General features: G+C 49.6%; 43 protein-coding genes and 4 pseudogenes. 26 read left to right on the top strand and 21 right to left on the bottom strand.

The features are described 5' to 3' along the window. The first annotated feature begins 682 nt into the window (after window positions 1-682). Complete coding sequence (locus AC0LWE_RS21070) at window positions 683-1,993, top strand: hypothetical protein (protein WP_245004273.1); 1,311 nt, start codon at window positions 683-685, stop codon at window positions 1,991-1,993. 214 nt (window positions 1,994-2,207) lie between these two features. On the opposite strand, the gene AC0LWE_RS21065 is transcribed toward AC0LWE_RS21070, so the two are convergent. Next, on the bottom strand, window positions 2,208-3,479 hold the full coding sequence (locus AC0LWE_RS21065) for a Y-family DNA polymerase (protein WP_219347736.1): 1,272 nt from the start codon (window positions 3,477-3,479) through the stop codon (window positions 2,208-2,210). Continuing rightward, window positions 3,479-3,910: a translesion error-prone DNA polymerase V autoproteolytic subunit gene (gene umuD, locus AC0LWE_RS21060; RefSeq protein ID WP_219347737.1), complete on the bottom strand. Its 432-nt coding sequence runs from the start codon at window positions 3,908-3,910 to the stop codon at window positions 3,479-3,481. The genes AC0LWE_RS21065 and umuD overlap by 1 nt, the downstream gene beginning before the upstream one ends. 230 nt (window positions 3,911-4,140) lie before the next feature. Between umuD and parM the strand changes: the two genes are divergently transcribed. The 3 genes from parM to AC0LWE_RS21045 are packed head-to-tail and all read left to right on the top strand — an operon-like array spanning window position 4,141 to window position 6,047. Next, window positions 4,141-5,112, top strand: coding sequence for a plasmid segregation protein ParM domain-containing protein (gene parM, locus AC0LWE_RS21055; protein ID WP_219347780.1), 972 nt, complete (start codon window positions 4,141-4,143; stop codon window positions 5,110-5,112). A 2-nt stretch (window positions 5,113-5,114) separates the two neighbouring features. Next, on the top strand, window positions 5,115-5,789 hold the full coding sequence (locus AC0LWE_RS21050) for a plasmid partitioning/stability family protein (protein ID WP_219347738.1): 675 nt from the start codon (window positions 5,115-5,117) through the stop codon (window positions 5,787-5,789). A 3-nt stretch (window positions 5,790-5,792) separates the two neighbouring features. Beyond that, complete coding sequence (locus AC0LWE_RS21045; RefSeq protein ID WP_219347739.1) at window positions 5,793-6,047, top strand: hypothetical protein; 255 nt, start codon at window positions 5,793-5,795, stop codon at window positions 6,045-6,047. A 403-nt stretch (window positions 6,048-6,450) separates the two neighbouring features. Here the strand turns inward: AC0LWE_RS21045 and AC0LWE_RS21040 are convergent, their stop codons facing one another. Further along, window positions 6,451-6,756 (bottom strand): hypothetical protein, encoded by a 306-nt coding sequence (locus tag AC0LWE_RS21040; protein WP_219347740.1) that lies wholly within the window; start codon window positions 6,754-6,756, stop codon window positions 6,451-6,453. A 501-nt stretch (window positions 6,757-7,257) separates the two neighbouring features. Between AC0LWE_RS21040 and AC0LWE_RS21035 the strand changes: the two genes are divergently transcribed. From AC0LWE_RS21035 to AC0LWE_RS20975, 13 genes are all read left to right on the top strand, one after another. Next, entirely contained in the window at window positions 7,258-7,950 is a 693-nt protein-coding gene (locus tag AC0LWE_RS21035; RefSeq protein WP_219347741.1) for a DNA methylase, read from the top strand. After that, complete coding sequence (locus tag AC0LWE_RS21030; RefSeq protein ID WP_174341716.1) at window positions 7,947-8,168, top strand: hypothetical protein; 222 nt, start codon at window positions 7,947-7,949, stop codon at window positions 8,166-8,168. The genes AC0LWE_RS21035 and AC0LWE_RS21030 overlap by 4 nt, the downstream gene beginning before the upstream one ends. Before the next feature lie 54 nt (window positions 8,169-8,222). After that, complete coding sequence (locus tag AC0LWE_RS21025; RefSeq protein ID WP_219347742.1) at window positions 8,223-8,645, top strand: DUF1380 family protein; 423 nt, start codon at window positions 8,223-8,225, stop codon at window positions 8,643-8,645. A 359-nt stretch (window positions 8,646-9,004) separates the two neighbouring features. Continuing rightward, window positions 9,005-9,436 (top strand): antirestriction protein, encoded by a 432-nt coding sequence (locus AC0LWE_RS21020; protein ID WP_219347743.1) that lies wholly within the window; start codon window positions 9,005-9,007, stop codon window positions 9,434-9,436. Between the two features lie 44 nt (window positions 9,437-9,480). Then, complete coding sequence (locus tag AC0LWE_RS21015) at window positions 9,481-9,873, top strand: hypothetical protein (RefSeq protein ID WP_219347744.1); 393 nt, start codon at window positions 9,481-9,483, stop codon at window positions 9,871-9,873. 49 nt (window positions 9,874-9,922) lie between these two features. Next, window positions 9,923-10,120, top strand: a complete 198-nt coding sequence (locus AC0LWE_RS21010) for a hypothetical protein (protein ID WP_219347745.1) — start codon at window positions 9,923-9,925, stop codon at window positions 10,118-10,120. Between the two features lie 142 nt (window positions 10,121-10,262). After that, window positions 10,263-10,400, top strand: coding sequence for a hypothetical protein (locus AC0LWE_RS21005; protein ID WP_474266132.1), 138 nt, complete (start codon window positions 10,263-10,265; stop codon window positions 10,398-10,400). Window positions 10,401-10,955: 555 nt separating this feature from the next. Next, window positions 10,956-11,603 carry a hypothetical protein gene (locus AC0LWE_RS21000; protein ID WP_245004274.1) on the top strand — a complete coding sequence of 216 codons (648 nt, stop codon included), beginning with the start codon at window positions 10,956-10,958 and terminating at the stop codon, window positions 11,601-11,603. A 67-nt stretch (window positions 11,604-11,670) separates the two neighbouring features. Continuing rightward, window positions 11,671-13,683, top strand: a complete 2,013-nt coding sequence (locus AC0LWE_RS20995) for a ParB/RepB/Spo0J family partition protein (protein WP_219347747.1) — start codon at window positions 11,671-11,673, stop codon at window positions 13,681-13,683. 36 nt (window positions 13,684-13,719) lie between these two features. Further along, complete coding sequence (gene psiB, locus AC0LWE_RS20990) at window positions 13,720-14,154, top strand: conjugation system SOS inhibitor PsiB (protein WP_219347748.1); 435 nt, start codon at window positions 13,720-13,722, stop codon at window positions 14,152-14,154. Continuing rightward, the gene (locus AC0LWE_RS20985) at window positions 14,151-14,882 is read left to right on the top strand and encodes a plasmid SOS inhibition protein A (RefSeq protein ID WP_219347749.1); all 732 of its coding nucleotides are present in this window, start codon (window positions 14,151-14,153) and stop codon (window positions 14,880-14,882) included. The genes psiB and AC0LWE_RS20985 overlap by 4 nt, the downstream gene beginning before the upstream one ends. Next, entirely contained in the window at window positions 14,879-15,109 is a 231-nt protein-coding gene (locus tag AC0LWE_RS20980) for a hypothetical protein (RefSeq protein WP_219347750.1), read from the top strand. The genes AC0LWE_RS20985 and AC0LWE_RS20980 overlap by 4 nt, the downstream gene beginning before the upstream one ends. A gap of 223 nt (window positions 15,110-15,332) precedes the next feature. After that, a protein-coding gene (locus AC0LWE_RS20975) for an IS3 family transposase (RefSeq protein WP_474266129.1) occupies window positions 15,333-16,702 on the top strand; the annotation gives its coding sequence in 2 pieces (ribosomal slippage) (window positions 15,333-15,813 and window positions 15,813-16,702; 1,371 coding nt in all). Window positions 16,703-16,881: 179 nt separating this feature from the next. Here AC0LWE_RS20975 and AC0LWE_RS20970 read toward each other — a convergent pair. Together AC0LWE_RS20970 and AC0LWE_RS20965 are read right to left on the bottom strand one after the other, a co-directional pair. Then, a complete protein-coding gene (locus tag AC0LWE_RS20970; protein ID WP_050737422.1) occupies window positions 16,882-17,559 on the bottom strand; it encodes a DUF1963 domain-containing protein in 678 nt (225 codons plus the stop codon). Window positions 17,560-17,682: 123 nt separating this feature from the next. Continuing rightward, a protein-coding gene (locus AC0LWE_RS20965) for an IS3 family transposase (protein ID WP_474266127.1) occupies window positions 17,683-18,803 on the bottom strand; the annotation gives its coding sequence in 2 pieces (ribosomal slippage) (window positions 17,683-18,545 and window positions 18,545-18,803; 1,122 coding nt in all). Window positions 18,804-18,885: 82 nt separating this feature from the next. Between AC0LWE_RS20965 and AC0LWE_RS20960 the strand changes: the two genes are divergently transcribed. Continuing rightward, window positions 18,886-19,206, top strand: a complete 321-nt coding sequence (locus tag AC0LWE_RS20960) for an ASCH domain-containing protein (protein WP_446028777.1) — start codon at window positions 18,886-18,888, stop codon at window positions 19,204-19,206. A gap of 220 nt (window positions 19,207-19,426) precedes the next feature. Here the strand turns inward: AC0LWE_RS20960 and AC0LWE_RS20955 are convergent, their stop codons facing one another. Beyond that, a complete protein-coding gene (locus tag AC0LWE_RS20955) occupies window positions 19,427-25,318 on the bottom strand; it encodes a DUF3320 domain-containing protein (RefSeq protein ID WP_446028776.1) in 5,892 nt (1,963 codons plus the stop codon). Between the two features lie 35 nt (window positions 25,319-25,353). Here AC0LWE_RS20955 and AC0LWE_RS20950 point away from each other — a divergent pair, with 35 nt between their 5' ends. After that, window positions 25,354-25,476 carry a hypothetical protein gene (locus AC0LWE_RS20950; protein ID WP_446028775.1) on the top strand — a complete coding sequence of 41 codons (123 nt, stop codon included), beginning with the start codon at window positions 25,354-25,356 and terminating at the stop codon, window positions 25,474-25,476. Between the two features lie 634 nt (window positions 25,477-26,110). Here AC0LWE_RS20950 and AC0LWE_RS20945 read toward each other — a convergent pair. Genes AC0LWE_RS20945 through AC0LWE_RS20935 form a run of 3 tightly spaced genes read right to left on the bottom strand, consistent with a single transcriptional unit; the run spans window position 26,111 to window position 28,939 of the window. After that, window positions 26,111-27,091, bottom strand: a complete 981-nt coding sequence (locus AC0LWE_RS20945) for an NAD(P)H-quinone oxidoreductase (protein WP_474266124.1) — start codon at window positions 27,089-27,091, stop codon at window positions 26,111-26,113. A 40-nt stretch (window positions 27,092-27,131) separates the two neighbouring features. After that, the gene (locus AC0LWE_RS20940) at window positions 27,132-27,458 is read right to left on the bottom strand and encodes a carboxymuconolactone decarboxylase family protein (protein ID WP_446028773.1); all 327 of its coding nucleotides are present in this window, start codon (window positions 27,456-27,458) and stop codon (window positions 27,132-27,134) included. A gap of 41 nt (window positions 27,459-27,499) precedes the next feature. Further along, window positions 27,500-28,939, bottom strand: coding sequence for an NAD-dependent succinate-semialdehyde dehydrogenase (locus AC0LWE_RS20935; RefSeq protein ID WP_446028772.1), 1,440 nt, complete (start codon window positions 28,937-28,939; stop codon window positions 27,500-27,502). A gap of 121 nt (window positions 28,940-29,060) precedes the next feature. On the opposite strand from AC0LWE_RS20935, the gene AC0LWE_RS20930 reads away from it, so the two are divergent. After that, window positions 29,061-29,987 carry a LysR family transcriptional regulator gene (locus AC0LWE_RS20930; RefSeq protein WP_446028771.1) on the top strand — a complete coding sequence of 309 codons (927 nt, stop codon included), beginning with the start codon at window positions 29,061-29,063 and terminating at the stop codon, window positions 29,985-29,987. A 131-nt stretch (window positions 29,988-30,118) separates the two neighbouring features. Here the strand turns inward: AC0LWE_RS20930 and AC0LWE_RS20925 are convergent, their stop codons facing one another. Next, window positions 30,119-30,961, bottom strand: coding sequence for an AraC family transcriptional regulator (locus AC0LWE_RS20925; protein ID WP_446028770.1), 843 nt, complete (start codon window positions 30,959-30,961; stop codon window positions 30,119-30,121). Window positions 30,962-30,988: 27 nt separating this feature from the next. On the opposite strand from AC0LWE_RS20925, the gene AC0LWE_RS20920 reads away from it, so the two are divergent. From AC0LWE_RS20920 to AC0LWE_RS20905, 4 genes are all read left to right on the top strand, one after another. Beyond that, window positions 30,989-31,375 (top strand): nuclear transport factor 2 family protein, encoded by a 387-nt coding sequence (locus tag AC0LWE_RS20920; protein WP_219347782.1) that lies wholly within the window; start codon window positions 30,989-30,991, stop codon window positions 31,373-31,375. A 468-nt stretch (window positions 31,376-31,843) separates the two neighbouring features. Then, window positions 31,844-34,228 carry a dynamin family protein gene (locus AC0LWE_RS20915; protein WP_219347752.1) on the top strand — a complete coding sequence of 795 codons (2,385 nt, stop codon included), beginning with the start codon at window positions 31,844-31,846 and terminating at the stop codon, window positions 34,226-34,228. Further along, on the top strand, window positions 34,225-35,130 hold the full coding sequence (locus tag AC0LWE_RS20910; protein ID WP_219347753.1) for a YjcZ-like family protein: 906 nt from the start codon (window positions 34,225-34,227) through the stop codon (window positions 35,128-35,130). Before AC0LWE_RS20915 ends, AC0LWE_RS20910 begins: the two co-directional genes overlap by 4 nt. After that, window positions 35,127-36,200, top strand: coding sequence for a patatin-like phospholipase family protein (locus AC0LWE_RS20905; protein WP_219347754.1), 1,074 nt, complete (start codon window positions 35,127-35,129; stop codon window positions 36,198-36,200). The genes AC0LWE_RS20910 and AC0LWE_RS20905 overlap by 4 nt, the downstream gene beginning before the upstream one ends. Before the next feature lie 308 nt (window positions 36,201-36,508). On the opposite strand, the gene AC0LWE_RS20900 is transcribed toward AC0LWE_RS20905, so the two are convergent. The 4 genes and pseudogenes from AC0LWE_RS20900 to AC0LWE_RS20885 form a co-directional block, all read right to left on the bottom strand. After that, the gene (locus AC0LWE_RS20900) at window positions 36,509-38,056 is read right to left on the bottom strand and encodes a methyl-accepting chemotaxis protein (RefSeq protein ID WP_219347776.1); all 1,548 of its coding nucleotides are present in this window, start codon (window positions 38,054-38,056) and stop codon (window positions 36,509-36,511) included. 522 nt (window positions 38,057-38,578) lie between these two features. Then, the gene (locus AC0LWE_RS20895) at window positions 38,579-39,289 is read right to left on the bottom strand and encodes a biotin--[acetyl-CoA-carboxylase] ligase (RefSeq protein ID WP_219347755.1); all 711 of its coding nucleotides are present in this window, start codon (window positions 39,287-39,289) and stop codon (window positions 38,579-38,581) included. A 275-nt stretch (window positions 39,290-39,564) separates the two neighbouring features. After that, window positions 39,565-39,660: pseudogene (locus tag AC0LWE_RS20890) on the bottom strand (fluoride efflux transporter CrcB); the annotation flags it as partial. Between the two features lie 358 nt (window positions 39,661-40,018). Next, window positions 40,019-40,165: pseudogene (locus AC0LWE_RS20885) on the bottom strand (phosphopyruvate hydratase); the annotation flags it as partial. On the opposite strand from AC0LWE_RS20885, the gene AC0LWE_RS20880 reads away from it, so the two are divergent. Next, window positions 40,131-40,871: a hypothetical protein gene (locus tag AC0LWE_RS20880; protein WP_446028778.1), complete on the top strand. Its 741-nt coding sequence runs from the start codon at window positions 40,131-40,133 to the stop codon at window positions 40,869-40,871. The pseudogene AC0LWE_RS20885 and the gene AC0LWE_RS20880 sit on opposite strands and share 35 nt — an antisense overlap. Before the next feature lie 971 nt (window positions 40,872-41,842). Here AC0LWE_RS20880 and AC0LWE_RS20875 read toward each other — a convergent pair. The 3 genes from AC0LWE_RS20875 to AC0LWE_RS20865 all read right to left on the bottom strand — a co-directional run bounded on the left by AC0LWE_RS20875 (window position 41,843) and on the right by AC0LWE_RS20865 (window position 46,380). Next, the gene (locus AC0LWE_RS20875; RefSeq protein ID WP_219347777.1) at window positions 41,843-42,778 is read right to left on the bottom strand and encodes a tyrosine-type recombinase/integrase; all 936 of its coding nucleotides are present in this window, start codon (window positions 42,776-42,778) and stop codon (window positions 41,843-41,845) included. A gap of 220 nt (window positions 42,779-42,998) precedes the next feature. Continuing rightward, window positions 42,999-45,161 carry a hypothetical protein gene (locus AC0LWE_RS20870; protein ID WP_474266119.1) on the bottom strand — a complete coding sequence of 721 codons (2,163 nt, stop codon included), beginning with the start codon at window positions 45,159-45,161 and terminating at the stop codon, window positions 42,999-43,001. Window positions 45,162-45,259: 98 nt separating this feature from the next. Beyond that, window positions 45,260-46,380 (bottom strand): IS3 family transposase gene (locus tag AC0LWE_RS20865; RefSeq protein WP_162263837.1). Its coding sequence is split into 2 segments (ribosomal slippage): window positions 45,260-46,122 and window positions 46,122-46,380, totalling 1,122 coding nucleotides; the frame shifts between segments, so codons are not numbered across the junction. Window positions 46,381-46,533: 153 nt separating this feature from the next. On the opposite strand from AC0LWE_RS20865, the gene AC0LWE_RS20860 reads away from it, so the two are divergent. Continuing rightward, a complete protein-coding gene (locus tag AC0LWE_RS20860; RefSeq protein WP_219347758.1) occupies window positions 46,534-46,944 on the top strand; it encodes a hypothetical protein in 411 nt (136 codons plus the stop codon). A gap of 46 nt (window positions 46,945-46,990) precedes the next feature. On the opposite strand, the pseudogene AC0LWE_RS20855 reads toward AC0LWE_RS20860, so the two are convergent. The 4 genes and pseudogenes from AC0LWE_RS20855 to AC0LWE_RS20840 all read right to left on the bottom strand — a co-directional run. Continuing rightward, a pseudogene (locus AC0LWE_RS20855) lies at window positions 46,991-47,418 on the bottom strand (ISNCY family transposase); the annotation flags it as partial. Next, window positions 47,367-47,663 (bottom strand): hypothetical protein, encoded by a 297-nt coding sequence (locus tag AC0LWE_RS20850; RefSeq protein ID WP_245004276.1) that lies wholly within the window; start codon window positions 47,661-47,663, stop codon window positions 47,367-47,369. The pseudogene AC0LWE_RS20855 and the gene AC0LWE_RS20850, both read right to left, overlap by 52 nt. A gap of 207 nt (window positions 47,664-47,870) precedes the next feature. Beyond that, window positions 47,871-48,356, bottom strand: coding sequence for a GNAT family N-acetyltransferase (locus tag AC0LWE_RS20845; RefSeq protein WP_219347759.1), 486 nt, complete (start codon window positions 48,354-48,356; stop codon window positions 47,871-47,873). After that, window positions 48,344-48,632: pseudogene (locus AC0LWE_RS20840) on the bottom strand (type II toxin-antitoxin system TacA family antitoxin). The gene AC0LWE_RS20845 and the pseudogene AC0LWE_RS20840 overlap by 13 nt, the downstream one beginning before the upstream one ends. Window positions 48,633-48,958 lie beyond the last annotated feature (326 nt).

The raw sequence follows: 48,958 nt of genomic DNA, 5'->3' as shown, positions 1-48,958 counted from the left end.
GTCCCAACCCTACATCTGGGACCGTGGTCCCAACCCTACATCTGGGACCGTGGTCCCAACCCTGCATCTGGGACCGTGGTCCCAACCCTGCATCTGGGACCGTGGTCCCAACCCTGCATCTGGGACCGTCATCTCAAAACAATAACTAGGACTATGGTCATATTCATGGTTTACGTGTACGCGGAAAATGTAAATTAATCGCCTTGGCGCTTCCTCGCTTACTCGCGGGCTTTGCCCGGTCGTGCGGCTGCGTCGAGCGCTATCATCATTTTAGAGGTTTGATTATTTGCGAACTGTTTTACCACTCCTCCGTGTAAACATGAGACAACACTCTGTAGTTAACCAGCCATCATTGCTGAGTACCTGTACAATTAAAATAGATGCTTTCTGATGCCAGTGTGGGTTAAACCATTAAGCTCCGTCATTAAATGATCACCTTTTTGTATGGAAAGCGCGTCCATATGACACATGCAATACTGTTAAGCAGGAGTTCGTAATGCTTCTACATATTGCCGGATTTGGCATATCCGTATATCTGCATTGAATTAGTTCAACCGGTTAGCCGCTGCATGCTTAAGTCGCTAATGTCGATATACACCGTATGGCTTAAAGTAAATGTTATTGGTTTACTTGTGCTTATATTTGACGAATGGTTGTGAAAAGATAACTTGGGATATACAGAATGAAACTTGTCTGGAAAGAGGCTCCCAGAGGACGCATAGAGCGATATTTAAGTCTCTCTGAGAAGGAATCCATTCTGCATGTGTTCAGCCAATCTAGGAAAACCTCTCAGACTGATTTGCGTATCACCAATATCATTCTTGAAGAGATGGACAGAAAGGAGTTATGGATAGAATGCGATTGTGTTGAACTTGAGCAAAACCTGACAGGGCCTTACAACTGTGAGGTGGAAAGATCATATCTAAGACACGTCAAGACATCCATGCTGCATAATGAGACGTGTCCTTTGTATCGCATAAAGAAAGAAAGAGACATAGCCTCCAAATCCCAAGAAGGGAAAACAAGCCCGCTAAATCCTGTCGGGGTGGATGACTGGTTACCTGACCGAAAAGAACAAGCTAAAGCCAAACAGGGTAAGGGACTTCCGCATCTACGCAAAGCAAGACGAAAACCACTTAAACCAGTTCCTGCGCTGGGTAGAAAATTACTGACTCTTATTCAGGCTGCTGGGATAAATCAACTCGAACTGGGAGTTGATTACAAGCCTCCAGGGCTGGCCAGAGCAATACAGTTCGTTAAAAATGTGCTTGAGACCTATACCATGAAAAATGGCACTATCCTTGCTGACCTGATCACATGCTCGCCATGGTTGCCAATAGAAAAGATTGAGGAGATGCTTAAAAAGCTGGAAGCCAGTAACGGTATTAGCAGCATGGATAAGGAATTATGTGTGTATGTTGTCGGCCTTGCGGCAGAGGTATCAAGAGAAAGCGTGACCTTTAGTGTCAGGGGGAAAACGTTCACACACAGTCCCGAGACGCGAGTAACCATAAATGGTGAGCACTATCTTAACGCCGGAAGTAGGGGGCCTTACTGGACTATTCTAGAATACCGACGAGATGGAAAAGGTATGGTGTATTGCCACGACGCATATGCACATGCAGCTTTTACGCTGGATAATCCAGTCCCGGTAGACAGCAATCTAGAGAAATCTACTCTTAAAACAATCATCAGTGCATGCGAGTTTGCATCTCATCAAACAAATCATCCTGAATCACTTAGTCTCAGCAAGCCACTATTTACGATGAGAACGTTCAAGGATGGATCTGAGGAAGTTATTCACCCCGATTTTATTTTGAACGTCGCACCTATCAGCAAGCAAACTGTTACAACGTTGATTATTGAAACGATGGGTTATGACTCAGTTGATTACATTGAGCGAAAGGCTGAAACGCATAACTTGATGCGTCAGGAAGGGATACTGCTTACTGATCCTCCTGACTGGCCCGCCCCCCCCAAAAATAACTTTTAACAGCATTTTGCTGAGGCATATCTTTAGGGCGGCTAAATGACTGGATGCTAGGCAGAATGCAATACGGTTGACCAAAAGATATGAGGTTTTACCTTCATGATGCGTGAAGTTAAACAGGCAGTTAAAGTACTGACATTTTAAATAGGCACGGGTCTAACAGCAGCCCATCTGTAAGAACAACCGATCCAGTGCCATTGCGATATATTCTTCGACATTAACTGATCATGGCTAACGGAATGTCTTTCCAGCGGGTTGTGTAAGCAGGAGACAGCATGTCCCTTTTCATCTGCCATAATGGCGCAATTCCTCGCCCAGCGAACCAGACCTGTCCCAGAGCTGACTGATTTATCCCATCGATAACTTTCATCAGTTCTGCACTGTGAGGACGCGGAGGACGTTCGTCGAACAGCTGCAGCTGAGTCACACCTGAACCGGTGAAGTCATTCAGCATGACGCCCGCTTTGGCAAACCGGTGCCCGTCTTTCCAGACGCGCTCCAGTGCTGTGGTGGCGGCCGCCACGATGTCCCGGGTGTCCTGAGTTGGAGTGAGCAGTTTTTCGGTGGCCACGTTGCCGTAGTAGGGCTCCCTGACGGCGAAAGGCGATGTTTTCACGAAGACTGAGATATGCCGGCAATATTGTCGTTCTCCCCGCAGCTTCTCTGCGGCCCTTTCTGCGTACTGGCAGACCGCCTGACGAAGCGAGTCATAATCCGTAATTTTTTCGCCAAAACTTCTGCTGCAGACGATCTGCTGTTTGGTGGGAGGTACTTCCTCAAGCGCAATACAACTTTCTCCATTCAGTTCACGAACGGTACGTTCCAGAACAACGGAAAAGTTTTTGCGCACAAACGTCGGGTTTGTCAGGGCCAGGTCGAGCGCCGTTTTGATCCCCAGGACATGCAGTTTTTTAGCAATACGGTTTCCCACCCCCCAAATCTCCTCCACCGGCTGCAGTGAAAGCAGTTTACGTGTGCGGGCAGGATTACCGGGTGTCAGTGCGAGAACACCACGGAACTGTTTCCATTCCTTTGAGGCCCATTGTGCTGATTTTGCTAAAGTTTTACTGGGACCTGCTCCCACGCCAATGGTCAGGCGCGTACAGTCATAGACGTGCTGGCGCAGCTGCCGACCGAAGTCTTCCAGATCCATGCAGTGTTCCACACCAGTCAGGTCGAGGAACATCTCGTCAATACTGTACTGCTCCACCCTCGGAGCAAGTTCTTCCAGACAGCTCATCACCCGTGCTGACATTGAAGCGTAAAGCTCATAGTTACTTGAAAAAACGTGTATTTTTTCCGGGTAAGCGTTGTTCTTCATCTGGAACCACGGGGTGCCCATTTTTATCCAGGGTTTTGACTCCGCGCTTCTTGCGATCACACAGCCATCATTATTGCTGAGCACCACCACCGGTTTTCCCTTCAGATCCGGGCGAAAAACCCGCTCACAGCTGGCGTAAAAGCTGTTCACATCGGCCAGGGCGAACATCAGTACATCTCCCGTGGACGGTGAATGATGTGGGTCACAACGCCGAAGATATCCAGTTCGTCGGGGTCCGGATAAATCGGGGACCAGGCGGCGTTCATGGGCTGCAGGACCAGCTGTGGCCTCAGCAACAGACGTTTGACGGTAAACTCACCCTGCAGACTGGCTACCACAATATCGCCATGCTGCGGCTTCTCAGCACTGTCCACGACCAGCAAATCGCCGTTGTACAGACTGCCGTCTGACATGCTGTCTCCGCTTGCACGCAGATAGTAGGTGGCGCTCGGATGGCGGATACAGTACTCATGCAAATCCAGATCGGCGGTGACGTAATCCTGGGCCGGGCTGGGAAAACCACAGCTGGCCAGGTCTGAAAACAACGGATGGGTCTGCGGCGGGATGTCTTTTCCCGGACTGAGAAGCTGCAATTTCATGTTTCCTCCTGATGCTAAATATACTGGTTATAAACACAGTATATTTGACACTTCGTCGATAAGCCAGAGCGCCAGGGAGGTGCTCGTAGTGCGCGTTGTAAGTTGCTCAATAGGATAGAAAATATCAATGTGATGCTTTTTAGTTGCTCATTATGAGAAATAAGGCTTTTATATTCTCGTTTTGCTCTTATGATATGTATCAAATTGAGTTTAATTGATGGAGCATAATGATGAATATTTACTGCGATGATGGTTCGACTAATGTTAAGCTGGCATGGTTTGAGGGTGACGCGCTGCGGACCCGGGTCTCGGCAAACTCTTTCCGGCATGGCTGGAAGGTGGCGGAATTCAGTACGGCGACGTTCAACTATCAGGTCGGGACGCTGAAATATACCTGGGACAGTGTCAGCCGCGATGCCATCCCGACCACAAACGTGGATTATCAGTACGGCGATCTCAACCTGCTGGCCGTGCATCATGCCCTGCTGAGCAGCGGACTTGAGCCGCAGCCGGTGAGCCTGACAGTCACGCTGCCCCTGAGTGAGTATTACGACGGGGACTGTCAGCGTAATGAGGAGAACATCCGCCGCAAACGGGAAAACCTCATGCGCGGGCTGACTATCAATAAGGGCACGGCATTCACCGTGGCGGACGTGAAGGTCATGCCGGAATCACTGCCGGCGGCGTTCACCCGGCTTGCTGAACTCCGGCCCGGACCGGGTGAAACCACCCTGATTATCGATCTCGGTGGAACCACGCTCGATGCGGGTGTGATTGTTGGCCAGTTCGATGATATCAGTGCCGTACACGGCAATCCCTCAGTCGGGGTGTCACAGGTGACACGTGCAGCAGCAGGCGCACTGCGTGCTGCCGACAGTGAAACCAGTGCCATGATTGCTGACACGGTCATCCGTAACCGGAATGACCGTGATTATCTGCAGCGTGTGATCAACGATGCCGGTAAAATTGATGATGTCCGGAATAAGATTGCAGAGGCGATTACCTCCCTGGGAGCGCGTGTCACCAGTGAGCTGACGGCCTTCAGGAATGTTAACCGGGTATTCCTGGTCGGGGGAGGGGCATCTCTCATTGAAGAGGCTATCCGTCAGGTGTGGCCTCTGGCTCCTGACCGTATAGAGGTTATTGGCGATCCGCAGCTGGCACTGGCCAGAGAGATTGCCCTGTACAATAAAGAGGATTAAACGTGCCGGACGGCCAGTATTCTTTCTATCTTCACAGCGACGATTACACCGATATCGCGGCAATGGCGACGATCAACACCATCTCGCAGCCCCTGCGCGGTGATTTTATCCGAACCGTCACCACCGCCGGCGCGGTGGTGTACCAGACCGACACCCGTTTACCGGCACTCATCCCGGTATTCTTTGACGGTCAGCTGAGCGCCCGCCGGCTTTACGCCTTAATGGCGCTGGTAGCCGGAAGATGGTCGTCATTGTCCGGGTTGGCGGATGAGCCTGACGCCGGCGTGACGGCACGGGCGATGTCGCCGGAGGCTGAATCCCGGCGCCGGCGTTACACCCTGGCGCTTCAGGATGACCGGAGCAGTGAACGTGTCGAAAGCCTGCTGTCGGGTGTTTCATCCCGTCTGCGCGGTGAACTGCTGAGAAACCTGATTATCACCGGTCTGGCGCTACATACGATGGCACCTGAACTGCCGCGTCTGCTGGCCAGCATGCCGGTTCCGCCCGCCTCGGTCAGTGAGCTGCAGGTTCTGGTTCAGCAGATGGCTGGCTCCGGGATGACGGGCGCCGGCACTGCGGCGGTCATCCCGGAGAAACCGGTATCGTCAGTCACTCCGTCAACGGATACGCAAACCGCCGGGATAAAGAAAAATATGCGAAGGGCATTCGGAGAGTGAAATATGTCAGTCATTAAGCGAACGGCCGAGCAGTACATTCACCATATTCTGCGCGCCCGGAACGTCCCTGAAGCCCAGTGGCCTGAACGGGTAAAAAAGACGGGCAGAGGGATGATGTTGCTGGGTGTGGCCACTGTCGTGCCATTACTTCTGGTTGACGATATCTCGCTCCCGATGACGATCGCGCTGCAGCTCTGTTACGCTGTGCTGCTCTGCCTCGGCGTTATCCTGGCCTTTGACAGTAAAAAATCTGCCTGACATGCAGGCCGCTCACGGTGCAAAAAAAAACGGCTGGGTGACATCTCAGCCCTGCCGTCGAATCGTGTAGCGTAATTTTTCGGCGATTATAGAGTGTTTAATTGTGATGTAAATCACAATTATGCTTTAAGGAATACTCTCCGAAGAATATATTCCTGAATATTTTCAAGGCTTGTACTGACAGGCAGTGAAAAGGGCAGAAATGACCGGAATGCCCTGCAGGTAGTGGATGATGTTTATAACCCGGCCCCATCGGGACGGTGTTTTCGTGTACAGTACCAGGTACCTGTTGCGGGGTAGCATCGGTGAGTAAACCTGGTCGATTAACTCTGACATCCGTCTTGCGACTGAGACTAAAAACCCCGCACTGGCGGGGTTTAAAAAAGTCGTGACATCTTAATCGTTAAGCCTTTTCTGGCGCATTTCCTCTTCCTGAACCGGAAGGATTGCCCGTCGTACTGGGCCAGTTCCCGCCATTTTCCTGCTGAATAAACTCGCGAATCCTGCGATTCAGGCCCTGTTTATCTCCCGTGTTAATCAGCATGCACAGCATCATTAGTTCACCGACGGCCGCCTCATGTAATAACGCTCCCTCAGCATGGCGGGTAAGTACCGTTGAGAGATACGTCTGCATTTCAGCCGTATCATCAGTGGTTAACTGGAGGCTATATTCTGTTGATGCTTCCCTCATTGCTTCTGCTATGTCCATTTACACCCCTGATCGATTGAATACTCTGTACAACACACCCGAAATTAACACCTGAGATCTGCACATTGATTTACCTTAACACCTGTTGAGGTTCCGCCCCGGGGAGGCTCGCTGCGATCGGGGCGATGTCTCAGGTAAAGCAGTTCATTCAAAAGTACATCTGTCAGATAAAGGCGCAACCCGTTATCACCGCCATATTGCCACACCCGGGTGACTGCTTCAGCTACCAGAACGGGTAACAAAGGATGTCGGTTCCCTCCGCCTTTCTGCCGCCAGCCGGCGGCGGGCGTCAGCGCCGTGCCTTCACGCTAACCCGGCCGCTCCGGTCACAAGGGTTCACTCCGTCTCCGTCCTCACCCGTTCGCACCCTTCACGGTGCATTCAGCCCGTAAAGGGTTTGCGCTGCGGCTTGCGGCGTCGCCCCTGCGTCCTCCTCTTTTCGCCGGGTTTTTGTGGCGGCACGGCGCAACAGGGTGCCGCATATCAGAGAGGAGTGTGTCTATGTCCCGTTTTATCCTGGGTGACTGCGTGCAGGTTATGTCCCGTTTTCCGGCGCGTGCCGTCGATTTTATTCTCACCGATCCGCCGTATCTGGTTGGCTATAAGGACCGTTCCGGCCGGACGCTGGCCGGGGATAACTCGGCGGAATGGCTCCAGCCTGCCTGCCATGAAATGTACCGCGTGCTGAAAAACGACAGTCTGATGGTGAGTTTCTACGCCTGGAATCGCGCGGATCTGTTTATCAGTGCCTGGAAAGCGGCGGGGTTCCGGATTGTCGGGCATGTCGTGTTTGCCAAAACTTACGCCTCGAAATCCACTTTTGTGGGCTACACGCATGAGAACGCCTATCTGCTGGCCAAAGGCCGTCCGCAGACGCCGGACCGTCCCATCCCGGACGTGATCCCCTGGAAATACACAGGCAATCACCACCACCCGACCGAAAAGCCGGTGCAGAGCCTGCGCCCCCTGATTGAATCCCTGACCCGACCGGGCGCGATTGTTCTTGACCCGTTTGCCGGCTCCGGCTCCACCTGTGTGGCGGCGGCCGAAGTCAGTCGCCGGTATATCGGGATTGAGATGCTGGAGCAGTATCACGCGGCCGGCGTGCGTCGTCTGGCGCAGGTTGAACGGGCGAGAAGGATGCCGGCGGCCAATGACGGCATGTTTTACCCCGATTATCCGGAGGCGGCATGAATTATCCGGGACTGGAAGCGCTGCGCGCGGACGTTGCCGCGCTCAGTAATGCCATGTGCGATGTCAGGATGCTGCTTAACCGTCTGGAATCTCAGCACCGACACGACGCCGCGACGCTTGCCGAACGCATGGCCGCGCAGACCCTGCGGCGCATCAACACCCTGTTACTGGAAGCGTACCGGGAAGCCCTGGTACTGGATGAAACCTTTCAGAACTGACTGACCCCGCCGGGCGTCAGCCCGGCCTGTAACCTGACAAGAGAGAAAAAACTGATGTTTGGAACCCGTGAAGAACTGTGTGTGCAGCTTGAAAACATGTTCACCTTTGATGAACCCCTGATCCTGCTGGTCTGGACGGAAGAGGGCGTGGCGGCGGCGTGCCGGGAGAGCGGACTGCATCCCGACGAAAAAGAAGTCTGGTCCCTGATGAAAGCAATCGGTGATCTCCCAATGGCGGAGTACCGCCGTGCAGGGGTAACGAATGCCCGATTTTGCGAGCTGCTGATACAACGTCGGGAAGAAGAAAACAGGCAGGTCAGCGTGACGGCCGCACTTTTGTCCAGGGTACTGAAACGCCACGAAGGTGAACTGGAAAACCGTGTCGGCCATGCGTGGGAGGCCGGACGGCAGGCGCCAGAAAGCCTGAAAGAGGCGCTCAGGGAAGTCCATGCCCTCCAGGCGCAACTGGCCGCGTAAGGCATTCCGGGGGCCTGGCCCCCGTATCCTGACCGGGGCCAGACAATGCGAAAAAGGAAGTCAGTTCCTTCCGCCTTTATCCGCCGCCCCCCTCCGGGCCGCGTCGGGACGGGGGAACCTCCCTGGCGGCAGGGTGCGGTGACGGCATACGCCGTGACTTCACTGTAGCCCGGCCGCATCGGCCAAAAGGGTTCGCTGTCGCCGCCATCCTCACCCGTTCTCGCCATAAACGGTGCATTCAGCCCGTTTCTGTCTGCGCTGCGGCTTCCGGTGTCGCCCCTTCGTCCTCCGCTTTTCGCCGGTCTGTCGTGTCGTCACGGCGATGCCGGACCCGAGAATATGTTAACCGTGGAGGATATATGAACCCGACCCTGACCTGTTGTGATGCCGTTCGTCTTGAGGGCGCGCAGCGCCTGACCTTTTTGCCCGATCTCTTTGGCGGTGATTTTATGACGTCCGAAGCCTCTGTGTATGCCTACGCACACCGTTATTGCCCCGAGTATCAGGGCGGATTCTGGCACTTTTACCGCCTGCCGGACGGCGGCGGGTTTATGGCACCGGATCTGCCGGAACTCCTGTTGTGTAATACCGCAAACTGGTTTGAGCAGACGGTCAGCGGGGAAGTGGCAGGGATCATCCTTACCGCGCTGGTACTGAATCACCGGAGCTGGTTTCACAGCAATCATGACCAGGAGGAACTGTGCCGTCACTTTTGCCGCCGTCATGAGCAACTGATGGATTTTATCGACGCTCACCCTGAAAGCGCCGCCATCTGGCGTGCCCTTGACTGACTGGCCACGGGCGGCAATGCCGCCCGACAAAAGGAGAAAAAAATATGATGTGTACACCGAGAGAGATCGCCCTTGAAATGTTCAAATGTTCCGACCTTGACGGCGAGAAATGCGTGTTTGCGTGCTGGTATGGGGCAGATATCCGCAGCATCTGCCTTGACTGGGATCTCAGCGACGAAGACGTGGGACTGGTACTGGAAAGACTGAATGCGCAACTCGAATGTGGCGGTGATTTTGGGCCGATACGCGGCATCGTGGAGGACTTTCTCGATGAAAAGCGTGCGCTCCGCACCGTAACGATCCCCGCCACGTCACTGGCGGTGGTAATGCAGCTTGCAGGGAAAGAGATGGAGCGGCTCACTTTGCAGGGTGAAAATGACGCTCTGAAGGAAACAAACGATGTCATGCAGGGTCTGCGTCGCACGCTCAGTGCGTGACAGGATGCCGGAGGCAATGCCTCCGGCAAGGGAAAAAAAGGAGAATAAAATGCAGCTATCAGCCGAAACCCGAAACATCCTGCGCCAGTACAAAACCCTGATAAATCAGAGGCGACAGGAACTCGGCCTCAGCCCCGTCACCACAGCGAAAGTGATGGAGGAAATCTGTGAATCCGCCACCCGACAGTGTGCCGTGTATTTGTGCGGGCACTTCATTCTTCAGGGCGGCGAGGGGGACCAGCCATAACAGGTCAGGGCGATGCTACGGTGCCGCCTGATCGCGCGCGAAAACCCTGTCATCCCTGCGGGCTGACGGGCGACAGAGAAAGCGCCTGCGGCGCTTCCCCCGTCTGCCCCTGAAGAAGGAGCCGGATATGTAGGGCAAAAAAATGCTGGCAAAGAAGAATGAACCGGAACAGCCTTCTGCGTGGGCGTGGGCGTGGGCGTGGGCGTGGGCGTGGGCGTGGGCGTGGGCGTGGGCGTGGGCGTGGGCGTGGGCTCTGAAACCCGATCACAAAAATCTCTGAAAATATCTGAATCCAGTGGGTTGTCTTTTTCGTCTGCCGCCTTTTTTTGATGGCCGGAACCCGAAAAACGGGCAGGGCTATGGCCCCCTTCGGCTCCTGACCCGCGTTGCGGTTCAGTCGTCGAGCCCCACTCCGCCAGGCAGCTGCTTCGCACCGGCCAGTCTCCGCCGAATCCCTTCGGGGTTCGGGCTACGCTAGGGTCTGATGGCGGAGGTCAACCCCTGGCTTGCTGCGACCGTGCCGGTCACGCCGCCCTGACCGCGACGGAGAGGCCGTCGCTTTAAGGCCGCCACGCCGTTCCGCCGTGTCGGGTGTGTGCATCCTGTTCATGCGGTGAGGCCATCCCCCGTGTGTCCTTACGCGGAGGGCTTGTCGTAGCACCGTCGGGTCGTCATCCAAGGGGTGAAATACACGCCGCCAAAACTTTTTGCGAAAGACCGCAAAAACTGTTGTCTGCGCCCCTTTCCTTCCTCCCTTCGCCGTCGCTCCTTTGCCCTTTGCCGCGAAAGAACTCACCAGGGAGATGGACACCCATCACCACAGGAGAAAACCAGGATGCACACACGAAACGTCAACGTCAGAACCGCCGCTCACGAATCTTCCAGGAAGATAGGGGAAGGGCAAAATCTCCTGTCCGTTGCGCGTGTGGTCAGCCGGATTAAAGGCCAGCTATCTGTGGCAACTGACGAGGCGCAGCTTACTGCCGCTATGGCTGAAGAAGCGCATACACATTACGGCGAGGTGTTCACAAGAATTGACCTGTTCAAATCCCTGATGACGGGTTTTTTTCAGGGACTCAGAAAACCCATCAGTCACGTAATACAGAAGGAGACAAAAATGCAGGTTCTGAAAGCCACAGCATCACCTAAAAAGGTAGGCGAAAGCCGTGACATGGTCGCACTGCTACGCATTCAGGCCACCGACACGCATGTGGTGGAATTCGACAACGTGGACACACGCTTCAACGACTGCACGAACTGGCAGGTGATGGAGGGGGATAAGCGCGTCCTGTTCAGCACCCGAACGCACGAACGCTTTTCTGACATTAAGGCTGGGGTGCTGGCAACGATCGCGGTCTGTGAAAACCGCGCCACTGCGTCGGATACCGCGATGCTGGAAAGTGCCCGCGCGATGATGAAGGTGCTCGATGCCTGTCCGTCCTTTGGTGCGCTGGTCGCACACCCGAAACGTATCACCGATTAACCGAGTGCCGTGACCGGATAGCCCTCCGGCCACGGCGAACCATCACTTAAACTAAGAGGTAAAAATCATGGTCACCACCCATTCTACGGCAAACAAATCCGTAAAATCCACCCGCAGCAAAAAAGTTGCGCCTGACGCCGCACAGGCTACAAACCCGACGCTGTTACAGGTGCTGATAGCGACCCCCGTACAACTGATGCCGTATTCACGCTTGTCCAGCACGGATCTGAACGTGCGCCGACGCCCCCACACGGACAAGGAAGTGGAAGAACTGGCTGACAGTATCGAGGCCGTGGGTATCCTCCAGAACCTGATCGGCGTGGAACTGCCTGACGGCTCAGTCGGTGTGGTCGGCGGGGAAGGTCGCCGCAGGGCAACGGGCATTCTGGTCAAAAAAGGCATCACGGACGCGGACACGCCGTTTATCCCTGTGAAGGTGATCCCGCTGGAGCTTGCCGTGGTGGCCTCCATGACCGAAAACGGTCAGCGTAAAAACATGCATCCTGCCGAGCAGATTGTCGGTTTCAGAACGCTGGAGCAGGAGGGCAAAACCGTCTCGCAGATCAGCGCCCTGCTGGGCTATGCCCCGCGCCACGTTCAGCGCTGCCTGAAGCTGGCAAACCTTGCCCCCTCCCTGCTGGATACGCTGGCACGGGATGAAATCTCCCTCGAGCAGTGCGAAGCACTGACCCTTGCTGACACCCATGAGCGTCAGGAGCAGGTCTGGAAACAGGCCGTGGAACAGTGGCGAGATCCTGCCGTGCAGACCCTGCGCAGACTGGTGACGGACGACAAGATGGCGGTCAGTCACCCGATGTTCGAATATGTGGGCGAGGAAGCCTATACCGCCGCTGGCGGGACGCTCACCGCCGATCTGTTCAGTGACAGGGACAGCACCTATGCCGATGCCCCGCTGGTGAAATCCCTGCTGGGTGGCAAGCTGACGGTACTGGCGGCGCGTATTCAGCAGGAGCAGGGCTGGGGCTGGTCAGAGTTTCACATGAACGAGCTGGGCAACAGCGTGACAGAGCGTGAACAGTACCGCTTTGCCATGCCAGCACCCGTCCTGACAGACGATGAGCAACAGCGCATCAGTGAGCTTGAAGAAAAAATGGAAGCCACCGACAGCCACGATGACGAATACGCTTTCCAGCAGGAAATTGACGATATTGTTTGCGAGGCGACCTACCGCGAAGCCACACCGGAATTCCGTGCCGCACACGGCGTCTGGGTGTCATGGGATGGCAGTGATTTTCAGGTTCAGGCGGGGATTCACAAAGTGACGGACGAGGAGCGTCAGGAGGAAGAAAAAGCCCTTCAGGCGCGCCGCGATAACGTGGTGACGTACACCACGCCGGACATTCCTGCCGATGCGTATCCCGCCACGCTGGTCAAAGCCATGTCAGCCGAGCGCACACTGGCGGTTCAGGCCGAACTGGCAGGACGTCCCGATGTGTCGGTCGCACTCCTGACGTGGACGCTGTGTCTCGGGCTGTTTGATCGCTGCCATGGTCAGCGCAGTGAACCCCTGAAAGCCTCGGTGTCCTCAAATCAGTATCACCTCGCCTCGCTGGCTCCGTCCGGTGAGGAAGGGAAAGCCCTGACGGCGCTGAACGCGCAGAAAGCGACGCTTCAGACGACGCTGCCTGAACACTGGCATCTCGGGTTTACCTGGCTGCTGTCATGGTCTGCCGAGCAGGTTAACACCCTGCTGGGATTCTGCGCGGCGCACGGTATCGATGGTATTCAGGAGCGTCTGTATAACCACACTAAGGTCAGTTCACTGGACGGGCTGGAAGCAGCACTCGATTTTGACCTGCGCAAGTGGTGGCAGCCGGATGCAGAGAGCTACTTTGGCAAACTCAAAATTGCCCAGATTGGTCAGGCATATGAACAGGCCGGACTGACCGACAAGGCGGGGGAGGTCGTGAAACTTAAACGTCGGGATGCGGCGAAAGCCGCCGAACAGGATCTCAATGCCGTGGGCTGGCTCCCTGACTGGATGGTGCGCCCTGCGCCAGCCGCTCAGGCTGAAGAGAGCACTGAAACCGTCGCTGACACCACTGACCACGCTGCGTAAACCGGAGGCCGCCGCCTTCGGGCGGCGGGTACAGACATGACGATGAAATATGACCTGACCCGAATCAATACCCTGACCGCCTCCGATATGGAGTTCATTCGCCAGCAGGGCGAGGATGCACGTCGCGCCCTCAGCGATGCCGTGACCGGCCTGCTGACAACCCCCGAGGGCTGGCGAGTCTGCGCCGAGTACCGCAGCGAGTTCGGTGACTTTTTCCCCGTACAGTGCCGGTTCAGTGCGGACGGCTGTGATGACTGGCATCTTTGCGTGTGCAGTCCTGGCGAGCTGTCGCCGTACTGGCTTCTGGTCCTGCTCTCATCCGGTGGCGAGGTGGTGCGTACGCTTTACCAGAATGACACGCTCCAGCCTGAACAGGTCAGCCAGTTGATCGCGCAGATGGCCGGTATGCGCCGCTTTAACTGCACCGCCCGTACCGTGGCGAAACTGATGAGCGGGGAGGTGACAGCATGATCCCGTCCTCACACGCCCTCGTTTCCCTGAAGCCTGCCCGTCAGGCCGCGATTCAGGCTATCAGTCTGGTCGAGTCCTCCCGCGAACGTGGCGCACGACTGCCCGCCATGCCCTACGTGCGCACCTTCCTGCGCGTGCTCACGGGCAGCGGTCGCCTCAATGCCACGGTGGCTCGTCAGATCCCCGGCCTGAACTGGGTGCCGAAAAACCGGCATTCAAACCTGAAGCAGGTGGAGGCGGCGCTCGATGTCATGATCGCGACGGGCGGTGAAGCCTGCCCGCTGCCGCTCACGCTGGACGTACAGGCCGAACTGTTCCCCGAAATTATGCACACCCGCACGGACAGACGGCTGCACAGGTCAAACATTCGGACCACGCGACAGATGCGCCGCGAATCCCGCGAGGTTGAACAACGCTGGAAGTTGCGCCAGAACCTGCTTGCACAGGCGGAAACCGACCTCAATTTTCAGTCACCGGAAACGGTCTGCACCTGGTATACCCGGTGGAGCGACGAGTTTGACGCGCCAGCGCTGGCGGGAATGTTCTGGCGCTGGCAGACGCGGTTCGCGTCGCTGAAGGAACTGGAGTGGCTGCGCCTGAGTGACGAGCCGCTGTATGCCGTGATGTATGAAATCCCGTTTATCGTCCGGGAAACGCCCGAGCCTGTTCGCCAGGCGGAACGCTGGCAGGTGCCGAACAAGCTGACCTTACAGGGGAGGCAGGCATGAGAAATAACCCGTACAAAACGGAACTGAAGGTCGCCCGCAGCCAGCGGAATAAACTGCGAACCCTCTCCGCCAGGCTGAAAGAGATGTCCTGCGAGTGGGACGGCATGAGCGGCTGGCTCGAGACAGAAAGTGATCGTCTGGCAGAAAGCGTTGACGAGCACATTAAGGCGCTTGAGGAGCAGATTCAGGACTGGGCGCAGGGACCGGACAGGCAAAGTGATGACTGAAAAAGGTGGGGATTTATCCAGGTTTCAGCGTGTTATCCCTGGGCAGACATGGCAGGGCAGGATATAATGGCGATGGCGCTTGAGGCTTTTTGCCTCATGATGTTCGGGTGGTTTGTTATCGTGTTGTGAGGCAGAAAGAAGAAAGCCCCGTAGGAAGTTAATTTTCATTAACCAACCACATGAACTGCACCCATTTTGTTGGACTCTCTTACTGGAGAGTCCTATGTCAAAACGTAAATATCCTTTCGAAGTGCGCCTGGCAGTGGTTATGCATTATTCCACTACTGATGAAGGTTACCGTTTAACATCTGCACGTTTTAACATCCCCAGAACACAGGTGAGGATGTGGGTGGCTGCCTATGATGCCTATGGCGAAGAGGGGCTAAGACCCAAATATAAAGGCGTGTCAGTAGATCCTGAAATCCGGGTAGCCGCCATAAAGGAAGTGCTGGAAGGGAAGATGTCCTATAATCAGGTCGCAATCAAATATAAGATCGCTGGCCCTGGTGTTATAGCTAAGTGGTTGAAAGTTTTCGATAAGAATGGATATGACGGCCTCCGATCTCTTCGCGTTGGGAAAAGAAGAGAACTTCATATGATAGAAACCCCTGAAGCGGTTGAGGCTGCAATTGAACATTCAAAAGTCCAGCGTATCAAGGAACTGGAAAAGAAAGTCAAGTATCTGGAATTGAGAGTTTTATATCTAAAAAAGCTGAAAGCCTTGGTTCGGTGAGGGATAAAGTCAAAGTTATTGATGAACTGAGGCAGCACTACCCATTTGATGAACTTCTTCAAATTGCGGACATTCCCCGCAGTACCTTTTACTATCACCTTAAAGCACTTAAATCCCCTGAAAAATATGCTGAGTTAAAATGCAGAATCAGGGAGATTTATGATGATAACTACGGGCGTTATGGCTATCGCAGGATAACTATGGCTTTAAAACGAGAAGCCTGTGTAGTCAATCATAAAGTTATTCAACGTCTTATGAATATTATGACTCTTAAGGCTGCGATCAGAGTTAAACGTTACAGTTCATGGCGTGGACAACGTGGTGAAACCGTCGACAATCTCCTTCAACGAAACTTTAAGGCTAACGGACCTAATGAAAAATGGGTAACAGACGTCACCGAGTTCGCTGTAAACGGCCGGAAACTCTATTTTTCTCCCATCATAGATCTCTTCAATAACGAAGTGATTTCCTACAGTATTTCCGAACGACCAACCATGCCGATGATTGATGACATGTTGATTAAGGCATTTGCCCGAATGGACGCTGACAGCAATCCTGTTCTTCATTCTGATCAGGGCTGGCAATACCGACACAGATGGTATCAGTATCAGTTGCGCGAGTTTGGGGTTTTGCAAAGTATGTCCCGTAAAGGAAACTGTCTGGACAATGCCTGTGCAGAATGCTTTTTCGGTACGTTAAAATCGGAATGCTTTTACACCCGTAAATTCAATGATGTTGACGAACTGAAGGTTGCCCTCGAGGATTACATTCGTTACTACAACACCCGGCGCATTAGCCTTAAATTCAACGGCCTCAGCCCGCTTGAGTATCGCCTAAAGACCTACCCACTACGAATTTAAACCAATGATTTTATCAAGGGTGTTGTCTGGAAAACCTTTAAATAAGAGCCATTTGCATGCTCTGGATTCTTATGTTTCTGGCTAATGATTTTAAAGCGCCATCCAGATGCAGATGCCGAAGCTCCATAGGACACGATGACGCTCATGTCTGCTAAGAGCGATGAGAGGACGTTGAGTTTCTAGTAAAACTGGCATGAAAACGTCCAAAGTCCCTCTGGGGATTTGTGAAAGTAGCCGATACCATTGTCCGCCCACATCCAGTTTACTTTTTCTTCTGACCCCACTTGAAAGACAAAATCTTGAATCCCCACACCATGTTGTATCTCCATTGGATATCCTCCAACCTTGGTTCCCCTGTACCGGTTAAAACCATCATAGAATCTATCACTTGCATCCTCATCATCGTTTACGTCAGACAAGTCAATAATATCCCAAGCATCCTCCCATCCCGGAGCATCATCATTGACACTCACCCACCGAACCGGAAATGCTCGATATGGAGTGTTAATTGCAGGCAATAACTCAAGCCCATCAAGGGTGGCGTATTCTCGTATTAGCCACCCCTCGCCATGAGGTTTATCAAATGGATGGCTTTCCATATTATGATAAAGCACTAAGAGCGCGATCCCCTTCAGTTGTTCAGGAATCACGGGAAGCTCATCTACGCGAATCTGGAGAAGCGGAAACATCGGCTGCCCCTTCCAAACTGGCAACCCTTCACCTGGAAGAGCGACTCCTTTTAAAAACCAGGATGTAATTGGGTCTGCTGTAGGGCGGAAACCACCGACTTGTGCCACAGACGCAGTACGTAATTTGGATCTGAGTTCTTCTAAAACTAACGCACTCTTGGATTTCATAATTGCATCCTTGCGTATGCCCATACTCTTGGATTCTGAAATAGAGAAGTTTTTATTATATGTCGTAATTATTACCCAACAGACCTAAATATTTTGACCTGCCCCCAGTATTAGATACAACCTTCAGTTAGTAATGTCGGTTGATTTTTCTTCATGCTTCCCGTTTCGCCAGCCTGCTGCAAATTCAGATGGCGTCTGGTAATTCAGCGATGAATGAGGTCGACACTCGTTATAATCCTGCCGCCAGTCATTAATGATTTTCCGGGCATGAAGAACATCGCTGAACCAGTGCTCATTCAGGCATTCATCCCGAAAGCGACCGTTGAAACTATCAATAAATCCGTTCTGAGTTGGCTTGCCCGGCTGGATTAAGCGCAACTCAACACTATGTTCAAAGGCCCATTGATCCAGCGCGCGGCAGGTAAATTCCGGGCCCTGATCGGTTCTTATCGTCTCAGGATATCCACGAAACAGCGCAATGCTGTCCAGAATACGCGCGACCTGAATACCTGAAATCCCGAAAGCGGCGGTGATCGTCAGACACTCCTTCGTGAAATCATCCACACAGGTCAGGCACTTAATCCGGCGGCCGCTGGCAAGTGCATCCATGACAAAATCCATCGACCATGTCAGGTTCGGCGCATCCGGGCGAAGAAGCGGAAACCGTTCAGTCGCCAGACCCTTACGGCGGCGCCTGCGTTTTACACCCAGACCGTTAAGGTGATAGATGCGGTAAACGCGCTTGTGGTTGACGTGAAGGCCCTCCCGGCGCAATAACTGCCAGATGCGCCGGTAACCAAACCGGCGGCGTTCAAGTGCCAGCTCTGTGATGCGTAGAGACAGTTGTGCGTCAGCAGCCGGACGCTGAGCCGAATAACGGCAGGTTGAAAGTGACAGACCAGTCAGCCTGCAGGCACGGCGTTGCGACAAACCCGTTGTCTCACACATGACTTCCACGGCTTCCCGCTTCTGGTCTGTCGTCAAAACTTTCGGCCCAGGGCCACCTGAAGCGCCTCCTTATCCAGCATGGCTTCAGCGAGTAGCTTCTTGAGACGAGCGTTCTCTTCCTCAAGTGACTTGAGCCGCTTCACTTCGGGGACTTCCATGCCACCGAACTTCTTACGCCAGGTGTAGAAGGTGGCGTCTGAAATGGCATGCTTGCGGCAGAGTTCCCGGGCCGAAACCCCGGCTTCTGCCTCGCGGAGAATACTGATGATCTGTTCGTCGGAAAATCGCTTCTTCATGGGGATGTCCTCATGTGGCTTATGAAGACATTACTAACATCGCGGTGTATTAATCAACGGGGAGCAGGTCACTGGAGGTAATGTGTCATTGCAGAATCTTGAAATCGTGCCTCGTCTGCTACCGGACGTTCGCGCAGGCAGGAAGCGTCATACCATTCGATATCAGGAACGTGAAATTGTGCCGGGCCCTATGCTTTACGTAAACGCGCAGGATGCCTTTGACACTGTCATGGTGTGTGTCACGCACGTTGAAAAAATGCCGCTTTTTGACGTTGCGGCCAGTCTTGGAAAAAATGCGGAATGGCCGGATGCTGAACTGCTGGAAGGGATGCGTGAGCACTACCCGTGCATAGAGATGGAGTCCGAGGTAGCGGTCATTCACCATTTACCGACTGCGGCGTAAGTTCGTGGGCGAGATGCTATATAAGAAATGGGCTTGCGTAGGATATTTTCCATTTCCCAGGCGTCCTCCTCGATTACGCCGAACTGGTCGGTGTTGGTGATGCAGAAAACCACGATAAGAGGTGTCAGAAATCGACGCTAATACATCCACCTCAAAACAGTTTAAGGCTATGTACTTCAGACTGTTAGTCTCTAAAAGTGGTTTTCCGCACGGTTAACCGTCAAACAACATCAAGCACTGATTCAATCCTTTTTTTGGCCTGACTGGTCAGGCGTTTAATGCCAAGCGAGCGGGTCATTTCCTGTATCTTATTTTCACCTTCAATACTAAGCGCCAGTGCGCGTAATTCCTCACTTGGGATCGCGTCAACCTGGCGAATGTCGTTATCCGTGGCAGGTAAACGAAAGGCATTCCAGTCGGCACGTTGCGCTGCGGACAACCAGACAAAGTCTTCACCTGAGTGATCGGCTGCAAGGTGATAGTGTTGATCCACAATTTCCATTACGCGTTCACGTATCAGTCTACCGGCGCGAGTGAAGCCGTGTACACGTGCGATGCGTTGTACAAGCGTTGTATCCAGAACGGGTGATTCACTTGTCACCACCGCTTCAATGAGGGCTTTAAGTGTCTCATCATATTCAGCTATATAGAATTGTTCTGCATCTGTCCTGTCGTGCCATTCCTGAAGTTCGTTAACGACATATTTACCGGCATGCGCTGGCATGTTGTTATTGTGAGAAGCTGCAGATGCATACTTCAGCTCAGTGCCACCATCATCTTCGCTTACTTCGGCGGGAAGCGAAATGATAGGGGTTACTAACGCGGATATTTCCTCATCATTAGCGACAGGTGTAGTTTCAGAAACCAGTATGTCGTCACGGACATCATTGGTTAGGGGAGCGATTACTGGCGTAATCTGCTTTTGTTTTTCTGCTTCAGCAATCAGTGCGGCTTCATCTGCTCTGGATTTCTCCAGTAGGATACTTATTGCTGTATCCAGCCTGTCGAGTGCTCCTTCTTTATCGACCCACCACTCCGTTGACCAGAGACGCAGTAATTTCCAGCCCAGACCCTGAAGGATGGCGCTACGGACTTTATCGCGATCGCGTGCTGTTGCAGCGCTATGGTATGTGGCGCCGTCACATTCGACACCGACAAGATAGTCACCTGGCTTATCCGGATGAACGATCCCCAAATCAATACGGAAACGGGATACGCCAATTTGCGGGACAACATGCCAGCCCTTTCTTCTTAGGCCATTTGCCACTGCCTCTTCAAACGGTGAGTCATAACCGCCTACAGACCCACGTACTGCCTGAGCAAGAGCTACAGGGCCGCGCTGGGCAAACTCAATAAAGTGTTTGAGGTCAGCAACTGCGCGGGCGCTGGTCCGATTAAGGTCGATGAAAGAAGGATCGAACGAGCTGAAGACCATCATTTCCTGTCGCGCACGTGTGACGGCAACATTCAGCCTGCGCCAGCCGCCCTCGCGATTAAGTGGTCCAAAATTCATCGACATTGTATTTGCGCCCGGTTCAGTCGGGCCGTATCCAATACAGAGTATGATCAAGTCGCGTTCATCCCCCTGAACCGTTTCGAGGTTTTTAACCACAACAGGTTCTTCCATTTCAGACTGGAAGAAGGGCTCAATTTCAGGGTGCTGCTGTCTGGCTCGGTCCAGCAGATCGCTGACTAGCTTTTGCTGTTCGGTATTCAGCGTGATAATCCCTATCGATCTGCCTGATGCAACGAACTCTTTATCAGTGAGTCGCTTCACCGTTTCAGCAACGATCGCTTCTGCCTCAGCCTGATTATGACGTCCTTTCCCTTTAGAGTAGACGCCTGCAACCTTGCACCACTGGACAGCACTTTGTTTTGTTTCCGAAGCGGGAAACGTAATCAGGTTACTGTCATAGTAGCGATGGTTGGAGAAGGTAATCAGGCTTTCATGACGGCTCCGGTAATGCCAGCTCAGGCTGTGGTTATACAGGCCAGCAGCAAGACATTCATCCAGAATACTTTCCATATCTTCTTCAGTATCATCGTCTGTTTCATTAGCTGCCCGATTAAAGAAGCTAGTAGGCGGCATCTGGCGGGGATCACCGGCGATGACCACCTGTTTGCCACGCGCCATGGTGCCGATAGCATCCCACGGAGCAATCTGCGATGCCTCATCGAAAATAACCAGGTCAAACAAGGCCTGGTCTGAGGGCAGGAACTGGGCGACTGAAAGCGGACTCATCAGCATACAGGGGGCAAGTTTGGCCATGGCATCGCCCATTTCGGCTGCCATCTGGCGTACCGGTTTATGACGACGGGATTTCTGTAGTTCATGTTTAAGGAGGGCAAAACCACTCTGCTTACTGACCTCATTTTTTGCAGGAATGACGCCACATAAACGGGCACGGATGTAGCGTACTGTCAGTTTGGCCAGACGATCGGTTTGCGTACGGTAAGCCTCAATATCACTCATATGCTCAGCCGGCACAAAATTGTGCAGCAGCGGCTCTGAATCGATCATCCACGATGCAAACCAGCGACAATAGGCAGTTTCAAAAATCTCTGCAGCGCTTATGTCTCCTGAGTCAAGATGGACCAGCGCGTTGATCACTGGCTGCAGGCCATGTGAACTCGCTTCCTCACGCACACGGCTCCAATCACTCCAGGCTTTAAGAGCGGACTGATGTTGTAGGATATTGAGTGCGCATTCACGCAGTGCCGGGAGCGATGGTTTGTCCTCCGCTGGTTTTATCAGCTTGCAGAAGCTAACCTGTGCATCATTGAAATCAGCAATCGCTGTGCGCAGTTTCCGGGTCAGGGCGGAGATAACGCCCTGCGAACCAAGAAGGTCATTGGCATCAATAATCAGGTTTTTTACAGCAGTGCGGATCTCGGCCAATTGCTGTGGGGAAGAAGCAAAACCACCAAGCGAATTGCGGATAGATTCGGCGAGTTGTAGGGTGGTCTGCAGCTGTGCAACGTTGGTATCCAGTCCAACCCATCCCGGCAGGGATAAAGTAATAGAGTTAAGCTCGTTCAGACGTTTCACCAATGTCTGCAGAGTTTCAGAAATGGAGAGATCAACGGATAAGTCGGGATCTGACGTTAGCGAGTGTTGTCGGATAACTTCACCAATGACTTTCTTGCGGGCACTGGTCGCAAAGAACCAGAATTTTTTGTCGGCGACGTCAAGTGCGTTTCTGATCTGCGGGACATTAACGTGCTGCCAGCTGTTACCTGGATAGGTAACTGACAGATTGGACTTTGTCGCTTCAATCTCTTTCAGGAGGTGAACGGCTTTATTCGCTGACTCTATACGGCTTGTGGCATCCGGTGCGAACATGAAACTCAGATCAATGCCGTAAGCTTCCGACAATAATTCACAAAATGAAGTTAACTGCGACAGTCTCTCCGGCTCGGTAGAGTCCAGAGTAACTCCCGTCGCCTTCAGTAACGCCTCGGTGGCGTTTTCAAGGCGATCGATGGTTGCAGGCAATGAGCTTGCTGCAGCAATGAGAGAGGACTGCCATCCATTGGTCCAGTCAGCCTGCGTGATGAGGCCAAAATGATCACCATGATGTTTCCAGGCATCACGGTTCAGCTCCAGACGTTTTACTATCTCTCTGAACTGCGTCATCTCTGCAGAGGAATGCAAAGTCGATGCAGGCCAGCTAAAGTGCGGCGTGGCGCTACTTGCATCTCTGATAACCTTGCCCATTGCCTGATGGAGCGTTAAGCCATTTGGCCAGCGCAGATGGAGCAAACGGACAACCTCATTGAGTTTGTCACGCAGGTGCTGCACCCTGGCCGCTTCTTCCTCCCATTCCGCGGTGGTCAGTAGATCACGCGCATCCCATGCTCGCTCAAGCTGTTTCAGAAAATCCATCTTGGACGTTTTGCTCGAGTGCAGTTCCAGACAAAATTCACCGAGTCCCTGGGACTCAAGTCTGCGATAGACCACATCCAGTGCCGCTTTCTTCTCAGCGACAAAAAGTACGCGCCTTCCCAGCGCAAGGTTATGCGCAATCATATTAGCTATGGTTTGCGACTTACCGGTACCGGGTGGGCCATCCAGAACAAAATCTCTCCCTTTTGCAGAGGCTACAACAGCGGCGATTTGCGAGGAATCTGCAGGTAACGGCAGGAAAAGATCCTGCGTATTGACGTTGTCATCGAGTTCCTCAACGTTGATGACTTCTCCGCTCTTATCCAGAACGGCATTCTCTTGGCCGCGTTCGATGAGATACTTTACCAGCGCACTTTGCATCAGTTGAGGTGCACGGTCGATGAGATCTTTCCACATCAGATATTTGGCAAAAGAAAATGTGCCAATCACAACATCACGGCTGACTTCGAAACCGGGTATGTCACGCACAGCACGCCGTACCATATTCCAGATCCCATCCACATCCACACCACTTTCATCCGTGGGCAACTCGCCATCGAGACCGTTGATTGTCAAAGCAAAGTCATTATGTAGCAGCTCAAGCAGTGTAAGGTTGAAGCGGGGCTCTTCTTCCAGCAAACGCATGGTCACGCCCGAAAGAGCACTTCTACGATCAAGCTGAATCGGCAGCAATATCAGTGGAGCAGAGTAACTTTTGGGGTCATCCGCGGTTTTTTTCCATTTAAGGAAACCAACAGCGAGGAAAAGAGTGTTGGCACCACCTTCCTCCAGATCACTTTTCGATTTTCGATAGAGGTCGATCAGGGATGACTCGAGGCGGTATTTTTCCATTGAGGAGACGACTTCACCGCGTTCCAGCGCAGCCTGGGCGTATTCTTCCCGCAGGTTCTCGTTTGTAAGCTGCTGATAAAGTTCGGCATCGCGGCCGCCACTCTCGAGATCAGGGAGCGGGACAATGCGAATGCGTTTACCTTCAGCTAGTTTATCTTCAAGATGGCCCGGATTCGCACAGATCAAACGAATGCCTTTAGCGCTTTCAGGTAGGTGTAACAGGCGGTTGCGGGTGGTTAAGTCCAGAAGTTTTCGTTGCCACTGTACTAGCCGGCCCCCAGCTTCTTTTTCGCCAGTTGTCTCGATATCAATGTCAACATCAGGAAGAGAGGGGGCTTCCTCAAACCCATGCAAAATAATCTCGCCGGCATCCTGCTGGTCTTCAAGGCGAGTGACGCCCAGAGCCAGTGGCCGAATTTTCTGCATCCGCGCGCGACGGGAATCAATGGCGGCGTGAAAAACATCCTCGTTAAGGTGCTTTAACGCTTCATCAGATGCCTGAGTAAATGAAGGCGGGTGAGCTCTGGTCGCGAGAGTTGTCTCAAATACGACCATTTCTTTCAGGTCGACACGTTTGCGCACCGCAGAGACGTCTTCTGTCACTAGCTGCGAAAATTCCTGAGGTTGTAACCAGACGCCAGCAAACGCATGACCTTCACTGAGGATAAGCAGTGAGTTCAGACCAATCTGTTCCAGTGCTGAAGCAAATAATAGGGTTGTATCCAGACAGGTCGCGACTTTTCCTTCCAGAATGGCTCCTGGTGTGCGAATTTTCTGGCCATTGCGTTCAAAGCTCGCAGGGGGAAGGGCATAACTGATATTGAGGTTGCAGACAGCAGTCCAGAGAGCTGAGGCAATTTCCCAGACACGAGTTCTCGACTTGCTTTCATAACCATCAAGAGCGTCATCCTTGCCTGCGCGGCGAAGGACATCAGAGGTTGCCTTGAGTACACGATCTACCGCTGGATCATTAGGAATAATAAATGAAGGGAGCAATTCAATCATTGCGCTGCCACCCCATTCGTTTTTCGCCAGAGCCTCAAGCGGGTAATGAGTAACGAAGAGTTCTTCCTCACCCTGCCGCAAACTTAGGGTGACTTCGCAGAGTACGCTTTCGGTCAGTTCAGCGAGCCATTCAGCATTAAGTTTGATATCACGATCCCTGATATCAAGTGAAGTACCGGGAAGCAGCCGGTCGATATTCCATTTTTTTTCTTCGAGAACGGCTGGCACGGTCCTCAGATGAAGCGTCAGATCCTGAAATGTCTCTTCAGATTCATTATGCAAGATGAGCTCACGTAACAACGGAACTGCATTCTGGTGTGATGTGAACCCCAGCTTGTGCGCGATACTCACCTGCGCTTTTATATCCATGAAACTAGTTCTCCTTAAGAGGAAATCATTCAAATATGCAAAGTAATGCTGACGACAGGAGACGCATTGAACAAGCAGAAAGCATCAGCAATTTGATTGCCCTGGTGGCGAGTATCAGAACAGGTGCGCAAGTTCAGGAAGCATCATTCGCAGATTAGGCTGGGGGGCGAAAGGCTGTGATTGTAAAAATCAATGCACGCTCCCTCTACCGTCAAAAGGTCGTCCCTAAGAATCATCTTAGTATCTCGCTAACATAAAGTATAAAGGGAACCTGATCTATAGATTAGGTCAGCCGAGTAATCTGAGGTCGGATAATGATTCCATAAAACCTATAACAATGATAAATATAGTTTTTATTTCACCACACGATCCAGTCGTAATAATAAGCAACAAAAAAAGTCAAGAAAAGGTTATATTCGATATAATGTTTTGAAAAATGGTCAGATAGCAATTTAATATATCCGCTTACCTGCTCCCTGTTATTTAACAAGCAACGATTTAGTCATACCTTTATCAAACTGCGAACTTCCGCTGTCCGCTCATTGCAGACCTTCGGCTCCAGCAGATCGTCTGCTTCGTGCCATGAGCGGACATCTGAACATAGCTTTGACAAACAATGTAACATCAATACTCTGATATTACTTTTACCCCATTAGTGATTTTTTTGGCGGTATTTCATACATTCTCTGGCATTGAACAGCTCAGTGCATATTGCGCGGGCTGTTCAATGCCGTATAGCGAAGGGAGTTAGTGACGATAAGGAAGGAAAAGCCACCTTATTGTTTGCGACCTCTACATCGTCAACACAATTTTTCCGACATTGAGGCCGTCTTCCATACGCTGGTGAGCTTTGCTGGCTTCAGCAAGCGTAAATACGCTGTCAATCACCGGGCTCAGCCCATCTTTACCGAAGCGGGTTAACCAGCACTCTCTAAAGCGTCGGGACATCTCATGTTTCACTTCTTGCGAACGCGATTTCATTACCGTACCGATAATCTGCAGATGGCGATACAACACCCGATCCAGTGGTATCTTCGCGTTTTCAATTCCCCCCATGATGCCAATCTGCACCAGACGTCCACCAAAGTTGAGTGCATTCACGTTTCGTTCAAAATAAGGCGCGCCAATAAAATCGAGAATAAGATCAACCCCCTTGTTATTCGTGATGCTGGCGACAACTTCCGAGTAGTCTTCTGTCACGTAATCAATGGCGTGATCAGCACCCAGGCGGCGAACGAGATCGTGTGCTTCAGCATTCGCGGTGGTGATTACCGTCGCGCCTGTTGCATGCGCCAGTTGCACGGCGGCACCTCCCACACCGCCGGCCCCGGCGTGGATCAGTACCGTTTCCGTGGGCTTTAGTTTCCCCAGATGGATAAGTGCTTCATGCGCGGTTACAAAGACCTCTGTAATGGCCGCCGCATGGATATAGTCCATACCTTCCGGCACTGGCATAGCCATCCGGTAATCAATGCGGGCCATTTCAGCGTAAGCCCCGCCCCCGACGATACCCATAACACGGTCACCCACGTTGTAGCTTTTTACATTCTCTCCGACGGCAATAACTTCACCGGCGATTTCCAGTCCCATAATCGTCGAGTCGCCAAAATCAGGGCGGCCATACCCGCCGCGTCGATGGGTGAGATCGGCCCGATTGACCCCCGCAGCCCGTGTGCGGACCAACAGATCATTGGGGCGCAGCTGCGGGTCTGCGACTTCACTTATGCTTAGTACATTGGCCGGACCAAATTGATCAAAGGTGATTGCTTTCATGATTCTGTTTCCTGAGATAAGAAGATGTATAACCCGTCGTTCAGGCCTGTTCGTTGAATGTGGCATTGGCGTAGCCAGAAGCGGTAATCGCTGCCGGAAAGCCTGCATAAAACGCCATGTGCGTAATCAGGGCAGAAATTTCTGTTTTGGTGAGACCGTTTTCAATACCGCGACGCAAATGGGCCGGTAGCTCATTGGAGTGATTCAGTGCAATAAGACAGGCAATGGTAATCAGACTCCGATCGCGTGGAGCCAGGTCCGGATCTGTCCAGACATCGGAATACAGCGGTTGCTCAACGAAGTCGGAAAGTTTAGGGGTGAATGCTCGTGCAGCTTCACGCGGGCGAGTAAAATCAACAGGTTTCATAGTCAGTTCCTCTTACAATCTGTAATTAGTGCCAGTGTGTTTTAGATTTGGCTGATGAATTTATTCACCAGGTAATGGCCGATACCTTCCCGACCGCCCTCCGAACCATGTCCGCTTTCTTTCATGCCGCCGAAAGGCAACTCCGTCGCCACCATGCGGTACTGATTAATGCCGATCATTCCTGCTTCAAGGCCATCACCAACATCCAGCGCGGTACGGGCGTCACGCGTAAAAGCGTAAGCCGACAGGGCATACGGCAGCCGGTTTGCTTCTGCCAGCCCATCCTCAAGCGCGTCGAACTGACGCATCACGGCAATCGGGCCAAAGGGTTCTTCGTGCATGATCCGTGCCTCCATCGGCACATCGGCAAGCACCGTAGGTTCAAAGAAAAAGCCTTTACGATTAAGTCGTTTACCGCCTGTGAGCACTTTCGCGCCCAGTGCGACAGCATCGGCAATCAGCGCTTCCATTTTTTCCAGTTGTCGGATATTCGCCAGCGGCCCTACTTGGGTGTTGTCCGCCCTGCCATCGCCGATAATCAGTTGCTCCGTCGCACTTACGAAGCGTTCGACAAACTGTGTGTAAACACCACGCTGAATAAGAAAACGGGTTGAAGAGATACAGATTTGGCCGGTGCCCCGGAAACGGTTAGCCGCCCCGCCAACGGCCGCCGCTTCAATGTCGGCATCGGCAAAAACCAGTACCGGACCATGACCGCCGAGTTCCAGGGTAATCGGTTTAACACCGACGGCAGCACGCTCAGACAACAGTCGACCTACCGGTACAGAACCGGTGAATGCCACTTTGCGAATAACCGGTGAGGCGATAAGCGTGGCGGAAACCTGATCCGGTACGCCAAACACAATTTGCAGTACGCCTTTAGGCAGACCTGCATCATCCAGGCAACGCGCCAGCGCCAGCGCCGTCGCCGGGCTCTCTTCACCGGGTTTCAGGATCACGCTACAACCTGCGGCCAGTGCCGCTGATAATTTGCGTGCCGGGGTAATGGCAGGGAAATTCCACGGAGTAAAGGCGGCAACCGGACCAATGGGTTCTCTTTTGACCAGTTGCAGCACACCGGGGCGATTTGACGGTACAACTCGTCCATCAATACGGCGTGCTTCCTCCGCAAACCATTCAAAATAGTCGGCTGCACGCAGCACTTCATCGCGGCTTTCAGGCAGAGTTTTCCCTTCTTCCTGCGTCATTAGCGAGGCGATATGTTCAGCACGTTCGCGCATCAGGGCAGCGGCATTCTTCATAATGCGGGCGCGTTCTGCAGGCACGGTATGGCGCCAGACGTCAAAGGCAGAGCGGGTGACAGACAGAGCACGTTCAAGGTCGGTGGAGTTCGCCAGCGGCAAACGGCCAATGGTTACTTCGGTTGCCGGGTTAATCACAGCAAGGGTGTCGCGATTGCCTGCTTCAATCCAGTCACCGTCGATGAAAAGATAAAGGGGAACGTATTGATTATTTTGCATGGTCGTTATCCTCAGTGTGTGCGTATTTGTGTAATGTCATTCGGCTGAGGGGATCTTAAGTTCAGCGCACGTCCCTGATAAGATGGCTTCTACCCACAACAGCTATGCAAGAAATGCACAGATGCAATCAGAGAAATTTGCCGAGTTCCTTGGAGTCTTTGTCGATGTCGCCCGTGAGAGCAGTTTTTCGGGTGCAGGTCGCCGTCGCGGACGAACGCCCTCCTCGATAGGACGGCAGATTGATGCGCTGGAAGCGTACCTCGACACCCCGCTTTTTTTGCGATCTACACGACATTTAACCCTGACTGATGCCGGGGAAATATTGCTGATTCGCGCGAGACAGATCCTCGATTCACTGGAGGATACGCAGCAGGAACTGGCGTCGATGAAAGGCGAAGTAACCGGTGTGCTGAGAGTGGCGTGTTATCCCACATTTGGTAAACGCTATGTGCTGCCGGTGATGGCAAAACTCTCCCGCCAGTATCCGGAGTTGAGCTTCGATTTGGATCTGACTGAACGTCTGGCAGACCCCGTAGCTGAACGCCTTGATGTTGTCATCCGTATTGGTGATATGGCCGACAGCACCTTGATTGCCAGCAAAATAGCAACGCAAGTACGCGTGCTGTGTACAAGCCCGGCCTATCTGGAAAAGGCAGGGGTTCCCGCCTCGCTGGATGACATCACCTTACATCGATTAATCGATAAACTTCACGGTGCGGATCTGCTTTGCTGGTCGAGCGTGATTGGCCACCCGGCCAGAGAAAACACTGGCCTGTCCATGTTTGGTTGTGATGATTTCGAAGCAATGCGTCAGGCGGCGGTTGAAGGGATGGGGATCGCGTTCCTGCCGGACTGGGTGGCAGGAGATGACATTAACAGTGGCACGCTGGTACAACTCTTCCCTGAAATGTCATCGCAACCACATGTATCTACAGGAATATATGCGCTACGCGCGTTACGTCACCCGCCTGCCAGAGTCACGGTATTTCTCGACGCATTGCGTGAATTCATCGGACATCCTGCAAAATGGTCAACATGTCATTGTTAGCTCTAAGGATGTAAGCAACATTGCCATTTTTATTATATGCAAACGACCGCTGTTCGCTCACAGCGGACCATCAGCGCCACGCACTTTCCCGCTCCGTGCCAGCAGCGGACATTAACTTTTGGCTTACTTGTTTAAATTTTAAACCGCGCGGGGGTAGTGCCAAACTCCCTGCGAAACAACGCAATAAAGGCACTTACATTGTCATACCCAAGCTCCAGTGCAACTGTCGTCACTTGCTTACCTGTAGCTAGGAGTTCAAGAGCCTTGAGTAACCGTATGCGCTGTCTCCATTCATTAAAGCTAAAACCGGTCTCAGCACTGAATCGACGTGTAAGTGTGCGTGATGACACTCCCGCCCAGTATGCCCATTCCTCCAGTCTACGACCGTCGTCTGGGTTATCTGATAGCGCCTGCGCAACTCTGAGGAGCCGAATATCCTGCGGCATTGGCAGCCCAAGATTAACCTTAGGAAGAGTTTCTATTTCATCGAGGATAACGCCAGATAAACGTTTTTGAGGCGCATTCAGCTCTGCATTCTTCCATGAGGCTGCCCGCGTTATCGCCTCACGCAGTAGATTTGTGACTGAGAGGACAGCAGGCTTATCAGGTAGTTCGCCACAGGCCGCAACAGATATATAAACACTCCATCCTGAATATGGGCCGTGTGAGCGAAGACCATGCGGAACATTTGGCGGTATCCACACGGCATGCGTTGCTGGTACGACCCAGCGACAAGTTTCGGCATCGATCGTAAGTAGCCCATGTTCAGCGCCGAGTAACTGTCCGCGAGAGTGATGGTGCCTTGGCGTTTCCCTGATTGCATCAGACTGGCGAGCCGCGACAATCAAAATAGGTCCATCTGAAGAAAGAGCCCGGGCGCATGGAATCAATGGGTCGGTCATATTGGCGTATTTGAGGTATTTTTTGTCTTTTATACCGTACCGAAGCCATTTAGTCGATTGTAGAGTACTCATAACTTTTAATGAGGACTGACCATGAAAATGATTTCTATTGCTAACGTACTGGATGAGATTATCAATCAACAGGAGATGGCACTTGAGGAGATACTTAATCGCCATTTTAGTCCCGGTTATAGGCAGCGCACTGATAACGAGTGGGAGAGCTTAGATAGCTTTGCCCGCCATGCACGTAAACTTCGGGAAATAATAGTTTCCGGCAAAATTGAGGTGCACGACGAACTTCGTGAAGGCAATCTCTATGCTACCAGGCATCGTGTATTGTGCATTAAGCGCGATGGTCAAAATGTAGATATGGAGGTTTATATGTTCGCTGAAACAGATGATTCAGGTCGATTTATTCGTATCGAAGAAACCACAATGATGCTTAAAGGTCTGGAAAGTGACCGTGACTTAGGTAGCGCTAAGTAATAAAGTTTTGAATGTCCGCTCTTAACGGTCTTAAAGCATTGTTGCTGGCAGCCCTGTGCAGGAGCGGACATTCTTAACGAATGAACATGTGCACTGATTGCTTAAACCCCGGAAATCTCAAAAAGTGCGTGGGACTAAAACGGGTGGGCTTACAGCTACCCTGTTCTCTATGATGGAGAATGGTCTTGTAGTGAGCTGTAATCAATTATCTGACATATGGTATCAACTTCTCCTTACAAGAATTACAATAGGGATTTGATTTTTATGCACATTTATGCCATTTTTCACCACCGACTCACTGTACGATTAGGTTAATGAACACTTCATTCAGCAATGGTACAAGACGGATAATCCAGCGGTGAACATATCCTCAAAACAGTATGTTACCGGTTATAAGTATCAATGCGATAGAGTCTATATAGTGGCCAATCCAAGTGGTCTCAGCAAATGCATTCATAAGGAATAATAATGCACGAGAACAATATCACGTTACTGTGTAATGAAGCAGAGCGCTTATTGCAGCTTAATATTAATTTGCTGCAAAAAATGGTTGATGAGCCGAATGTCCTTCTCGAAAGCAAACAAAAAAACAACGAACAACTCTTTAATAAAAGCAAAGCCATAAAAAGAATTGAAGAATTACAGGGTGAACGAACCAAAATTACCCGTAAAGAAATGGTACTGGCCGTCGTTGGAACCATGAAAGCTGGCAAATCAACCACCATCAACGCGATTGTGGGTAAAGAGATCCTGCCAAATCGTAATCGCCCAATGACCTCAATTCCGACACTCATTCGCCACGTGCCGGGCAAACATATTCCAGACCTTCTGCTAAACAATATCGACCCTATTCATCAGTTGCTGACCGCGCTCAAAAATAAGATAACAACTGACGAAGGCAAAAAGCGCGTAATTGAACTCGATAAGGATCAGGAAAAAAGTAAGTTACTGCGGATTGCCACGGATGATAGCTGGTTAAAAAATAACTACGCCGGCGAAGCTGAAATTTTCACCTGCCTCGCATCGCTCAATGACTTGGTACGTCTGGCCACAGCGCTGAATGTCGAATTTCCGTTTGAAGCCTATGAAGAGGTGCATGAACTTCCGGTGATTGAAGTCGAATTTAGCCATCTGACGGGAATGGATGATAGCAATGGAACATTGACCCTGCTGGACACACCAGGGCCAAATGAAGCGGGGCAACCCCAGCTCCAGGCGATGATGCGCGATCAGTTGCAAAAAGCCTCTGCGGTTCTGGCGGTGCTGGATTACACCCAATTAAACTCCGAAGCCGATCAGCAGGTTCGCGCAGAACTGAATGATATTGCGGATGTGGCGGCAGGCCGTTTGTTTGTCCTGGTCAATAAATTCGACCAGCAAGATCGTAACAGTGATAACGCTGAGACGGTAAGACAAAGCGTGCCCGCCATGCTTGAACATGGTGTCCTGAATAGCGACCGCGTTTATCCGGGCTCCTCTCGCCACGCATATCTGGCCAACCGCGCCCGCAGCGTGATCAGCCAGGCCGGAACACTTTCTGTTCAGGAAGAGTGGGTGGAAGATTTTGCGCAACTGGCCTTCGGTTTATCCTGGGAAGAAGAGGATCTCGCAAGTCCGGATGATGTCAGGAGAAACGCCGATAAAATCTGGCGTCGTTCACTGTTTGATGAGCTCATTACTGAAGTGATTCAAGCTGCGCATGCTAAAGCGGCAGCGTTGGCCGTCGATTCTGCCTCAGCCAAACTGGTTCAGAACGCGGAAAACGCCAATGAATATCTCTCGGTGCGTTATCAGGGGCTGTTGACCAGCATTCAGACCTTACAAAATCAGATCAACGGTTTGCTTAGCGATATTGATAATATCGCTACCTGTCAGAAAGATGTTGACGCCGAGGTGAAACGGGCCATGAAAGATATCACGCGTGAAACGGACGCGTTGCTTGAACTGGCCGAGCAAACGCTGAGCGATGACCTGAATGAATACTTCAAAAATGGGAAACGTCAGGAGAAAGAAGCGCTCGAGCTCGATCAGCCCAAGGAATCAACGAGCCTCACGATCTTTGGAACGATCATTAAGACGCTGACCGGTACTGTCCAGCCACGAGAGCGTGATTTCGATCCTAACAACCCGGAAATGAAGTTTAGCGCGCGTTCTGACGCCGAAAAATTCATCCAGCAAATCGAAGACTCTGTCACCAGCTTGCTGGCAGAGACCGAAGAAAAAATTAAACCGACGCTGACCAATATCGTTGCCGGTATTGAAAAAAGCTTCCATGGCAATGCACTTCAGGCCGTTGAAAAGATTGCCCATCAAATCAACACTCGACTCGAAGACGATGGTTTTACGGTCAATATTCACTTCCCTAAAGTGAGCCAACTGCAGACCAATTTGTCTATCAGAACCCGCATGACCAGCCTGCTGGAGGAAAAAACCTTCAGTGAAACCAAGCGTCGCCGTTCGAGTGGAGCATGGGGGACGGTATGTAAGTGGTTCGATACTGATGACTGGGGCTGGGAAGATTACAGCGTCGACGTCACCCGTAGCGTGGTGGATATTCGCAAGATTAAAACTGCCGTGAAAAAACAGACCAAAGAACATTTTGCTGAGTTAAACGAGACCATCGACGCGTGCATCAACCAGCCTATTCTGGCTGAGATTCAGTCATTCTTCGTGGCCTTTAAGGGCAAAGTGGAGCAACTGCGTAATACGCTTATCCAAAGCACCGAAGATCATAAAAATAGCCAGCATGAGCAGGAACAGTTGACTCTGCGCCTGCGCGAGCTGAAAAAACTCACGCCGGAGATGATTCGTGACGGTAAAGCGCTCAAAGAAGAACTGGAGCCGATGCTGTGATGAACCCAATTCAGGAAGCACTTCCCGACAATGAGGCATGCCAGATCCTTGCGTGCTTGCCGGAAAAGTTTATTGTCGATTTCGCCAACGGTATCGACATCACGCAAGATCATCTGCGGATGCAGAAAAACCGCAGTTTCTTCACGAGAATGAAAGAGGGGCTCAGCGGGCAGTCTTCCGCGCGACAGCACGCGATTAATGGTGCGCTTGCAGACGGAGTTGAGGCCTCACTGACGTGGCTCACCGAAGTCACTTCCTCGTTGGCCACCACCAACTACGCTCTGACGCAGGTGAATGACAGAGTGACATCTCTTGTCAGCGATATCGCGACGCTCGCCCAATATTCTGCCGACACGAGGGAGCAACTGAACGCGCTGTCTCTGCAGGTGAGCCAAAAGCTGTGCCACCTCGAGCATCAACTTCATCGCGTCGACATGCTACAACGAGGCCAGTTGCATCTTGACCAGATATTTTCCAGCTGGAGCGCCGGTCGATACTCTGCGCTGCCTTTAGCCGGACGCTGCTATGTCGCCCTTGAGGAGTTGCGCTGGGGAGCTTTCGGCGATGTGATACGCCATGGCGATACGCATCAGTCCATCCAGATGATCGACATACTCAAAAACAAAGCCTTAGCCCAACTCGCTGCCGATCACGGCAGCCTGGCGAGTGCGCGCCACGACACTCACAGCTGGCTTTCATGGAATGCAGGCCAGATTCAGCAAAATGACTGGCCTGATACGCTCAACTGGATGGCTGACTGGTGTACTGAAGATGCTCATCCGGTTATCTGGTCTACGACCCAGAAATACGACAATTTACCGTTGCGTATGCCGTGTTTTTGTTCAGCGGAACGCATTGCTACCAGCATGGTCGATGAAATATTCAGCCTGGAGGCCGCATGAGCCGAACGATGAAAGTGGGTCTGGCGCTTTCCGGCGGTGGGGCGATTGGAGCCTATGAAGTGGGCGTCGTCAAAGCGCTTGCAGAATCTGGAACCGAGGTCCATATGGTCTCCGGTGCTAGTATTGGCGCGCTCAATGGAGCGATTATCGCCTCGTCTTCAGGACTGTCGCAGGCGGCGGAACGGATGGCAGAAATCTGGACCCATCTAGGTAATGGCACCGTTTTATCGGTCAATAAATCAGCCTATATTTCGCTGCTATTACAGTTTGGCATCGGAATGGGGCTCTCCCCGATGCTAAGCAGGACGGGAAGTATGCTCAGCAGGATCCTCAATCGTGCGGCGCTGATCACCGGGACAAAAGGATTTGAAAATCAGCCATTGCTCTCGGATCAACCTTTGATTGCCCTGATGGACCGTTATCTGGACATGAACGCCCTTGCCACCGGTTTACCGCTTTTCGTATCGTTGTATCCCACTGAGGGCGGATTGCAGGATATAGCCAACTGTATTGCCGCCGAACTGGGCTTAGGCTCAACGCGTGATTCTGAATTTTATCATGTGCAAAACTTACCCTCGGAACTGCAAAAAGAGGCGCTACTAGCCTCGGCCGCACTTCCGTTGCTGTTCAAGCCCCGTGAAATCAATGGTACCCATTACAGCGACGGTGGAATGGGCGGGTGGGTGAGTTTGCAGGGTAACACGCCAGTCACGCCCCTGGTAGAAGCCGGTTGCAACATGGTGATAGTCACGCATTTAAGCGATGGCTCTCTGTGGGATCGACAGGCATTTCCTGATACCACGGTGCTGGAAATCCGACCACAGTGCTCTCTTCGTCGTAACGATGGCGCACTGGGGGGCGCAAAAGATTTGCTGGGCTTTACGGCGATGCATATCGATTCATGGATTGAACAGGGCTACCATGACACCATGAGCGCCATAGACCGCATCCGTAAACCGCTTCAGGCCCGACGTACTCTGCAGGCGTCTAGTACTGCGCTTGAAAGCAGTCTGGCAGGAAATGCCGCCGCGGACTCGGCCTTAAAAAACGCAATGTCCCGACTTAAATAGGAGCCTGACTCTCTACGAAAAGATGTCATGTGGTAAGGATTACTAAAATAAATCATAAACTTATAGTTAGAGATAGCTTGGGCGAAAGTGCATTGCATATGATAAGTAATTGTTTTTAATTGCCATATAGTTCGGGCCCACAGACCCTGGATCACATGTTTTTATGGCTTAACTCTCCACCTGCGCCTCAGCCCAGCAGAAACTTTGTATTTCGATTTACTACCGTCTGGCAGTTCGTAAAATGTAAGACATTACAGGATCCTAATGCCGGCAGACAGGAAGCGCCTGTCTGCCGGCATTATAAGAATTTAAATAATGAAGTGTCCTGTCATGAGCCTTAAAGCACGAGATTGCTCAGTGAGAGACTGGGATGCTGCGGAAGATTGCTCAACCAAAGCTGCATTTCCTTGAGTCACACTATCCATTTGGGTAACAGCTGTTCCTATCTGCATTATTCCCTGCATTTGCTCTACGGACGCCATAGCAAGGCCATCCATTGTCTGGGCAAGTTCAGCAACGTTACTTGCTGCATGTAAAATTGTTTCTGCTGTTTTTGACGCTACATTTACGCCTTCATCTACATTTTTTACGGCAGCTTCAATAAGTGTTCCAATCTCTTTGGAAGCACTGGCGCTCCTTTGAGCGAGGTTTCTTACTTCTGTCGCAACGACCGCAAAACCACGACCATGCTCACCGGCTCTTGCTGCTTCAACTGCAGCATTGAGGGCCAGTATATTAGTCTGGAATGCAATTGCTTCAATAACACTGGTTATTTCTCTGATTTTTATAGCGTTGGCAGAAATACCGTGCATAGTTTCACTCATCTCAACAACTGCTGATTCGCCTTCACGAGCAAGTTCTTCCGTTACTCTTGCGGAAGCTGCGGTATGTCCAGCAACGTCCGTATTATTACGGACTGTTGTGGTCAGTTGCTCCATACTGGCTGCAGTTTGCTGTAATGCCGCAGCCTGTTCTTCAGTTCTGGTTGATAACTCTTCATTTCCCTGCTCAATTTCACTTGCCGCCTGGTCTACCGACACTGCAGTTTCGTGGATGTTTTTAACGAGCTTTTTGAGGTTAACTTGCATGTTGTGTAACGCAGAAAGAAGCTTGCCCGTTTCATCACTACTGGTAACAGTGATAACAGAAGTAAGGTCACCAGAAGCGATTGTGTCGGCGGCATGTACAGCATGTTTTATTGGTATAAGAATACTTCGCGAGAGCGCAACTCCAGCCAACAATGCAGTAACGATTGCCACAATCATCCCTATAATTATTAATAGCCTTGTTTTAAATCGTTCATATGCAAGCAGATCCTGACGCTCTCCCATAAGAGCATATTCGGCATTCAGTGTTTGACTGACAGCACTGCGGATTATATCCATATCACTCTTACCGGTATGCTGCTCAAAATATGTAATAAAATCATTTATGCTGAGATGACCTTTTATAACATCTTCGCGATATTTGATGAGAGGGATCGCAATATTATCTTTCCATTCATTTTCAAGTTTTAATATGTTAAACAAATTTTCTTGTTGACGCTCATTATCATTTGTGAGTTTCGTAACTTCGTTCAAAGTAGAATTGAAGTATTTATCACCTTCGGTGAAAGGTTGAAGCATCTCTGGTTTTCCAGTGAGTGCATATCCCCGGACACCTGTTTCCATATTTATCAAGTTTTCGGTAATAGCACGTAAACCATCAACCACCTTATAACTATGAACATTAAGCTTGCTTACTGCTGTCACTCGGTCAAAACTTATATAAAGAGAGGCACAAACCACTGCCATAGTTAATATGATTGCCCCAAAAGCCATGGTAAGCCGGGTGCTGATATTGAATTTTTTAAACATAATATCCTTCATGATTAGCATTTTATCCATCTTCAGAGATGGAATTGATAACGGCTTAATTTTTGCACAATGGTGTTAGTGACAGTCTGTCTTAAACACTGAGGGTCTAATCGGCATCAAAAACAATAACTTTAGTGAAATTGGATATTAAAAAATGCTGTATTAAAAAAAAGGATATTGATTGTATTTTTAGGGTGCGCGCTTTGATTAAATGTGTTTTTTTTTGACCAAATAAAACAGGTCATTGAACATTTAAGAATTGTCTCATTCAAAAATAAATTAACCCACAATCGATAATGGTGAATGTTATCGTTATATAGATTGATTAAGCAACGTTTATTTGTGACGCGATGGCAGGATATATATCAAAATATATACATAAATGGCATATGCCGATTGATGGATTCAGAAAAAGTAACGCATTTTTTCAAAATATCATTAATTTTCTGAATAGACCTCTATATCTATAATAGAGGCGTATATCATTTAGCCTGACTTAAAGCACACTACATTAATTTATTCTTAACCAAGATTCTGGATTTCACCATAATTATATTTTTCAATAATTCCTTTCTCATCTTCAAGTAATAGATTCCCGAAGTTATCAACCCCTCTACATATACCTGATATTTTATTTGTTTTTTCTGGATCAAAGGATATTTCAACAAGTTCGTTGAGTCGGTTCATTCTAGCAATGTATGAGCTCACCAGGTTCTCGAAGCCAAATTGCTGCCAGGCTTCAAAATAATCATTCCAGCGTGTTACCAGAACGTCCACCATCTCAGAGGATTCCTGACCAGAAAACTGCTGTACGGTAGCTGTAGCATAAGGAATATCTTCAGGACTTACACTTCGGTTAATACCGATCCCAACATAGATTGAATTACTGTCAACTTCTATCAAGGTGCCACTTATTTTAGCCTTATTCACTAAAATATCATTAGGCCATTTAATCTTTATGTCAGCATTTTTAATGAAAAATGCTAGAACATCACAGATAGCAAGACCAGTAACCAGTGAGATTGAAGGTAACGTAGAGGTATTATGGGGAATAGGCACTACTATAGTGACAGCAAGGTTCCCCTCTGGGGTCTGCCATGATCTGTCGAATCGCCCTCTACCTGCTGTCTGCTTTTGCGCTGAAATGGCAAAATAAGTCTCACCTGTCTTTTCGCGCCAGCGTTTTGCTTCGCTGTTTGTACTGTCTACTGTTTGAAGTTTTATTATTTTCATTGCGGCTCATCTCTTTTCCTTTGAACGGAATATTAACAAAAGAGAAATTCATCAACTACTCTTAGTTGTTAAAAATTATAACTTAAATCTAACTACTTGATTTTATGAGGTTAAGGTCTTGCGCTTCAGTATGACATTTTTCGCCAGCTAACAATCGCATATATATCCGCCAATTCTTGTTTTAGTGATTTTATATTGTTAACAGTTTACCGCTATTGCCGTGTTTTTGATTGACCTGAAGCGCTGAAAAATCGAACACTATGGAAAGCAGACTTCACTACCAGTGTACCTGGAGGTAGATTTGGAAAAAGACTGTTAAAACGTGCGGACAGCAACAAGCGGAGAGTGCATCCAACAGAAACGCCGATAATGACGGAACAAAGCGCCCCCTCATAAAATAATTTTTTATCGTAACAATATCAGAACGTTTCCTCATCTCACTGACATTGTTAATGTATATACTTTGACTGCATACAAGATAAGACGAGGCCCTGTTTATGTGACATTAATCTCCTCGAGAGTTGATGAGCAGAAGCCCCCACAATAAGTGACACAATGACAACGCCAATAGGGGGGTTGCGTTTTACCGGTGAATGCGCAACCAAGGAGTAACACCGCATATGTGACGACAATGCCGGTCAGCATAGAAATAATAAAAACGTGAGCTTTCATCATACCCTCTGAATAACCCCGACGTGTAAGCAGGGTTATTGACATAAAGGCAGACCTTCATGCAAATTGCGCCGATGAACCCAACTCATCCTCAATTCTCATCAGCTGGTTGTATTTTTCGATACGCTCTCCCCTACACGGCGCCCCTGTTTTAAGATGACCGGCAAGCATGGCTACTCTCATATCGGCAATAAAGCTGTCCACCATTAAAGATATAAAAAATTACTGTGAGATAAATTCCATATCCAGTCAGAACAGTATTATAGCGGTCATCTCACTGCTTAAGGCGTCAGGGCGTATAGATACAGAAAGAGATTCAGATGACAGGAGAAACATAAAGTTGGTCATCACGCAAAAGGGATTAAAAGACCTTAAGAACTATATATTTACGGTTATCGCACCGTTGAAAAATCTATACCCTGAATATAAATTCAACATGGACGCCATTGTTTCATATTCTTTCCTTCAGGATTTTTTCCATGGCGTATCTGTTCCTTTATTGAAAGGGGTAACATATAAACAAATAAACTCTAAAATTGATTTTTACATTGATAAGGACGGCGGCCGATCTCTTTTACTATATTTGTATATGAAATCAGCCGTTAATAATATGCAGATTAATAACACAATTAATCAACTTGCATTCGAGATTTGTGTTTCAAGAACGCAATTGATGAGATTAATTAATAAATTAGAGAGGGATGGATACATTCAAAAAATAAGTAAAAATAACATCGTAGTAAACCAGAGCTTAATAGAGTTAGTCGAAGACTATATGTCGATATATTTTTCATATATCGAGTACTATCTTTTTAGCTCTGCAGATTTAAAACGTGTATTAATAGATAAAAATATGAATTTCGGGAGAAGTAGTTTTATTAATAACCACAGCAACTTAAGAAAGGCTTAAAGGTAATTAATCTCGGCAAGTCTGATGTTTCGTGCTTTATTCAGGAATGTATAAGTAATAGACTGAATTGAATCACTTTTTTCTCTTAACCTCAATGAAGTGATACGTTCATTTGAGGGAAGATGATCTATTGATGAAGACATTTTTTTATTTTTAATAAAACAGCTAATATTTAGCTTTTCATTAATCACTACAATCTGACACGTATCTGTCACTATGTAGCCTTCAAACACGACTCGTGAAGATTTCTCTGCGTATGCAGACAAAGGGAGAGACAGTATTGTTATAATTATCAATAAATTAAAAAACCTTGTTAATGTTTTTATATACACCTCTATAAGCAGGATTGGCAGGTCCGCCATGGTTTGCATGAGGTTGCGCATCTGAAATAACCTAAGAATAGTATCATCCAAATCTGAAATTAGTCAAAAAACAAAATAAACAGATTTCGTTTAGTTAAGTAGCGCAATTAATTGCGATTACTGTATTCCGTGGTTTTAATCTCTATTAAACAACGTTAGTTTGAAGCTTTATAAACTTTCAAAACTAAATTAACAAAGTAATTCATCGTCTTATCATTTTGATTTTTTCCCAACGTTATGCAGCGTCATTTCATCAGGAGCTGACCTGCTCCCTGTCGATTAACACACCTCGATGTTAGTAATTCGTATCAGGAACACATTACTGCGTCTTCAGCAACACACGACAGAACTGGTTGTGTAAGCCGAATACTTGCTCAGGTTGAGCAAACCAGGATCATACAGTAAAGCCATCATTCTGCATTTCAGGAGGGAGCATAAAGGAAGGCAAAAAGAGCGCCGGTTCCCCTGCGGTTCCAAACCATCCCGGTTCAGAAGAGGAAGCAGGACAACCTGCAGATATATTTCACCGGAAGTTCAGCTACGTCACCATTCCTTTAAATTACGTAGCCTGCAATCTTGTTAACATAACATCTTGATATCTTGTCAAAATCATACCAGGTCCAGGCGGTCACGCGCCTTACGCAGACGGTCCTCGCCACGGCGGTCGTACTGCTGAGTGGTGGTGATACTGGCATGTCCCATCGCATCTTTCACCGTAATGAGATCTTCCCCATTATCCAGCATCGCCGTCGCAAAAGTACGCCGCAAATCATGCGGTGCACACTTCGCAATGCCCGCCTGCAGCTGGCGTACGTGCAGGATATGATAGACCGCCTGATCGGTGAGCCGGTCATTCGTCAGGAAATCGAAACGGCGGATACGGGTGAACAGCGGGCCTGCAGCTTCTCCACGCACCTGGTCGATCCACGTCTGTAGCCGCTGCCAGGTTCCGGCCGGTATGTAAGCCAGACGCTCCTTGTTTCCCTTACCCAGAACTCTCAGTGCCCGTTCATGAGTGACAACGTCACTCAGGCTGAGGCCTACAGCCTCAGAGCGGCGGAGACCGCAGCCCAGGATGACAGCCAGCAGCGCGGCATCCCGGACACCGAGATAACCGGAGTCAGACTCACACGCCGCAAACAACTTCATGATTTCATCCGGCGGCAGCGCGCGACCGCGCGGAAGCCGGCTGCCCCGCAGGTTACGCACCGCGCGGATGTGCTGGAAACTTTCCACGTCCATCAGCTTCAGCATCCAGGCTTCCTTCGCCACGCCCTTCAGCGCAGAAAGATAGGTGTTGACGGTGGCCGTGGCCCGGCCGGTGTCGCGCAGCAGCTCGGTGATGGCCATCACATGATGACGGCGCAGACTGCCCCAGCTGCAGGTCTCCAGGGAACCGGCGCCGAGCATGCCGGCGACGATATTCAGGAACGACGCCATGGTCTGCCGGCTGCGGGGAGAATTCAGGGAAAGCAGATAGGCCCGGGCCGGATCCAGCGGTGTCGCGTCTCGGGACAGTGCCGGCAGGAAATCCCCTCCGGGCATCAATTCAACTGACACAAGTTCCTGTTTCGGATCTCCGCTCGGTGTCTGGCTCATCTGAGTCTCCGTTGCGGGCAGAAAACGCCCGGCGCGCTGCGTGAAAAATCGGGGGCAATCATACAGCTGAAGCATACTGCAGGGAGTCTACTTTTTCAAACGTACATTTTAATTAGTAGAAATCTACCGAACTACCATCTATGGATGGTAGTTCGGTAGATTTCTACTAAGCCTGTAACCACATATCTAACTTACCGCTTTGGTTAACGACTGAATCAGAGCGTTCGCGCCACCTCGCATAAATACTATGTGTCATAAGACGGCTTAATTGATTGTCTTTTGACAAATACGAATAAATTCCTAAAAACTCTTTTAGTCGAAAACTCAATGTGCTGACATCGTGTAATAAATAATATACTGAACTCGTTAATAATGAACTAACCTCATCAGAGTAAAGAGATGTTATAAGAAAATCTAAATTTTTATTGAAAAAGTTTTCAATTGTTGATGCTTTATCATCAAGTTGATAATGTAATAGCAAACTTAAACTTGAAGCCCTAATTAACTTTATTTCATTTTCATTACATGCAATATCGTATAGCTCCTCAAAGCTGAGGCCAAAGGCTTCGAGAAACCCATTAGTAAAATCATCACTATGAGATTTACGCAAATTATCAATTTGAGACTTTGAAGTGGATAGCGAGTGTGCCAAATATGGGATCATAAATTTATCTTCAGGTAACGATAATTTATAAATTGAGGTAAATTTAGTGTTGTATAAACCTTTAAAAGAAACCTCATAGCCGACCTCCTCTATTAATTTTTTTATTAATGATTCAGTATTAACAGAGAAATCGAAAACAAACTTCCAAAAGAAAAAGTGTGGTGAAAACAATTTAGGATGCTCAATTGCAATTTTGGTTAATGACTCAATAATAACCTCAGGGTACTCTTTAAAAGCATCATCAATCATGCGCCTATCGAAATATGGCGCAGTTAAAAAGTTTAGAGCCGTTTCTGGTTGTTCATCACATAAAAGATTCCACTTATCCTTATGGAATTTATCTGCATTGAATATCATATAGCGGAATCGTGGAATAACACTTCTATTATTATACATTGGATTATCTATATAATCCTGCAGTGCATCATCCGATAATCTTGAAAGGTGAATCACTTGTCTCTCAAGTACATAATGAGTCGTACAAAGTGGTATCATTGATAGAAGTGATCCAGGCACGCTATTTATATCAAAGTTATTATCTGTTATGATTTTGAGTAACTTTCTAAACTCAACATATGATTTAGTATTGTAAAAACTGCACGTCACTTTGAACAACTCGATTGGATAAGAATATTCTAAATCCATAAATTGCTGAGAATTATATTGCATTTCCTTGGTTAAATGCCAATTATTTTTGTAACTTACAGTGGCAACAACTGAATATCTATCAGTGTCTCTAGTCTGATCTATATCGTTTTCATGTGGTTCTACAAAGAAATAACTAAAGTATTCAATGTATTTACTTTCAATGCCAAGTGATTCGAATGGATTAGTAACGAATGTCGCGTACCGTGTGAGATAGTCATATATACATTGAAGAAGTTTTATACTTGTATGCTTAGAGAAATATAAATCCACTAAAATCTTTATAAACCACAACTTAATTCTACTGCCGATGGTATGAATAAAATGTATGCCTGCCGTATTTATTAAAAAAACCCAATAATCATTGGGAGCATTGCATAATTTATTATATACTTCTTTGAATTGTTCATGCTCTTTATCAAGTAGAACTGAAAACAACATAACACAAGCAGGTGTTTCACCATAATCCATATTAAGATAGGAATCTATCATATTGCTTAACATCCAGTTTCTGGATTGTTCCATTTCAAGTGACGCAATTTTTAATAGTACATCTTCATCTAAACATCCCCACAAAGGTGTTAAGCACTTACTAAATAATGACCTGGTTCTTCTGTCTTGCTCAAGTAATCCTTCTTCTATTAAGCGTAATACAAGCAATGCCCCAATAGCGGCTCGTTTATTATAATATTTTATTTTATGGTTATCATTATCATTATCCATTTCGTACAGCATCGTAGAAACTAACATCAGAGCGGTCTTCTTTTTGTAATGTATTAACGCACTGAGAATAAAGTGCACAACTTCACGCCAATGTGCATCAGCAACAATGACTGACAATCGGTCTACAAGGTCCTGGTCAGAAATATCATTATGAATAAATTCTGCAGCGAAAAACTCTTGTAGTTGTCGGATATCAAAACGCACATAATCCGTACTGTCGGGTGTATTTACGAAAACGAGTCTTTCAATAGTCGCTTCCATCAAAGTATTTACCGTCTCCTCAGTATCTCCATCCATTAACATTTCAGTTGTTGATATAGCAAGCTTCCTAAATTCATCCTTTGGTAATGAAGTTTCTGCACCTTGTGACCTGCCCCCAGTATTAGATACAACCTTCAGTTAGTAATGTCGGTTGATTTTTCTTCATGCTTCCCGTTTCGCCAGCCTGCTGCAAATTCAGATGGCGTCTGGTAATTCAGCGATGAATGAGGTCGACACTCGTTATAATCCTGCCGCCAGTCATTAATGATTTTCCGGGCATGAAGAACATCGCTGAACCAGTGCTCATTCAGGCATTCATCCCGAAAGCGACCGTTGAAACTCTCAATAAATCCGTTCTGAGTTGGCTTGCCCGGCTGGATTAAGCGCAACTCAACACTATGTTCAAAGGCCCATTGATCCAGCGCGCGGCAGGTAAATTCCGGGCCCTGATCGGTTCTTATCGTCTCAGGATATCCACGAAACAGCGCAATGCTGTCCAGAATACGCGCGACCTGAATACCTGAAATCCCGAAAGCGGCGGTGATCGTCAGACACTCCTTCGTGAAATCATCCACACAGGTCAGGCACTTAATCCGGCGGCCGCTGGCAAGTGCATCCATGACAAAATCCATCGACCATGTCAGGTTCGGCGCATCCGGGCGAAGAAGCGGAAACCGTTCAGTCGCCAGACCCTTACGGCGGCGCCTGCGTTTTACACCCAGACCGTTAAGGTGATAGATGCGGTAAACGCGCTTGTGGTTGACGTGAAGGCCCTCCCGGCGCAATAACTGCCAGATGCGCCGGTAACCAAACCGGCGGCGTTCAAGTGCCAGCTCTGTGATGCGTAGAGACAGTTGTGCGTCAGCAGCCGGACGCTGAGCCGAATAACGGCAGGTTGAAAGTGACAGACCAGTCAGCCTGCAGGCACGGCGTTGCGACAAACCCGTTGTCTCACACATGACTTCCACGGCTTCCCGCTTCTGGTCTGTCGTCAAAACTTTCGGCCCAGGGCCACCTGAAGCGCCTCCTTATCCAGCATGGCTTCAGCGAGTAGCTTCTTGAGACGAGCGTTCTCTTCCTCAAGTGACTTGAGCCGCTTCACTTCGGGGACTTCCATGCCACCGAACTTCTTACGCCAGGTGTAGAAGGTGGCGTCTGAAATGGCATGCTTGCGGCAGAGTTCCCGGGCCGAAACCCCGGCTTCTGCCTCGCGGAGAATACTGATGATCTGTTCGTCGGAAAATCGCTTCTTCATGGGGATGTCCTCATGTGGCTTATGAAGACATTACTAACATCGCGGTGTATTAATCAACGGGGAGCAGGTCATAATTTTTTGTTGAGTATACTTTGACTCAAATTGTCAGTGTGAGTATAAATTAACTCATTATTAATTAGCTGGTTTTTAGGCGTGAAAATTAACTACGTCCGTAAGCAAAGTGGAAAAAGAACAACAATCATTCTGCCAGATTCTATATGTGAGCTATGGTTTACAACTCGCCCCCCTGTGGGTGAACGTTGTTCAAAAGAGGCGCTTTGTGAGTTGCTTGAACAACTGGATGATCCTAAAGCTGGAATTACCTTCCAGTCTCAGGTAGAGCATGTGATTCTCGATGATATTCGGGCATATCAGAACCGACTTTTATCCAGTAATGATGATCTAAAGTGTCGCGTTATTGACTGGATTACAAGTACGCTTCCGTGCATAACATCCCCGACAGCTCAGGCGTTAGAAATTCTAGAAGAATTGCACAAAATGAAATTGGTTCCATGGGAAGCAATTGAGAAGTTTGATTCACTGGTAGAGCAAAGGTGGAAATAGCACTCAATGAATCACTCAGGGAAAATTAAAACCTAAAAGAGCAGCGCTACCGTTTCAGACTGGCCCTAAATTCTGCTGGATTGACCAGAACTGGGTTAATTGCCCTGAGTTGTTCCTGCACTCTGGCCTGAGCCCGTCGCTTGGGCATCTTTTTACTTCGGCCACGTTTACCATCACGTTCAAGTTCATCCATTGTACTCTGCGCCAATTTCAGAACTGGCTCCAAGGCGTTTATTATCAACGATTTGGCCCTGGTCAACGTATTCCAGTTTGTCGAACACCTGATATTTGAGTGAACGGTACCCGTATTTGAATGCCAGTGTGCCGTGCGGATAGTCGTAGACTGTGATTTTTTTCGCCAGCGATACGAGTGTTTTCTTCTGTAGGTTCAACCAGATAAATCATTTTGTCATAGCGGAAAGTCAGTGCTTTAGACAGTTTACGCAGTTCCTGCCAGGCAAAGATATCATCCAGCTATTATGATGGTCAGTCAGTGACGCGGGCAACTGACGGTTACCAGTACGACCGCGACTCTGGTTGTTCATACCAAGCGGCCCAGACTGGCGATTACGTTTCAGTAGACGGCTGCAATGAAGTGGCGTGATACTGAGTATCTCGGCCGCCTGGCCAGGACGCAGGTTACGTTCAATGATATCCTGAAGGATTATGAGGCAGTTGATTTCTTTCAGTGTGAACATCCCGGTGCCATGTTTAGCCATAGAAAACTCCTCATCAGGAAAAAGCGAGTCGTTGTCTAGACATACAGGTCTGAGAACTATAGCCTGGACAATGAGCCACAAATAGACATTAGCATTGAGCCTCCACATGACTGGTGCGCATAACAAAGATTATGTTAAATATATAAATATAAAACATTAAAATCAATTACTTACAGACTGACTGATTCCCCCTTTCTCCTTTATGTTCTATTGTGGCAGTTTGAGGAACAGAGTCCGCTCCTGGGTTTGCGATGCCTTAAAACCATGGTGAAGATAGAAACCTTTGGCTTCCTCAGTCAAAGCATGAACCATGATTGCACGGACACCTATATTTTCTGCGACCCGATAACAGCGTAATACTGCATCGTGAAGTAAATCAGCCCCTAGCCTTTTTCCACGCAATGAGATATCGACAGCCAGGCGTGCAAGTATGATTACAGGTATTGGATCAGGCATATTGCGCCTGAGACTTCCTGTAACCTCCACGTGGTTGACGCTGCCAGTGGCCAGTGAGTAAAAACCGACAACTTGTTTCGTGTCTTTTTTACATACAACAAATGTCCGGGCGGCGCCGAGAGCCTGATTTTTTAACCCTCTCTGTTTAAGCCAGTCATCGAGTACCTCCTCCCCACTGAAAAACTCAGCCAGCTGATGAGTGCTGGATAACGGTTCAGGTGCTGTTACACGTCCCACTGAGGTTTCCTTGAGAGAAGCTTATCAATGGCAGCGTCATCATCAATTGGTGCATCGAGCATAGCGATAAACTCTGCATATTGCTCATCGTTAAAATTGAATACGCGTCGATCGAGGATCACGTTCTCCGCAGCCTGGCATGCCATTTCCAGAATGAAGTCCGTGCGTGATTTATGGAGAATCTCTGCAGCAGCATCGATGAGTGCTCTTTGAGATTCTTTGGCTCTAAGATTGAGTTGAACATCTGATTTCATAATTGCACTCCTTGTATAGCAATTGCTTTACAAGCATAACACAAGAATGTTGTATAGCAAAAGCTATACAACATTGCATCAGTGCAGTTGTTATCTGTAAGAGTCGCCCATGTAACTACATGACTAAAAACTCCTTCCAGCAAAATTCTCTTCTCTCCAGAGGCTCGCCTGATCCCTCTAATTACCTGACATTGCTGCGAACATTACTGATTAAAAGTCCCTTAAGAATATTTAGCGTGCAAACTATGGGCGGTTATCTGGTCTAACATCTGGAAAATTCACTGATGAAAAGGTAGTATTCAGATATTCAGCGATCGTCTTGTGGTGGGACAGATTGTTGATTCAGAT

The organism is Lelliottia sp. RD5 (assembly GCF_056032945.1).
The sequence above is the reverse complement of the archived record's forward strand: the minus strand, read 5'-3'. Positions and strand labels throughout refer to the sequence as shown.

What these genes read in the sequence shown, in the direction of transcription:
- AC0LWE_RS21000 (WP_245004274.1), top strand. Translation starts at nt 10,956, where the DNA reads ATGCACACACGAAACGTCAACGTCAGAACCGCCGCTCACGAATCTTCC.
- umuD (WP_219347737.1), bottom strand. Translation starts at nt 3,910, where the DNA reads ATGAAATTGCAGCTTCTCAGTCCGGGAAAAGACATCCCGCCGCAGACC.
- AC0LWE_RS20950 (WP_446028775.1), top strand. Translation starts at nt 25,354, where the DNA reads ATGCAAAGTAATGCTGACGACAGGAGACGCATTGAACAAGCAGAAAGC.
- AC0LWE_RS20935 (WP_446028772.1), bottom strand. Translation starts at nt 28,939, where the DNA reads ATGCAAAATAATCAATACGTTCCCCTTTATCTTTTCATCGACGGTGAC.
- AC0LWE_RS20970 (WP_050737422.1), bottom strand. Translation starts at nt 17,559, where the DNA reads ATGAAATCCAAGAGTGCGTTAGTTTTAGAAGAACTCAGATCCAAATTA.
- AC0LWE_RS21020 (WP_219347743.1), top strand. Translation starts at nt 9,005, where the DNA reads ATGAACCCGACCCTGACCTGTTGTGATGCCGTTCGTCTTGAGGGCGCG.
- AC0LWE_RS20995 (WP_219347747.1), top strand. Translation starts at nt 11,671, where the DNA reads ATGGTCACCACCCATTCTACGGCAAACAAATCCGTAAAATCCACCCGC.
- psiB (WP_219347748.1), top strand. Translation starts at nt 13,720, where the DNA reads ATGACGATGAAATATGACCTGACCCGAATCAATACCCTGACCGCCTCC.
- AC0LWE_RS21070 (WP_245004273.1), top strand. Translation starts at nt 683, where the DNA reads ATGAAACTTGTCTGGAAAGAGGCTCCCAGAGGACGCATAGAGCGATAT.
- AC0LWE_RS20925 (WP_446028770.1), bottom strand. Translation starts at nt 30,961, where the DNA reads ATGAGTACTCTACAATCGACTAAATGGCTTCGGTACGGTATAAAAGAC.
- AC0LWE_RS20920 (WP_219347782.1), top strand. Translation starts at nt 30,989, where the DNA reads ATGATTTCTATTGCTAACGTACTGGATGAGATTATCAATCAACAGGAG.
- AC0LWE_RS21005 (WP_474266132.1), top strand. Translation starts at nt 10,263, where the DNA reads ATGCTGGCAAAGAAGAATGAACCGGAACAGCCTTCTGCGTGGGCGTGG.
- AC0LWE_RS20895 (WP_219347755.1), bottom strand. Translation starts at nt 39,289, where the DNA reads ATGAAAATAATAAAACTTCAAACAGTAGACAGTACAAACAGCGAAGCA.
- AC0LWE_RS20905 (WP_219347754.1), top strand. Translation starts at nt 35,127, where the DNA reads ATGAGCCGAACGATGAAAGTGGGTCTGGCGCTTTCCGGCGGTGGGGCG.
- AC0LWE_RS20930 (WP_446028771.1), top strand. Translation starts at nt 29,061, where the DNA reads ATGCAATCAGAGAAATTTGCCGAGTTCCTTGGAGTCTTTGTCGATGTC.
- AC0LWE_RS21010 (WP_219347745.1), top strand. Translation starts at nt 9,923, where the DNA reads ATGCAGCTATCAGCCGAAACCCGAAACATCCTGCGCCAGTACAAAACC.
- AC0LWE_RS21015 (WP_219347744.1), top strand. Translation starts at nt 9,481, where the DNA reads ATGATGTGTACACCGAGAGAGATCGCCCTTGAAATGTTCAAATGTTCC.
- AC0LWE_RS20875 (WP_219347777.1), bottom strand. Translation starts at nt 42,778, where the DNA reads ATGCCCGGAGGGGATTTCCTGCCGGCACTGTCCCGAGACGCGACACCG.
- AC0LWE_RS21035 (WP_219347741.1), top strand. Translation starts at nt 7,258, where the DNA reads ATGTCCCGTTTTATCCTGGGTGACTGCGTGCAGGTTATGTCCCGTTTT.
- AC0LWE_RS20940 (WP_446028773.1), bottom strand. Translation starts at nt 27,458, where the DNA reads ATGAAACCTGTTGATTTTACTCGCCCGCGTGAAGCTGCACGAGCATTC.
- AC0LWE_RS21065 (WP_219347736.1), bottom strand. Translation starts at nt 3,479, where the DNA reads ATGTTCGCCCTGGCCGATGTGAACAGCTTTTACGCCAGCTGTGAGCGG.
- AC0LWE_RS20985 (WP_219347749.1), top strand. Translation starts at nt 14,151, where the DNA reads ATGATCCCGTCCTCACACGCCCTCGTTTCCCTGAAGCCTGCCCGTCAG.
- AC0LWE_RS20850 (WP_245004276.1), bottom strand. Translation starts at nt 47,663, where the DNA reads ATGGCTAAACATGGCACCGGGATGTTCACACTGAAAGAAATCAACTGC.
- AC0LWE_RS20900 (WP_219347776.1), bottom strand. Translation starts at nt 38,056, where the DNA reads ATGTTTAAAAAATTCAATATCAGCACCCGGCTTACCATGGCTTTTGGG.
- AC0LWE_RS20880 (WP_446028778.1), top strand. Translation starts at nt 40,131, where the DNA reads ATGGCTACTCTCATATCGGCAATAAAGCTGTCCACCATTAAAGATATA.
- AC0LWE_RS20915 (WP_219347752.1), top strand. Translation starts at nt 31,844, where the DNA reads ATGCACGAGAACAATATCACGTTACTGTGTAATGAAGCAGAGCGCTTA.
- AC0LWE_RS21045 (WP_219347739.1), top strand. Translation starts at nt 5,793, where the DNA reads ATGTCAGTCATTAAGCGAACGGCCGAGCAGTACATTCACCATATTCTG.
- AC0LWE_RS21040 (WP_219347740.1), bottom strand. Translation starts at nt 6,756, where the DNA reads ATGGACATAGCAGAAGCAATGAGGGAAGCATCAACAGAATATAGCCTC.
- AC0LWE_RS20870 (WP_474266119.1), bottom strand. Translation starts at nt 45,161, where the DNA reads ATGGATGGAGATACTGAGGAGACGGTAAATACTTTGATGGAAGCGACT.
- AC0LWE_RS20955 (WP_446028776.1), bottom strand. Translation starts at nt 25,318, where the DNA reads ATGGATATAAAAGCGCAGGTGAGTATCGCGCACAAGCTGGGGTTCACA.
- AC0LWE_RS20980 (WP_219347750.1), top strand. Translation starts at nt 14,879, where the DNA reads ATGAGAAATAACCCGTACAAAACGGAACTGAAGGTCGCCCGCAGCCAG.
- AC0LWE_RS21025 (WP_219347742.1), top strand. Translation starts at nt 8,223, where the DNA reads ATGTTTGGAACCCGTGAAGAACTGTGTGTGCAGCTTGAAAACATGTTC.
- AC0LWE_RS21030 (WP_174341716.1), top strand. Translation starts at nt 7,947, where the DNA reads ATGAATTATCCGGGACTGGAAGCGCTGCGCGCGGACGTTGCCGCGCTC.
- parM (WP_219347780.1), top strand. Translation starts at nt 4,141, where the DNA reads ATGAATATTTACTGCGATGATGGTTCGACTAATGTTAAGCTGGCATGG.
- AC0LWE_RS20945 (WP_474266124.1), bottom strand. Translation starts at nt 27,091, where the DNA reads ATGAAAGCAATCACCTTTGATCAATTTGGTCCGGCCAATGTACTAAGC.